This window comes from Microbulbifer sp. HZ11 (genome assembly GCF_000708675.1).
Classification (GTDB): domain Bacteria; phylum Pseudomonadota; class Gammaproteobacteria; order Pseudomonadales; family Cellvibrionaceae; genus Microbulbifer.
The window spans coordinates 230,686-288,356 of record NZ_JELR01000002.1 but is presented as its reverse complement, the minus strand read 5'-3'; the positions used below and the strand labels follow the sequence as shown (position 1 = coordinate 288,356).

At 54.4% G+C, this 57,671-nt stretch carries 44 protein-coding genes and 1 tRNA gene (2 of these 45 only partly in view); 34 read left to right on the top strand and 11 right to left on the bottom strand.

The genetic code is table 11. The features are described 5' to 3' along the window. Nucleotides 1–41: the final stretch of a flagellar transcriptional regulator FlhC gene (flhC, locus tag AU11_RS09020; RefSeq protein WP_043320298.1), read on the top strand. 526 nt of this gene lie to the left of the window's left edge; 41 of the gene's 567 nt are visible here — the last part of the coding sequence; its start codon lies off the left edge, out of view; the stop codon is at nt 39–41. A 656-nt stretch (nt 42–697) separates the two neighbouring features. Beyond that, nucleotides 698–1,396: a molecular chaperone gene (locus tag AU11_RS09010; protein ID WP_051687120.1), complete on the top strand. Its 699-nt coding sequence runs from the start codon at nt 698–700 to the stop codon at nt 1,394–1,396. Nucleotides 1,397–1,399: 3 nt separating this feature from the next. On the opposite strand, the gene AU11_RS09005 is transcribed toward AU11_RS09010, so the two are convergent. The 4 genes from AU11_RS09005 to AU11_RS08990 form a co-directional block, all read right to left on the bottom strand. Further along, nucleotides 1,400–2,503: a hypothetical protein gene (locus AU11_RS09005; RefSeq protein ID WP_156035246.1), complete on the bottom strand. Its 1,104-nt coding sequence runs from the start codon at nt 2,501–2,503 to the stop codon at nt 1,400–1,402. Nucleotides 2,504–2,522: 19 nt separating this feature from the next. Continuing rightward, nucleotides 2,523–3,608, bottom strand: coding sequence for a hypothetical protein (locus tag AU11_RS09000; protein ID WP_043318843.1), 1,086 nt, complete (start codon nt 3,606–3,608; stop codon nt 2,523–2,525). Next, complete coding sequence (locus AU11_RS08995) at nt 3,595–6,042, bottom strand: TcfC E-set like domain-containing protein (protein WP_231491780.1); 2,448 nt, start codon at nt 6,040–6,042, stop codon at nt 3,595–3,597. The genes AU11_RS09000 and AU11_RS08995 overlap by 14 nt, the downstream gene beginning before the upstream one ends. 94 nt (nt 6,043–6,136) lie before the next feature. Continuing rightward, complete coding sequence (locus tag AU11_RS08990; RefSeq protein ID WP_043318841.1) at nt 6,137–6,703, bottom strand: hypothetical protein; 567 nt, start codon at nt 6,701–6,703, stop codon at nt 6,137–6,139. A 338-nt stretch (nt 6,704–7,041) separates the two neighbouring features. On the opposite strand from AU11_RS08990, the gene gltX reads away from it, so the two are divergent. From gltX to AU11_RS08865, 24 genes are all read left to right on the top strand, one after another. After that, complete coding sequence (gene gltX / locus AU11_RS08985) at nt 7,042–8,517, top strand: glutamate--tRNA ligase (RefSeq protein WP_043318840.1); 1,476 nt, start codon at nt 7,042–7,044, stop codon at nt 8,515–8,517. Nucleotides 8,518–8,976: 459 nt separating this feature from the next. Continuing rightward, nucleotides 8,977–9,888 (top strand): UTP--glucose-1-phosphate uridylyltransferase GalU, encoded by a 912-nt coding sequence (gene galU / locus AU11_RS08980; RefSeq protein ID WP_043318838.1) that lies wholly within the window; start codon nt 8,977–8,979, stop codon nt 9,886–9,888. Between the two features lie 122 nt (nt 9,889–10,010). Beyond that, nucleotides 10,011–10,086: transfer RNA gene (locus AU11_RS08975), tRNA-Ala, on the top strand. 484 nt (nt 10,087–10,570) lie between these two features. Beyond that, on the top strand, nt 10,571–11,362 hold the full coding sequence (locus AU11_RS08970; RefSeq protein WP_043318836.1) for an ABC transporter permease: 792 nt from the start codon (nt 10,571–10,573) through the stop codon (nt 11,360–11,362). Continuing rightward, nucleotides 11,359–12,054 (top strand): ABC transporter ATP-binding protein, encoded by a 696-nt coding sequence (locus AU11_RS08965; protein WP_043318834.1) that lies wholly within the window; start codon nt 11,359–11,361, stop codon nt 12,052–12,054. The genes AU11_RS08970 and AU11_RS08965 overlap by 4 nt, the downstream gene beginning before the upstream one ends. A gap of 20 nt (nt 12,055–12,074) precedes the next feature. Next, complete coding sequence (locus tag AU11_RS08960) at nt 12,075–13,298, top strand: hypothetical protein (RefSeq protein ID WP_043318832.1); 1,224 nt, start codon at nt 12,075–12,077, stop codon at nt 13,296–13,298. Between the two features lie 45 nt (nt 13,299–13,343). Next, on the top strand, nt 13,344–14,978 hold the full coding sequence (locus AU11_RS08955) for an SLBB domain-containing protein (RefSeq protein ID WP_051687117.1): 1,635 nt from the start codon (nt 13,344–13,346) through the stop codon (nt 14,976–14,978). Between the two features lie 148 nt (nt 14,979–15,126). Then, complete coding sequence (gene rfbA / locus AU11_RS08950) at nt 15,127–16,041, top strand: glucose-1-phosphate thymidylyltransferase RfbA (RefSeq protein WP_043318830.1); 915 nt, start codon at nt 15,127–15,129, stop codon at nt 16,039–16,041. Nucleotides 16,042–16,147: 106 nt separating this feature from the next. After that, complete coding sequence (gene rfbC / locus AU11_RS08945) at nt 16,148–16,696, top strand: dTDP-4-dehydrorhamnose 3,5-epimerase (protein WP_043318828.1); 549 nt, start codon at nt 16,148–16,150, stop codon at nt 16,694–16,696. Nucleotides 16,697–16,935: 239 nt separating this feature from the next. Further along, a complete protein-coding gene (rfbD, locus tag AU11_RS08940; protein WP_043318827.1) occupies nt 16,936–17,796 on the top strand; it encodes a dTDP-4-dehydrorhamnose reductase in 861 nt (286 codons plus the stop codon). Nucleotides 17,797–17,948: 152 nt separating this feature from the next. Continuing rightward, nucleotides 17,949–19,061 carry a dTDP-glucose 4,6-dehydratase gene (gene rfbB, locus AU11_RS08935; protein ID WP_043318825.1) on the top strand — a complete coding sequence of 371 codons (1,113 nt, stop codon included), beginning with the start codon at nt 17,949–17,951 and terminating at the stop codon, nt 19,059–19,061. 6 nt (nt 19,062–19,067) lie between these two features. Next, entirely contained in the window at nt 19,068–20,939 is a 1,872-nt protein-coding gene (locus tag AU11_RS17720; RefSeq protein WP_051687116.1) for a glycosyltransferase family 2 protein, read from the top strand. Between the two features lie 55 nt (nt 20,940–20,994). Further along, a complete protein-coding gene (locus AU11_RS08925) occupies nt 20,995–22,227 on the top strand; it encodes a glycosyltransferase family 4 protein (RefSeq protein WP_043318823.1) in 1,233 nt (410 codons plus the stop codon). Nucleotides 22,228–22,255: 28 nt separating this feature from the next. Continuing rightward, the gene (locus AU11_RS18300; RefSeq protein WP_156035244.1) at nt 22,256–23,104 is read left to right on the top strand and encodes a sulfotransferase; all 849 of its coding nucleotides are present in this window, start codon (nt 22,256–22,258) and stop codon (nt 23,102–23,104) included. Between the two features lies 1 nt (nt 23,105). Continuing rightward, nucleotides 23,106–24,254 carry a polysaccharide pyruvyl transferase family protein gene (locus tag AU11_RS18075; protein ID WP_197023811.1) on the top strand — a complete coding sequence of 383 codons (1,149 nt, stop codon included), beginning with the start codon at nt 23,106–23,108 and terminating at the stop codon, nt 24,252–24,254. A 282-nt stretch (nt 24,255–24,536) separates the two neighbouring features. Next, entirely contained in the window at nt 24,537–26,594 is a 2,058-nt protein-coding gene (locus AU11_RS08905; RefSeq protein ID WP_156035242.1) for a glycosyltransferase, read from the top strand. Continuing rightward, nucleotides 26,591–27,685, top strand: a complete 1,095-nt coding sequence (locus tag AU11_RS08900; protein WP_043318817.1) for a sulfotransferase family 2 domain-containing protein — start codon at nt 26,591–26,593, stop codon at nt 27,683–27,685. Before AU11_RS08905 ends, AU11_RS08900 begins: the two co-directional genes overlap by 4 nt. A gap of 315 nt (nt 27,686–28,000) precedes the next feature. Beyond that, nucleotides 28,001–29,959 carry a glycosyltransferase gene (locus tag AU11_RS08895; protein WP_231492007.1) on the top strand — a complete coding sequence of 653 codons (1,959 nt, stop codon included), beginning with the start codon at nt 28,001–28,003 and terminating at the stop codon, nt 29,957–29,959. Between the two features lie 60 nt (nt 29,960–30,019). Continuing rightward, nucleotides 30,020–30,484 (top strand): MBL fold metallo-hydrolase, encoded by a 465-nt coding sequence (locus AU11_RS08890; protein ID WP_043318815.1) that lies wholly within the window; start codon nt 30,020–30,022, stop codon nt 30,482–30,484. A 38-nt stretch (nt 30,485–30,522) separates the two neighbouring features. Further along, nucleotides 30,523–31,518 carry a glycosyltransferase family 1 protein gene (locus AU11_RS08885; RefSeq protein ID WP_231491778.1) on the top strand — a complete coding sequence of 332 codons (996 nt, stop codon included), beginning with the start codon at nt 30,523–30,525 and terminating at the stop codon, nt 31,516–31,518. After that, entirely contained in the window at nt 31,509–33,578 is a 2,070-nt protein-coding gene (locus AU11_RS08880) for a capsular polysaccharide biosynthesis protein (protein WP_043318813.1), read from the top strand. Before AU11_RS08885 ends, AU11_RS08880 begins: the two co-directional genes overlap by 10 nt. 73 nt (nt 33,579–33,651) lie before the next feature. After that, nucleotides 33,652–34,683 carry a phytanoyl-CoA dioxygenase family protein gene (locus tag AU11_RS08875; RefSeq protein WP_051687113.1) on the top strand — a complete coding sequence of 344 codons (1,032 nt, stop codon included), beginning with the start codon at nt 33,652–33,654 and terminating at the stop codon, nt 34,681–34,683. Nucleotides 34,684–34,877: 194 nt separating this feature from the next. Next, nucleotides 34,878–36,128: a capsule biosynthesis protein gene (locus tag AU11_RS08870; protein WP_081848031.1), complete on the top strand. Its 1,251-nt coding sequence runs from the start codon at nt 34,878–34,880 to the stop codon at nt 36,126–36,128. 292 nt (nt 36,129–36,420) lie between these two features. Beyond that, on the top strand, nt 36,421–38,181 hold the full coding sequence (locus AU11_RS08865; protein WP_043320279.1) for a DEAD/DEAH box helicase: 1,761 nt from the start codon (nt 36,421–36,423) through the stop codon (nt 38,179–38,181). 730 nt (nt 38,182–38,911) lie between these two features. Here the strand turns inward: AU11_RS08865 and AU11_RS08860 are convergent. The 5 genes from AU11_RS08860 to pepQ form a co-directional block, all read right to left on the bottom strand. Beyond that, nucleotides 38,912–39,460 carry a cytochrome b gene (locus AU11_RS08860; protein ID WP_043318811.1) on the bottom strand — a complete coding sequence of 183 codons (549 nt, stop codon included), beginning with the start codon at nt 39,458–39,460 and terminating at the stop codon, nt 38,912–38,914. Between the two features lie 31 nt (nt 39,461–39,491). Further along, a complete protein-coding gene (locus tag AU11_RS08855) occupies nt 39,492–40,424 on the bottom strand; it encodes a LysR family transcriptional regulator (protein WP_043318810.1) in 933 nt (310 codons plus the stop codon). Between the two features lie 108 nt (nt 40,425–40,532). Then, on the bottom strand, nt 40,533–41,411 hold the full coding sequence (locus AU11_RS18295) for a hypothetical protein (protein WP_156035240.1): 879 nt from the start codon (nt 41,409–41,411) through the stop codon (nt 40,533–40,535). Then, nucleotides 41,411–42,676, bottom strand: coding sequence for a hypothetical protein (locus AU11_RS08845; protein WP_043318806.1), 1,266 nt, complete (start codon nt 42,674–42,676; stop codon nt 41,411–41,413). Before AU11_RS08845 ends, AU11_RS18295 begins: the two co-directional genes overlap by 1 nt. 140 nt (nt 42,677–42,816) lie before the next feature. Beyond that, nucleotides 42,817–44,127 carry a Xaa-Pro dipeptidase gene (gene pepQ / locus AU11_RS08840; RefSeq protein WP_043318804.1) on the bottom strand — a complete coding sequence of 437 codons (1,311 nt, stop codon included), beginning with the start codon at nt 44,125–44,127 and terminating at the stop codon, nt 42,817–42,819. Nucleotides 44,128–44,238: 111 nt separating this feature from the next. Between pepQ and purU the strand changes: the two genes are divergently transcribed. The 5 genes from purU to AU11_RS08815 all read left to right on the top strand — a co-directional run bounded on the left by purU (nt 44,239) and on the right by AU11_RS08815 (nt 48,928). Beyond that, the gene (gene purU, locus AU11_RS08835) at nt 44,239–45,075 is read left to right on the top strand and encodes a formyltetrahydrofolate deformylase (RefSeq protein ID WP_043318802.1); all 837 of its coding nucleotides are present in this window, start codon (nt 44,239–44,241) and stop codon (nt 45,073–45,075) included. Nucleotides 45,076–45,293: 218 nt separating this feature from the next. Next, entirely contained in the window at nt 45,294–45,605 is a 312-nt protein-coding gene (locus AU11_RS08830; protein WP_156035238.1) for a hypothetical protein, read from the top strand. Nucleotides 45,606–46,385: 780 nt separating this feature from the next. Beyond that, nucleotides 46,386–47,195, top strand: a complete 810-nt coding sequence (locus tag AU11_RS08825; RefSeq protein WP_043318799.1) for a 4-vinyl reductase — start codon at nt 46,386–46,388, stop codon at nt 47,193–47,195. 109 nt (nt 47,196–47,304) lie between these two features. Continuing rightward, the gene (locus AU11_RS08820) at nt 47,305–48,000 is read left to right on the top strand and encodes an MHYT domain-containing protein (RefSeq protein ID WP_197023809.1); all 696 of its coding nucleotides are present in this window, start codon (nt 47,305–47,307) and stop codon (nt 47,998–48,000) included. A gap of 193 nt (nt 48,001–48,193) precedes the next feature. Beyond that, nucleotides 48,194–48,928 (top strand): MHYT domain-containing protein, encoded by a 735-nt coding sequence (locus AU11_RS08815; RefSeq protein WP_043318796.1) that lies wholly within the window; start codon nt 48,194–48,196, stop codon nt 48,926–48,928. A 77-nt stretch (nt 48,929–49,005) separates the two neighbouring features. On the opposite strand, the gene gcvP is transcribed toward AU11_RS08815, so the two are convergent. Then, nucleotides 49,006–51,897, bottom strand: a complete 2,892-nt coding sequence (gcvP, locus tag AU11_RS08810) for an aminomethyl-transferring glycine dehydrogenase (RefSeq protein WP_051687111.1) — start codon at nt 51,895–51,897, stop codon at nt 49,006–49,008. Between the two features lie 492 nt (nt 51,898–52,389). Here gcvP and AU11_RS08805 point away from each other — a divergent pair, with 492 nt between their 5' ends. Together AU11_RS08805 and AU11_RS08800 are read left to right on the top strand one after the other, a co-directional pair. Continuing rightward, nucleotides 52,390–54,138: a diguanylate cyclase domain-containing protein gene (locus AU11_RS08805; RefSeq protein ID WP_043318794.1), complete on the top strand. Its 1,749-nt coding sequence runs from the start codon at nt 52,390–52,392 to the stop codon at nt 54,136–54,138. Nucleotides 54,139–54,373: 235 nt separating this feature from the next. Beyond that, nucleotides 54,374–54,631, top strand: a complete 258-nt coding sequence (locus AU11_RS08800) for a putative signal transducing protein (RefSeq protein WP_043318792.1) — start codon at nt 54,374–54,376, stop codon at nt 54,629–54,631. 12 nt (nt 54,632–54,643) lie between these two features. Here AU11_RS08800 and argS read toward each other — a convergent pair whose 3' ends face one another. Then, nucleotides 54,644–56,380 carry an arginine--tRNA ligase gene (gene argS / locus AU11_RS08795; RefSeq protein ID WP_043318790.1) on the bottom strand — a complete coding sequence of 579 codons (1,737 nt, stop codon included), beginning with the start codon at nt 56,378–56,380 and terminating at the stop codon, nt 54,644–54,646. Between the two features lie 170 nt (nt 56,381–56,550). Here argS and sbcB point away from each other — a divergent pair, with 170 nt between their 5' ends. Beyond that, nucleotides 56,551–57,671, top strand: the 5' portion of a protein-coding gene (gene sbcB, locus AU11_RS08790; protein WP_043318789.1) for an exodeoxyribonuclease I. It continues 319 nt past the right edge of the window; 1,121 of the gene's 1,440 nt are visible here — the first part of the coding sequence; the start codon lies at nt 56,551–56,553; the stop codon falls past the right edge of the window.

Here is a 57,671-nt window from a genome sequence, read left to right as displayed (position 1 = left end):
TTGCCAAGCATCATCCGGATGTTATTGAGCAACTGGTTTAACGGCGGAGCGAGAGTGCGCCACTTTAATCATTGTTTCCCGATGTGAGATTTTTTTCTCACAAAACAGGTTTTGCTCATAAACCTGCTAAAGCTTCTACCTCTTACGCCGATATTATTTTTAATAATGCAGATATCGACGTCGAGCGGTCTGCCATCTCGACTTGTTCCGTAATTCCCTGTCTACACTGAGTGGACCGGGTCGATCGGTTGAATTGGCTTCGGCTGCTTGTAACGGGCTGGAGAACCGGGCTATGGGGTTTGTAAGGTGGCGAGTGTGGACATTGCTATTGGCAGTGGCGATACTGCAGACGCATGGTCACGCACAGACGACGGCTCAGGCGTCAGCGAAAATTACACTGCGAATGCCGGTCAAGACGAGTTTCACAACCTCGGCTTCCAAAAGTGGCGGCACACTGTGTTTGCACCATATGCCCTTCAGCACATATCAACTCTTTGTTCGCGACCTGGATGCAGCGGCAGGCCCTGAAATGGTGGCGGTGAATATGCGCCAAAACTGCATGCCAGTGTCTGAATCCTCCGCGGGTAAAGTCATCTTTATTGTGGCGGAATAAGCGCCGATAGTAGCTCTGATGTAGTTGTGGCGATAGAATATATAGATGCCACTTCCAGACCGAATAGACAGCTGCTCAGAAGCTATGAAAAAGTTTGCATTTCTCCTGCTCCTCCTCATTGCCAACCCTGCATTGGCAGCAATGTCCCTGGACAAGATCATCGTCTATCTGAATGACCAACCGAACTCCCGAGATGATATTCTGGTTTCAAACCCCGATCAGGAGCCTCTTTACCTGCAAACCGAGATCTTTCGGGTCGATAACCCAGGTCAGCCCGATGAGCAGCGGGTGCGAATCACTGACCCCAAAGATTTCCGCCTATTGGTAAACCCTGCAAAAGCGGTGTTGGCACCTGGAACAAGAAAGCGTTTTCGCTTGATGTCACTGGATAAAAACCTGGACAGGGAAAAGGTCTACCGGGTGACCTTCAAACCGGTGGTCGGTGATATCAAGAGTGACAAAATGGCGTTGAAAATACTGATCGCTTATCAAGCATTAGTATTTGTTCAGCCCAAAAATGGATCCTATGAGTTTGAGCTGTTACGTTCCGGGGAGCAATTGATTCTTACCAATACCGGTAATATCAACGCACAGGTTAGCGAGGTATTCTACTGCACAGACGATGAATCCTGTGAGCCGTTGGATATTACTAACCGGGTATACCCTGATGAGAAAGTGACGATTAATTATGCGCAGCAAGGCCCGAACCCGGGTACCGCATTTTTGCGTTTCAATGCCGCTACGGGAGACGGCTCAACCACGGTCCAGCTTGCCGTTCCTTGAAGGTCATTCCGCCTCAACGGTTAATGTCAGCGTGTCATGGTAGGATGTTGAATCCAATGACTGAAGGCGGTCAGATGGAATGCGCAGTTCCAATAGCATATTCTCATCGGCTCCGGCATTGCACGCTTTTTGCGGGTGCCCATGCCAGGTATTTCGTGTAAACACACCTTCATCAAGACGCGCCCGTCTTCTGGGGCCAATCAGGGCCCAGGTTCTCAAGTCATACTCAATTGTTTGAGCGGAAGTTTGGCTTTTTAGCGCGAAAATCCCACTACCGTATTGACTATCCGCTTTTAGCCGAAATTCGGAGCCATCAGAGGTGTAAACGCAGAAGCGTTGGCTCGCATCTATGTCTTCTCCGGTAGATATCAATTGCATATCCTCGAGTCCGGTAATCTGGATTCGAGCGCTCGACGTTAGGCGAACGCCAAAGTCGAGTGGCGGGGAAAGGTTGGCTTTACCATTGGAATCTGCTCCCCTACAGTCGCCGCCATTCCAGGTTCCCCTGCATTGGTATAGCGCGAAAGAAAAATTCCCCTCGTATTCACCGGGGGGGAAGGTTCCGGATTTGGGGGTTACGATAATCTTGACCGGAATCTGGGCGCCGTTGGCCGCACCGGAAAATTCCTGACTCTGATTGTTTGCCTGGAATCGATATTCACTGCCGTCTGGCTCATGCCGGAATCGAATGTCGACCGGTATACTTCCCGCGGGCCCTGTAAGGACAAAGTCGCCATCGGCATTGGTATCGCCATAAAGCTCGACCGAAAAACCACGAGGCTCTTCACAATAGGCGGTGGTGTATTGATTGCCCTCCCACCAGGCCCAGCAACTGCGAATTGTAAAAGAATTTATAATTTCCTGGATGTCGCCGCTCGCCTCACTGAGTGAATTCAAGCCGCATATTCCAATTGCTTTGTCTCCCAGACGATCCGGAGCTACAACTTCTGAGCCATTGGAGCAGGGATAGCTGTTATTGGAAGTGTAAGACTGTTGAGCAAGTACAGATTCGGAAAGGCAGGTTGCCGAGAGGATACTCGTGAACCCTGCTACCCGAATAAAACTCCCGGCCAGCCCTGACGTTTGGGAAAAGACTTGAGCAGTCAAGGGATGATGTATTCCCACACTATTCCAGTTCAACCACAAGTGTGAGCGTATCGGTATAAATACCCGCGCGAGCATCGCTGAGCTGGGTAGGGTGGATACGCACTTCCAAAGACATATTCATTCCATTTGCAGTGCAACCATCGACCAATGCACCCTGCCACGGTCCGTAGGGCGTGTTGTAATCCAGTAGCGTGGCATTTTGATCCTTAGGGCCTGCGAGCACTTCGTAGGGGATCGTATCGGCGCCGTCGCTGAGTAAAAAGGCACTTTCTGCAGTACCCTGTAAACTAAGGGCTCGAAGTGTAAATTCCGCATTGCGGGAATACACGCAGAACGCCTGGTCTGATGAAGTATAGTCGCTAAAATCTGCTGTAAGAGTGACGTCGGACAGGCCGCTGATCCGGATCTTGGGTTCTATAACGAGCCTCACCGTAAAGTCGATCGGGGCGAGCGTGCTTCCGCTGTCAAAGTAGTATTGCCCGGTATGTGAAGCCTGCTCGACGGTAAATTGAAAGGTCTTCTCATAGGTGCCGGGGCGAATCTGTGTGGGGTCAGGGATCTGCAACTGTAGCGCTGCTGGGGTCAATCGCACATTGCCCGGTAAATGAGGCGCGGCCGCACTCCACTGATTGGGGGCCAGGTTAATGGGAGGGCTGCCTTCCAGGGTGAGGGTGAAATCTACAGGGAGTATTTCACCGGCGGAATTCCGCAGTTGAAACTGAGTGGCAGCGTCCGGATCGATGACTTGTACGCGAAAGGCAACCGGCTCCCGGCAGCCCCACTGATATTGACTGTTGCTTTGGCGGCCGCAGCTTCGAATACCCATTCCCGGGAAAAGGTTCACGTAAGTGGCATCACCACTATATTCAATCTCTGAGGTCAGCCCTTCCAGGTTACACACACCCAGAAAGTGATCGTAATTGAATGCGTTGGGGTAGAACAGGTAGTACCAGCTACCCCGCTGGTTAGTGGGCCCCTCAAGGCATGGCTGGCTATTGTAGGAGGTACCCGCGCTGCTAGCGCCAGACCACAATATGATCAGGAGCATGGTGAGCAGCGCGGTGATGCGGGCTGCCATGGGCTGTGCGATGCTAGCGGACCACATTGGCTACCTCCGACAGACAATGGTTGCGGTCTAGCTCGATGTCACCCAGGTTTATCCAGTGTTCGTCGTGTTGTTGCTGAGTGATGGGAATTTCGCAATTGCCCCACTGAAGTGGAGGAGAGGTACGCGCGCTATTTGGCAGAACGAGTGGCATCTGGAAAAGGCCGTACTCATCGGTAACGGCGCTACGCTCCCCGAACGAAATTTTTACGCCGCCGGCCGGTTTTCCCTGTTTCAGCAATCGGCCAATAACAAGAACGACACTTTCAACCTCGTAGGAGGAGGCCGACACATTTCCTGGATATAGCGTGATTGCCTGTGTCTGTTCCGCAAAATCGTAGAATCCATCGCCCAGAGGGCGTAACGTCAAGTCATACGTATTGAAAGCAGGCAGATTGATTGCCGAAATTTCATCTCCTCGGGCGTAGCCACGGCGTACGCCGTCTACAAGGATCTCGAAATCCTGCGCGGTGCTGCCGTCAATATCGATCAGAATCGCGCTCTCGAGTGCAGATTCCCCACCCCAGGCAAACGACTTGCCATCGGTCATGAGATTGGTGCTGAAAGTCCCGAGGTAATTGAGTGAGTTGGTATCACTCGCGGCGTTGTTATTCCAATCGAACGTGGCGGTTGCCTGACCGCGGTGCCCCGCAACACGGCTTACACTGCGAAGATATTGTTGGTTTTCTGCCAACTCTGCTGAAAAGTTCTGGTCGACCACCATGGACCATTTGTCGCGGTCACTCCAGGAGCTATTGAATCCGGCGAATGGCGTTGTGCCGTCTTCGGTTTGCTCAACTCGAGAGCGAACGGTGTGGCTCCATTGGTCGCCGTGCCGCCGAAACTCAATGGTGGCCCGGGTATATGGAACACCATCCGCATCACTGTGGGATAGGGTCAGGTCACCTCGCCAATAGCGGTTGCTGAAAATACTACGACGGAATTCCAGTGTTTTCAGGCGGTTGGATCCAGTGAAATCGGACTCAAGGGTAAAATCGGTATCTTCCAATGGCACAGCGCGGCTGCGCTCGGTATAGCGTGCGCTCAGCTGGCCCCCAAGAATTGGTGCACTGAGATTTAGAGATCGATTGCTGAATCCGCTGTGCAGAAGGGTGTATTGGCCACCCGCCAAATTTGGCCCCTCATCCAATTTGGTCTCGCTCACTCCAATTGTGAATCGTGACGTTTGCAGAGTGCCATACAGCCGGTGGCCTGTACGGCCATCAGAGAAGATGACGCTTGGGGATAATTCGACATAGGGAAGTATCCAGCGGCCGCCGATTTCAACAGCGGAGTCACTATCTGTACCGGCCACATTACCAAACATGCCGAAGTTGTCGGTCACGCGGCGCGCAGCACCTGCTTGCACGAAATAAGCGTCAAGCTGGTCGGGCAGGGTCTGAGTGGAAGAAACATGGGCAGGCTTGCCTGCTTGCAGACTCCATTGCCACTCATCGAGAGCGGGCAGTTGGGAGTCCTTTGCAAAGAATTCCTGATAGTTGTTGATGAGTCGACCGCTTTCATCATAAGTGCGGATTTCGATTTCGTAGGCACCATCAGGGAAGGTCGATGTATCGACCAACTGGTTGCCCGCCTCCAGCAGGGCGCTATGAATAAGGCGCCCGTCTCGCAGCACCTCAATTCGGCCGCGGGTTGGCATGTTGATGTCCACCGCCGAACCCAGTCGGTACTCCCGGTCTATTCGGCTGTTATCACTGCTTCTATATTCAATGCCATACAGATAAGGGGCGCTCACAAAGGTGCCAAAACCGGAATATGGCTGGAGCAGGCCTATTGAATAGGCCTGGCCCCGGTAATCTTTGGTCCAGTGCATCCGGTAAATTTGCGTATTACCGGTGTCGTCAACAGTCCAGTTGCTGTGGAGGCCACTTTCCCCAAAGCTCACGATGGTCTGCCCATAAAGGGATGCCGTCTGGGCGCTGTTATCACCTTCAACGCCAGACCAGGTACCGGTAAGGTTCTGGATTACCGAAAATTCAGACTTGGAATCGGGTAAGTAGGGCGCTTCGATAGCATCCTGCTGTGGGAGCAGGGATGACGACATGAAAATGTCGATCCGGAATCGGGACTCGTCATAGATGATGCCAAGTTCGTCCGGTTGCAGAAAACCGCAGTTTTGCTGCTGGGTTGTGAAGCAGACCTTGGATGAGTTACGCGCCAGCGGGCTCGACAGCAGTTCCAGCAGGCGGCTGGGGTCGAGCGTTTCGGGTAAAACCTCGGCGGTGTAGGCAGGGTCGCGGAAGGTCACTTCATTCAAGGTGACGGTAACGGGAACGCCACCAAGAAGACGGCCCCCGAAATAAATATCGGCGACGAGTTCCTGCGCTTCAGTGAGATCTGAAAACCCGGGAGGGACACCTGTCTCCAGTACCAATGCTGTCGTTGCTGCATATGACTCGAGCGCAGCCAACATTCCCAGGCACAGCGAAGACCGGGTGAAAACTCGGAAAAGCATCGGGGCGTACAAGCGCTCGGCAACCACCAGGTCGCCGAGAGCTCATCTCAAATCAGTCAGCGATGGATACGGTGACTGTCAGAGTGTCGGTGTAGTCACCAGACTCAGTGGTGGAACCCCACTGATCCGCAGGAACGCTAACGAACAGCTTGGCGTTGTCGCCGCTGCAAGTAAGGTCGCCGGCTTTTGCGAAAGTGCCTGCAATGGCGCCGGTGCCGTCTGCATCTACGGAGCTGGAAGCAGCAGCAGCGTCATTGGCGAAGCCAACTTCGTAGCTGATACGGTCGGAATTGTTGATCAGCTCAAACGGGGCCACTGCTTCCGCGGCTGGGGTTGGAGCAGTGGTGCCATTGGCGCTGGCGAAAGCAACATCGTACTGCGCGAAACCAACTCCACCTACGCAGAAAGGATCACTGCTGGCAATCGGTTGGCCCGCAATCGCGGAGCTGGCATCGAGAGGGATGTCGTCAAAGTTTTTGGCGACGATCGTAGATGCCACGCTCAATGTAATGTCGACGCTGCCAGAAGAAGCATCGCTGTCTTCTGTACCCTGGGTAGCAGCAAAGGTGTTAGCGCAGAAAAATGCGGCTGCGGAGATTGCAACAATACGCTTTTTCATTATGGGACTCCCTGAACTCTTAAGTGCGATAGTGTTGTCGTTGTGGCTGGGCATTGTGTTGGGTATGCCCTGGCGTCGACTACAGCAAATTGGCGGAAAATTCACCAATCTCGCCGACTGTGGTGCGATCATACCAACTTTGTGAATTTAGTCACAGAAATTTTCTAAAGAAATTTTCACTTTGGTCGAGACTGTTCTGCCGGTCAGCTTGTACAGGTGTTGCGTCACCCGCCCCAATCGTCGGTGCGTTGATCTTTCTCCAGCGATATAATCGCGCGCCGTAAAAGTCTTTCTTCCTTTATATAGTTATTAGTCACTCGCCTAACAACAGGATTCCAATGACCGTTAGAACTCGTATCGCGCCTTCACCCACCGGTGATCCCCATGTAGGCACCGCCTACATCGCCCTGTTCAACCAGTGCTTCGCTCAGGCCCAGGGTGGCCAGTTTGTACTGCGTATCGAAGATACCGATCAGGCGCGCAGCACCCCGGAGTCCGAGCAGGCCATTCTCGACAGCCTCCGCTGGTTGGGGCTCGACTGGCAGGAAGGCCCCGATGTGGGTGGCCCTCACGGCCCTTATCGCCAGAGTGAACGGGGCGATATCTACAAAAAATACTGCGACGAACTGGTCGCCAACGGGCATGCTTTCCATTGTTACCGCACCGCGGAGGAATTGGATCACTTGCGCGCGCAATTACAGGAGTCGGGCAAGGCGACGCTGAAGCCCAGCGACCTGGCGCTGCCTGCTGAAGAGGTCGAGAAGCGCAAAGCCGCCGGCGAGCCCTATGTGGTGCGGATGAATGTGCCAGAGTCCGGCACCTGTGTGGTGGAAGACCTGCTGCGCGGCACCATCGAGATCGACTGGGCCCAGGTGGACGCCCAGGTACTGCTGAAGTCCGACGGTATGCCCACCTACCATCTGGCCAACGTGGTGGACGACCACCTGATGGAGATCACCCACGTACTGCGGGGGGAGGAGTGGATCAACTCCGCCCCCAAGCACAAGCTGCTGTACGAATACTTCGGCTGGGAAATGCCGGTGCTCTGCCACCTGCCGTTGCTGCGCAACCCGGACAAGACCAAACTGTCCAAGCGCAAGAACCCCACTTCCATCCTGTATTACCAGCGCGCCGGCTTTATGCCCGAAGCCCTGTTGAACTACCTGGGGCGCATGGGCTGGTCCATGCCGGATGAGAGCGAGAAGTTCACCCTGGACGAAATGCTCAAGCACTTCGATATCAAGCGTGTGTCCCTCGGCGGCCCGGTGTTTGATGTGGAGAAACTGAGCTGGCTCAACGGCCTGTGGATTCGTGAACTGGAAGACGCGCAGCTGGCAGATCGTCTGCAGCAGTGGCTGCTCAATCGCGAAAACCTGCTCAAGGTTCTACCGCACGCCAAAGGTCGAATGGAAACCTTCGGCGATTTCGCCCCTCTGGTCAGCTTCCTCGCCTCCGGCAAACTGCCGCTGACCGAAGAGAGCTTCGCCAGCAATAAGTTGGAGCTGGACGAGCAGAAGAAACTGCTGCAGTTCGCGTTGTGGCGCCTGGAGGCCCTGCGTAGCTGGAGCAAAGACAACATCTTCGCTGCGGTGAAAGAGCTGTCCACGCAGATGGACGTAAAACTGAAGGACTTCAATGCGCCGCTGTTTGTCGCCATCAGTGGAACCACGGCTTCTTTCTCGGTCATGGACGCCATGGATCTGCTGGGCCCCGACCTCAGTCGCGCCCGTCTGCGCCAGGCCATTGATGTTCTGGGTGGTGCCGGCAAAAAGGTGCTCAAGCGCTGGGAAAAGGAATACGCTGCGCTGGGTTAAGACCCCGTCGTATTTACCCACGCCCTCCCGCGCGGCTGACTCCGTCATTCCGCGCGTGTACTTCGTCATACCGCGAGCTTGCTTCGTCATACCGCGCGCTTAACGTCGTCATCCCGGGCTCGACCCGGGATCCAGCTCCACGGAACTCTGGGCCCCGATACCAGATCAAGTCCGGCACAGGCTCTGCGCCGGGATGGTGCCCTCTCACTTGCCCGTCACCAGACATCTACAGGTGAGAGTCCAGCCCACTCAATCAATGCCACCCGTTCAACCCGGGTGGCATTTTTTTTGCCTGTACATTGGTAAGCCGATTTCCGGTAGTGTTGAGCAAAAATGAAACCGGAGTGTAATCTCGACCCACCTTATGTGTGACGCCTGTCACATTGTCGGGTTAGAATTCCTCCTTACGGCGGGTTAAAGGACGAGCCGACCAGTATTTTTAGTGCAAAAGGAAAAACAATGAGTTCAGTAAAGAAGGCGGTCATACCGGTAGCTGGCCTGGGGACGCGTATGTTGCCGGCCACCAAAGCAATTCCTAAAGAAATGCTGCCAATCGTCGACAAGCCTCTGATTCAATATGTGGTCAGCGAAGCGGTCGCGGCCGGAATCAAAGAAATCGTACTGGTTACCCACGCCAGTAAAAATGCCATCGAAAACCACTTCGATACCTCCTTCGAGCTGGAAGCCCAGTTGGAAAACCGCCTGAAGCGTCAGTTGTTGGATGAAGTCCGCTCCATTGTCCCCAAAGATGTCACCGTCATATCCGTGCGTCAGGCAGAAGCCAAGGGCCTTGGTCACGCCATAGCCTGCGCGCGCCCGGTAGTGGGCGACAACCCATTCGCCGTATTGTTGCCAGATGTTCTGGTGGATCAGTATGCGTCAGACCTGAGCGCCACCAATCTCGCCGCCATGGTACGCAACTTCGAGCAGACCAGGGCCAGCCAGATTATGGTGGAGTCGGTGGATTGGGCCGAAGTGAGCAAGTACGGCGTTGTGGATTGCCTGGGGGCGGACCTGAAAGTTGGCGGTGTCGCCAAGATTGACGGGATGGTTGAAAAGCCCGATGTGGACTCGGCGCCTTCCAATATGGCGGTTGTTGGTCGCTACGTGTTGCCCGCGCAAATCTGGGCGTTGCTGGAGAGTACCGCTCCCGGTGCTGGCGGTGAAATCCAGTTGACCGACGCCATTGATGAGTTGCTCAAAATCCAGACCGTCGATGCTTACCGTATTGTTGGGCACAGTCACGACTGTGGTAACAAGCTTGGTTACATGAAAGCCCAGTTTGAGTACGGCCTGCATCATGCAGAGGTCGGTGCTGGTCTGCAGCAGTTCCTCGCCAGCCAGAAATCGCCGGCGGCCACCGTGGCCTGACTGACCGTTCAAGCTTGCGGCTAACTATTTGATTAAAAAGTTATTTTTCTTGTTGACAGCAAGCGGGGCACTGTTAAAATGCGCCCCGCTTTCGAGGGAAACCTCAGCAAGAAAGCAACTTTGGGGCTATAGCTCAGCTGGGAGAGCGCAACACTGGCAGTGTTGAGGTCAGCGGTTCGATCCCGCTTAGCTCCACCAAATCAAAAAAGGCCGCATCCGAAAGGGTGCGGCCTTTTTTGATTTGGCAGGGGCTGCCCGGGATTGAGGCAAAGCCCCGGTTCACAAGGAGCCGCAGGCGACGCAGAGCGCCCGTACCCGGGCGACCCCGCAGGGGTGAGCAGGCTTGGCCTGCGAATCATCCCGCGCAGATGAACAATGAATTCGCAACAAGGCCCTCAGTGGAAGTGGCGCGCATCCGAAAGGGATACGGCCTTTTTTGATTTGGCAGTGCTGCCCACAAGTATTTTTCCGTATCACTGTAATCATTTGTAATTGAGTTACAGGTGTTTCCTGCATCCAAGTTGCGGTAGAATCTGACGCGTCTTTTCGCAAACCTGCGTCACAGTTTCAGAATGAAGTCCTCCCGTAATTGAGACGAATATCTCAAATAATGAAATTAATCATTCAGGGGTGCCTTCGGTACAAATTTTGTACGGTCGTTCAATAAATACGTTAAGACCTCATGGGCCCAGCCACACAACATAACCCCTGGTTGATCCAGCGCGATGTCATCCGCGCGCTGCTGATTCGCGAGATGAAGACCCGCTTCGGCAAGTGGCGTCTCGGCTATGCGTGGGTGTTGTTGGAGCCAGCTATGCACATCATGGTGTTGGCTGCCATCTTCAGCTTTCTGGGGCGAGAGTTTTATCCCGGCATCCCCACCATGCTGTTCATGTTGGGTGGCATTGCCCCATTTATCTTTTTCAGTAGCTGCTTCAATAAAGGGCTGGCTGCGGTCGAGTCCAACCGCGGTCTGTTCAATTACCGCCAGCTGCGCCCATTTGATGCGGTGCTCACTCGTGTACTGCTCGAGTTCGCCATCTACCTGTTCAGCCTTGTTGTCCTGTTGGGCATTCTCGCCTGGTTTGGCATCAGTGCGCGCTTCAACGACTTCCTACTACTGGTGGTGATCAATCTGCTATTTCTGGGCTTTTGCCTGGGGATCAGCCTGACCATGTGCGTCGTTGGCACCAAGTTTCCAGAGGCTGCCCGTTTTGCCCCCATGATCGTGCGCCCGCTGTATTTTATTTCCGGTGTGTTCTTTTCCCTGGAGCAGGTGCCAGAGGAATACCACGGTTACCTGTCGTGGAACCCGATACTGCATATGATCGAACTTACCCGCGAAGGGTTGTTTGCGAGTTTCCACGGGATGTTTGCAAATCTGCCGTATCTGGCCATGAGCTCGCTGACCATGCTCGCATTTGGGCTGCTGGTGTACCGCAGTCAATGGCGCGATCTGGTGCGCAGCCAATGATCGAGTTGCGCGACCTGACAAAGTCATTCCGTACCCCGGCGGGGCGCAAGGTGTTGTTTAAAAACGTGAATGCCTTTTTCCCCGAGGGAAAAAACATCGGCATCCTGGGGCGAAATGGCGCCGGCAAATCAACGCTCCTGCGGATCATGGGCGGTATTGATTACCCAGACTCCGGGCACGTGATTACAGATCAGCGGATATCCTGGCCCATGGGGCTATCCGGTGGCTTTCAGGGGAGTATGACTGGCCGCGAGAATGCCGCATTTGTCTGCGGTATTCACGGGATCTGGGGTAGCGCCAAGCGCAAAGTGCTGGATCGCGTGCAGGAGTTTGCAGAAATAGGCGACTACTTTGACGCACCAGTAAAAAGTTACTCCTCGGGCATGCGTTCGAGACTCGCATTTGGCCTGAGTATTGCTGTGGATTTCGATTATTACCTGGTGGATGAGGTGATGTCGGTGGGGGATGCGCACTTCAAGCACAAATGTGAACAGGTAATCGAAGAGAAACGAAAAACAGCCAACTTCATTATCGTGGCGCACGCCATGCCTCTTTTGAAGAAAAACTGCGATGTTGGCCTCTATCTCGGCCCTTCGGGGCTGCAGATTTTTGATACGGTGGAAGAGGCTATCCGCCTTTACCAGCAGGGTATCCCGAAACCCGCACAGGGCGCGCCGAAGCAACCGGCATAAGAAGCCTGGCAAGAGTTGTTATGGAAAGTACTATTGAAAAAATGGACTGTGATGCAAGCGCAAGCGTTGCTAAACAGAAGCATGCGGCCAAAACCACGAACGGCATTATTCAGCGGCTGACCGTTACCGGCAGTGGCCGGAGCCCCGCGTGGGTAAAACGCTTCGGTGGCATTGCTCTGGTGGTGCTTATGCCGTTGCTTGTGGTAAGCGGTTACTATCTGTTCTGGGTTTCTGATCGCTATGTCAGCATCACTCAGTTGATCGTCAAGGACAACAGCAGCACCCCGAATATGTCCTCAACGCTGGGGTTTCTGGTGCCCGGTATGGGGTCGGATAACCAGGATGCCTTTCTTGTTGTGAACTACATCCAGTCGCTGGATATGGCGCTGTTCCTCGATGAAACCCTGGAGCTGGCCGATTACTACAAAAGCGACCGTTACGATGTGTTCTCCCGCCTTGCGGTCGATGCCACCCAGGAAGATTACCTGGAGTATTACCGCAACCATATTGCGATCGGGCACGATGAAACCACCGGAATCATCACCATCGAAATGCAGGCATTTGAACCGGAGTTCGCACGCAAGCTGGTCGATACCGTGGTGCGTAAATCCGAGGATTTTGTCAACGCCATCAGTAATCAGCTGGCGGACAAGCAGGTGGCGTTTGTGCGCACTGAACTCGAGTTGGCACAGGCCAAACTGCGCACTAGTAAGCAGAGTATTCTGGATTTTCAGAACCGCAATAAGGTCGTCAGCCCGGAAGAGCTGACCAAAGGTATCAGTGCCATTATCCAGAGCCTGGAGGCCACACTTGCCGAGCGGCGCGCCAAGCTCACGGCCGCAAAAACCTATCTCCATGCGGACTCGTCTCAGGTGGTTTCATTACAGGCGGAAATCCATTCGATCGAGCAACAGATTGAAGCGGAAAAAGTGCGCTTGGTGGGCGTCTCCGCCGACGACGGTGAAGAGCGGCTAAACAGCCTCAACGCCCATTTTCAAAATCTGGAGCTAGACCTCCAGTTTGCGATGGATGCGTATCAGGCATCACTGACGGCGCTGGAAACGGCGCGTATGGAAGCCTCAGGCAGGCTCAAGCACCTGATGGTTATCAGTCAGCCTTCCGTGGCAGAGGAAGCAGAATACCCGCATAAACTGTACAACCTCGCCAGCCTGGCTGTGATACTGCTGCTGATATATGGCATTGGAAAAATGCTGGTCGCCAGTATTCGCGATCATCGCGTTTAGCCTCAAAACATGAAAACAATGGATTTATCAACGTCGGCATTCCCTATGGCAACACTCCTTACTCACACGGGCCGGGTATTTTTACTGCTGATATCGTGGGCGATTGCCGCAGGTGCATGGTCCCTCGATACTCAGCAGCTGGACAAAGAGCACCAGCAGATCGAGCTGGGCGATCATCTACCCGCGTTTGGTGAGTCTCTGTTTAAGGGCGCGTTCAAGGACCAGCCGTTTCGCGGGTTCAATGGGGGTTACCGGGTCACCGTGGGCGACCAGATCGCACTGCAGCTTTGGGGGGCCTACAGCTTTAATGCGGTTCTTACCGTGGATGCCCAGGGAAATATCTTTATCCCCGAAGTGGGGCCGGTACGTGTGGCCGGGGTCGAGAATGGCGATCTGAACAATTTTGTACTGCGTCACGTCAAGCGGGTGTTCAAAAACAATGTGCAGGCCTATGCCAATCTCGAGGCCAGCCAACCGGTGAAAGTGTTTGTCACCGGGTATGTAGAAAGCCCTGGGCTATATCCCGGCTTCTCGTCCGATTCCGTACTCTATTACCTGGATAGCGCTGGCGGCATCAGCCGCGAGAGCGGCAGCTTTATCGATATCAAGGTCCTGCGCCAGGGGAAGGAGCTCCAGCGCATCAATCTGTATAACTTTCTGGTTGAGGGGCGTATGCCTGCCTTGCAGTTGCGCAACGGCGATTCCATCGTCGTGGGCGCGCGACAGGGTTTTATCAGTATTGAAGGCGCCGTGCAGGAATCCGGGCAGATCGAATTTATCGGTCCCACCACGCAGCTTGGTGAAATGTTGATGGTTGCCAAGCCGGACCCGCAAGCCAACTACGCACGCATCACGCAGGTGATAGACGACGAGCAGCAGGCAAGCTATATCCCGCTTCAGGAAGCGTTGCTGGCACCGTTACACCCAGGTGCCCATGTGGAGCTGGTGAGTGACAGTGACATCAGCAGTATTTCTGTGCGGGTCAATGGTGAGGTGGATGGTCCTGCTGCGTATGTGCTTCCTTACGGCGCCACCCTGCAAGATCTGCTGGATAAGCTGCGCTACCGCGATAACGCAGACCCGTTTGCCATTCAGCTGTACCGGAAAAGTGTGGCCAAAAAGCAGAAGGTCGCGCTGGAACGCTCGCTGGATGCCCTGGAAATGGAAGCGCTTACCCGCCAACCTACAACAACTTCCGATAAGGCCTCGTTAAAAGATACCGCGGCGATGATTCAGAATTTTATTACCAAGGCGCGCAAGGCGCGGCCACGGGGGCAGGTGGTGCTGGCGAACAATGACAACGCTGGTGACATGTTGCTGGAAGACGGTGACGAGCTGGTTGTCCCGCTGCGAGCCTCGACCGTCTCTGTGGTTGGGGAGGTTATTTTCCCCACGTCGCTGGTGTTTAACGAGCGCAACACGCTGGAAGATTACATTGAGCTGGCCGGCGGATTTTCCAACAACGCGGACACCAAAGAGCTGGTGGTGCTGCATATGGATGGCACCATCAGCCGCATCAAGCAGAGCAAGTTCGATAATCGTCTGAAAGGCGTACTGCGTCCCGGGGACGAGATCATGGTGATGCCAAAAATTCAGGCCAGCGAATTACAGGTCACAAAAGATGTAACGGAGATACTTTACCGTATCGCAGTTGGCACTGCGGCCGTACTTTCTTTCTAATGGGGGATTGCTCTGGGGTCTGAAGGGGAAGGCCTTAGGGTATCAGTTTTGTTAACAGCAGGGTCACGTCGGTGAGGGGGGAGCTTTTGTCCGAAGCTCGCACAACGTGGTACGACAATTCTAAGTTGAAGTTTAATTGGGGGAGTGAATGAAAACAGGGAATACGTCACGAAAGGGAATAATTCTTGCCGGTGGCTCCGGCACCCGTCTGTATCCGCTCACCAAAGGAGTGAGCAAGCAGTTGATGGCGGTGTACGACAAGCCAATGATCTATTACCCGCTGACCACGCTCATGATGGCGGGTATCCGCGATATTCTGATTATTACCACTCCCGATGAGCAGCCACTGTTCCAGCGTTTGCTGGAAGATGGCAGCCAGTGGGGCATCAACCTGTCCTATGCGGTCCAGCCATCACCGGATGGGCTTGCCCAGGCCTTCCTGATTGGTCGTGAACACGTGGGCAACAACCCCTGTGCGTTGGTTCTGGGGGACAACATATTCTACGCTGAACATTTTTCCGCAACGCTGAAGCGCGCGGACCAGCGCAGTGAAGGGGCCACGGTATTTGGCTACCACGTGGCGGACCCGCGGGCCTACGGTGTCGCCGAATTCAATAGCGCGGGTAAGGTGGTCAGCCTCGAAGAAAAGCCCGCACAACCCAAATCCAATTACGCCGTTACCGGACTCTACTTCTACGACAACCAGGTGTGCGACCTGGCGCGGGAGATCCGTCCAAGTCACCGTGGCGAGCTGGAAATTACTGACCTCAACCGTATCTACCTGGACCTGGGCCTGCTCAATATGGAGCTGATGGGCCGCGGCGCAGCCTGGCTGGATACCGGCACACACGACAACCTTCTGGAAGCCGCACATTTTGTGCAGACCATTGAACGCCGTCAGGGCCTGAAGATCGCCTGCCCGGAAGAGGTCGCATTCCGCAAAGGGTTTATCGACGCAGAAACCCTGGAAATCCAGGCGCAACCGCTGATGAAAAGTGGCTATGGGGAATATCTGATGCAGACCCTGGCGGAATCCAAAATCGACCACGCATTTGCACGTTAAGCCCCCCCATAAAGATAGTTGTTGTAGAAGCCTGTCGTGACCGCCAAGGACGGCGGGATGCAGATTGTGCAGAGTGCATAAATCTGCCAGGTGCCGAGAGATCGCTATGAAAGTAATTGATACCAGAATTCCAGATGTAAAAATCCTGGAACCCAAAGTCTTTGGTGACGAACGGGGCTTCTTCCTGGAAACCTTCCGCCAGGATTTTTTTGATCGCGAATGTGCCGAGCGCACTTTTGTGCAGGATAACCACAGTAAATCCAGCCAGGGCATCCTCCGTGGTCTGCATTACCAGACCGAGAGTACCCAGGGCAAACTGGTCCGCGTCACCGCCGGTGAGGTCTTCGATGTGGCCGTAGATCTGCGCCGCAGCTCCCCGACTTTCGGTCAATGGGTAGGCGTGCTACTCAATGAAGATAACAAGCGCCAGCTCTGGGTGCCGGAGGGCTTCGCCCACGGCTTTTACGTTACCAGTGAAAGCGCCGAGTTTGTCTACAAATGCACCGATTACTACGCCCCGGAGCACGAGCACTCCATCCGCTGGGACGACCCGGAAATCGGCATCGACTGGCCCCTGGTCAACGGAGAGCCCCCAAAACTTTCCGTGAAAGATGCCGAAGGCAAACTGCTGAAAGACGCCGTCACCTTCGACTAGGACGTGTCGTCATTCCGGACTAGATCCGGGATCCAGAAAAACCACGTCGTCATCCCGGGCTGGATCCGGGACCCAGAAAGACCGCGTCGTCATCCCGGATTAGATCCGGGAACCAGAAAAACCGCGTCGTCATCCCGGACTGGATCCGGGATCCAGAAAAACCGCGTCGTCATCCCGGACTGGATCCGGGATCCAGAAAAACCATAGAGACCCCGGCACGCACCGGAGCCCCATAAAATATGAAAATTCTAGTCACCGGCAAAAACGGCCAACTGGGCCAACAACTACAAAAACAGGCCCCAGCCCACACCACCGTCATTGCCCACGGTCGCGACACCTTAGATGTCGCCGATAAAGAGCAGGTTTTCGCCGTCCTGCAACAGGCGCAGCCCGACCTAGTCATCAACGCCGCCGCCTATACCGCCGTCGACAAGGCCGAATCGGAAGTCGAGCAGGCGCATGCCATTAACGCCCAAGGCCCGGAAAATCTGGCGCTGGCCTGCCGCGAGCTGGGCATCCGCCTGATTCATGTCTCTACGGATTTTGTGTTTGATGGCCAGCAGCCGCAACCCTATTGCCCGGAAGCCCCCCGCAATCCGCTCAGCGTCTACGGGCAGAGCAAAGCCCGTGGGGAAGAGGCGATCGAACGTATCCTGCCAGAAGCAATAACGGTGCGAACCGCCTGGGTCTATGACCGGGACGGGGGCAACTTCGTCAACACAATGTTGCGCCTGATGAACGATCGCGATCAGCTCGGCGTGCTTGCGGATCAGATAGGCACACCCACTTGGGCCGGTACCCTCGCACAATGCATCTTTGCGCTGGCAGCCAATGATGGGGCCAAAGGTATCTACCACTGCACGGACGCCGGCGTCGCCAGCTGGTACGACTTTGCCGTAGCCATCTATGAAGAAGGCAAAGCCGCAGGCCTGATCGCCAAGGAAAAGCCCGTGCAGATCAAACCGATTACCACTGCCGACTACCCGACACCTGCGGTACGCCCAGCCTACAGCGTTCTGGATAAGTCCCGGTTGGTAGAAGACTCCGGCATCGAGCTAAACCACTGGCGCCAGGTGCTCCGCGAGATACTCGCTACCTGACCCCGTCGTCCCGGCGAAGGCCGGGACCCAGAGGCACGGAGTGCAGCCTTGGCGGGTCCGCCATAAGCCAAAAAAAGAAAGAATTAACTATTCAAACAGCACCGTCATTCCGGCGAAGGCCGGAATCCAGCACAACGGAACGACAAAAGACAATGAGCAACCTACTAGTAACCGGCGGTGCCGGCTTCATAGGCGCCAACTTCGTCCACTACTGGATGAAAACCTATCCCCAGGACAAAGTGGTGGTACTCGACGCACTCACTTATGCCGGCAACAAAGCGAACCTGGATCCAGTGGCGGATAACCCCAACTTCGTATTCAGCCACGGCAATATCTGCGATACCGAATTGGTGGAAACCCTGCTCAAAGAGCACCACATTGACACCCTCGTGCACTTTGCCGCCGAGAGCCACGTGGACCGTTCTATCACGGGGCCGGATGCGTTTATTGAAACCAATATCATCGGCACTCACAGTCTGCTGAAAGCCGCCAAAAAAATATGGCTGGACGAAGGGCTCAACAAAGATACCCACCGCTTTCACCACGTATCCACCGATGAAGTGTATGGCACCCTCGGTCCTAACGACCCCGCCTTCAGTGAGACCACAGCGTACGCCCCCAATAGCCCTTACTCCGCGAGCAAGGCCGCATCCGATCATCTGGTCCGGGCCTACCACCACACCTACGGTCTCAAGGTCACCACCAGTAACTGCTCCAATAACTACGGCCCTTACCACTTTCCGGAAAAGCTGATCCCTCTGGTGATCACCAATATCCTCCAGGACAAACCCTTGCCGATTTACGGCGATGGCCAGCAGATCCGCGATTGGCTCTACGTCGAAGACCACGCGCGCGGAATTGATCTGGTCATTCGAAAAGGCCGCCTTGGAGAGTGCTACAACATCGGTGGTATCAACGAGTGGGCCAATATCGATATCGTCAAATTGATTTGCTCGCTAATGGATAAAGCCTTTGCGGAGGACCCAACATTGGCCGCGCGCTACCCTCAAGCCAGTCTGGCGAAACAGGGAAAATCAGCGGAATTGATAACCTATGTAAAAGACCGGGCGGGCCATGATCGGCGTTACGCTATTGATCCCGCTCGTTCGAATAATGAGCTTGGCTATCAGCCGGTGGAAACATTTGGTAGCGGAATCGCGAAAACGGTCGCTTGGTTTCTCAATAATGAAAGTTGGTGGCGAGCAGTAATGGATGGCTCATATCGGGATTGGATAGAGCAACAGTACACAGGGAGAGAGGGGTAGGGTTTCATGCTGAATCTCAAGAAAAAACATCGCTTTGGCAATAAGCGCTCGGGCCTAGAAGCGACTAACGGTATAGAGCAAGTTTGGGTCGACGTCTGTGGCGTGTTAGCAGAGCGTTACCTGCTGGTGCAGGGATGGGCATATCACCCGGGGCTCGAGGATGTCGACTTTCGACTGATGTACCTTGGCGATCGACCAAACGAAGATGTGCCTGACCTGAAAGTGGCAGACGTTCACTGTATCCGTACAACCCGTCTCGATGTAAACCGGCAGTTTGGTTTCCGGGGCGAGACACGTTTGTGGGGATACTGCTTGCTGATCGAGTGGCCCGAGGGCGTGGATGTCAACCATGAAGAAATGCGCTTGATTGTATCTGCCGGTGATGAACAGAAAGTGTGTGACCTGAAGCCATTTACCGGGCTTTCAGGGGACAACCTGTTCGGGCACTGTGCTACCTGGCGCAGTGAAGAAAAGCTCGCACTATTTAACATGTTGCATGGCCTGCTAGGCGATCAAGTCTATGAACTACAGGGCTTACGTACGGTAAGTGACGGAGAGATCCGCGCTCAGATCAACTGGCACTGGGATGTCATACTCGCGGTGCCGGGTCGCGGTGTATTTCTTTCAGGATGGATGCTTGATGGCGAACGCGAACTCGCCGCAATGGTCATACGGACCGGAGATGGATGTTACAGTCAGAACCTTTTGGGTAAATCCGCGCGCTACGCTCGATCAGATGTATTGGAGGCCTTTCCGGGAAAGGCGCCCGCCAACTATAAAGCGGGCTTTTATGCCTGGGTGCCACTCCCGCACCTGATGGAGCGCTCGGGGCTGGAAGTCATCATGCTTACCAAACAGGGCGTTAAGATCTCGTTTCCGTTACAGCAAACCATAGCGCGGGAGGACATCACATTTGCCAGCCAGCAAGTACTGGTTAATTTCAATGTTCGATCCCGAGATTACCGCAAAGTTATGCGAGAGCATATAGGGCCTGCACTGAAGGCATTGTGGGAAAACCGTCGGGCACTGCTGGAAGAGCCGCAAGAAGAGATATTGCAGTTTGGTGGCACGGTACAAAATCCGCGCCGCAGCGTAATTGTCCCCCTTTATGGGCGGTATGACTTTCTTCTGCACCAGTTGGCGCAATTCAATAATGACCCGGATATGGCGGAAACGGAGCTCATCTATGTGCTGGATGACCCGCGTCTGTATGAAGAGTTTATTCCTTTCTGTTACGACACTGCACAGTTGTTTCCGGTACCATTCAAAGTGGCATACGCGGGGCGAAATCTGGGATATGCGGGGGCGAATAACTTCGGCGCCCGCTTCGCCACCAGCGATAAACTGGTCTTACTGAACTCAGACATTATTCCCAGTGAACCCGGCTGGTTGTCTCGTATAGAAGAGAAATCCAGAGGGCTTGAAGCGGTAGGGGTGGTAGCGCCAAAGCTTGTGTTTGAAGATGGCACCATCCAGCACTTGGGAATGAGCTTTTCCCGCAGTGCCGAGTTCGGTAACTTGTGGCTCAACGAGCATCCGGGTAAGGGTAAGCCGGAGTGGTTGCTGGGGGTTCAATCAGTAGTGGAAGCCCCGGCGGTTACCGGCGCCTGTATGTTCATTTCCCGCACCCTATACGAATCCGTAGGTGGGCTGGATGAAACTTATGTGCTCGGGGATTTTGAAGATTCTGATCTTTGTCTCAAGTTGCGAAAGGCTGGTTACAGACATTACGTGTTGGGTGATGAAAAACTCTATCACCTGGAACGTCAATCCCAGAACCTATTCGAGAATCACGACTGGAAATTCAAAATCACACTGTATAACGCCTGGCAGCATACCGAGCGATGGGGTGATCTTATCGAAGAGTTGGTCGCGTGACGGAACTTCGAACCCAGACACAGAGCTAGCCCGTATAAAGTAATAGGCAATACCAATGTCGGAACAAAAAATTCTGATCGTGTCCCATGGGCACCCAGATCATAGCAAGGGCGGCGCGGAAGTGGCCGCCTATAATCTATTTAAAGAATATGAACGGCAGGGGCTGGATACAATTTTCCTCGCCCGCACAGACCAGCCTTCCCATGGTGGCTCGGCCTTCTCGACCATCAACTCTGATCGTGAGATTCTTTTTCATACTCATATGTCAGATTTCTTTCTGTTTCAGTCAGGAAACAAGAAGCATATCTGGCAGGATTTCCGTGATCTATTGGAGAAGTACCGCCCAACCGTCGTTCACCTACACCACTACATTCACATGGGCTTGGAGATGATTCGGGAGGTGAAAAATACGCTGCCGGATACGCGAATCATTGTCACCCTGCATGAATATCTGGCAATTTGCGCGAATAACGGCCAGATGGTGAAGCCGGGTAAGCAGATGAAGCTCTGTTACAAGTCCTCCCCTACGGATTGTGCGCGCTGCTTCCCCGAGCGATCCGCGGCGGACTTTTTCCTGCGTGAAAAGTATATCAAGTCGATCTTTGAACTGGTGGACAAGTTTATTTCGCCCAGCCACTTCCTGATTGACCGTTACAAACAGTGGGGTATCCCGGAAGAAAAAATGGTCATGATCGAGAATGGCCAGCCGGAAGTGAAAGCGCCGGCACCACGCCCGCTAGCAGAGGGGGAAGTGCGCGGACGCTTTGCTTTTTTCGGTCAGATAAACCCGTTCAAAGGCGTAGACGTGATGCTGGAGGCGTTTAACCTACTGCCGGACGACATCAAGGGAAAAGTCCATTTGGATATTCATGGGGCGAATCTGGAAATCCAGACCCCCGAGTTCCAGGAGAAGATCAATAAACTTCTGGACGATCTTGGCGATCTGGTAACCCTGCATGGCTCCTACGAATCACATGAGATCGGTCGATTAATGGAGCAGGCAGACTGGGTAATTATTCCCTCTGTATGGTGGGAGAATTCACCGATGGTTATTCAGGAGGCGTATAACCATGGGCGGCCTTTGATTGCCAGTGATATTGGTGGGATGGTCGAGAAAATTAAAGATTCAGTCAATGGGATACACTTTCGGGCTCGAGGAGCGACCTCATTGTCAGCTAAAATCGCTAGTGACACCTTGGATCCAGAATTCTGGTCAAGTATCAGCGCGAAAATTAAGCCGCCCCTATCCGTAAGCAAGTGCGCCAATTTACATTTAGATATTTATTGATAAACATCGAACTATAAGAAGTTTTTTTATGATTACTCCCATTATGCTACGTAGTTTCGGCCGCTCAGGGTCTACCTTATTGATGCAAGTCTTGGGGACATCTAGCAACGTCATTTTTGATAGAGAATACCCTTTTGAGAAGAGACACCTTACTTATCTTCATCGGGTAGCCAAGGTTGCTTCTGCTGAGGCGGAGAATGGGGATGACTGGAATCCGGATACGCTTTTCGATCGTAACCTTAAAAGAGTCGGTCCTATTCCATATGTTGATACGTCGATTGTTGATCGATCAAAGCTTCGCACGGATTACTTGCTTCGATTATGGAATGGGTTTTCTTCTCAGGTTATATCGAAAGCAGCTGGAAGTGTTGATCCAAGTCGTCCATTATATTATGCAGAGAAAGTTGTTCATGATATTTGCGAAGACGTGAATCAAACACTGGAAGCAAAGAATATATTCTTGCTTCGTGATCCTCGTGATGAATTTTTATCAATTAAAAGTTTTAATCATAAGCGTGGCTTTAAAGGGTTTGGGTGGCAGGAGAATGATTCTGATGAGAGTTACGCATTAAGACTTTGTGATATGCGGAAAACATTTATGAGGCATGTCTCTAACCTTAAATCGGATCATAGAAAAATTTTTATTAAATATGAGAGTTTCATGAGAGATCCCTTTAGATTTACTGATGAGATTGGCGACTGGCTAGATTTGAGTTTGAACTATGGAGAGGTTTTACAGGCTAGAGACACTGTAAGTCAACATATAACCTCAGAGGCGAATTCGATTCGATGGAAAAGTGAACTCTCACCGCGTTTAAAGAAAATTTTCTCAGATAACATCGGAGAAGAGTTGAATAGCTTGGGTTATGAGGTCTAGTATGAAATCTGTCGGAATTATTGGGACTCCTGGAAGAGTTCCTGGTTTTTTCTCAAAATCTTTCGAAAGTAACTTTGGCTCAGTGGGAGGGAATACTGGAAATCTGGTTTTCCAATATGCGACTAACTCGTTAATAGATGAGAAAAAAATATTTTTTAGCTGGACTGACAGTCCTGATGAAATCAATTCTTCCTGTCGAGTTCTTGTGATTCCATGTGCGAACCAGTTGGGAGTCCATACTGATTATGTCGCTAGAAAGAAATTCTTGGAGCGACTTGATGTTCCGGTGATTGTTTTGGGGCTCGGTGCACAGGCCGGGGCAGTAGGCCCAGGCAGCGCCGCTTCTCTTGCTGAAAAAATTTCTGAGGGTACTAAGGGGTGGCTGAAGGAGATGTCACTCCGGACTCATAAAATTTTTCTGCGTGGGCCATTTACTGAGTTGGTGTGTAAAAATTTGGGTGTTGATAATGTTGAGACCTTTGGTTGTCCTTCAAACTTAATATCTAAAGAGCGTAATCTGGGGCACGTTTTCTATAAGAACGTAAAATCTTGTAATCCTCGTCGTATTGTTTTGAATCTTGGAGTCTACTCTAGAGGTAAGAATAACTATTTGGATGTCGTAAACCTTGAGCGAAATATAATTGAGAGTTCTAAGGTTGAATATGTGGGTTCTGTTGCACAAGCTCCGAAGGATTTATTGGAATACTGTGAAGGTGGGCGAGAAGTTTTTGATCGATTGAGTGATGTTTTTTCGGGATACGATTATAGTCCAAGGGTTTCTAGTTTTTACGAAATTGATTCTTGGCGGCATTATTTAAAAGGTTTCGATGCCTCTGTTGGGACTAGGATCCATGGTTCCATACTTTCTTTGCAGTGCGCGCAGCCTACGGTGCTCATTTCGCATGATTCACGTACTGAGGAACTGTCATCGTTGATGGAGTTGCCAAGGATTAGGTTGTCTGACTGCTTGCGCGAAGAAAAAGGCGTCGGGATTAAAGAGCTGTTTTCTGGTATGCAGTTTGATCCGGAGCTTTATACGAAGCAGCGCAGAAGAATGGCGCAACAGTTGTGTGAACTTTTTCTGCATTATGATGTGTCGCCGTCCGTACATCTTAGCAGAATTGCTGAAAGTGACGTGCAAGGCGTATAGCGGCAATTAACGGGATGTTTGTGATTGATAGAGTATGCCACCGTTGGATTTAATTAATATTGGCAAATTTCTGTGAGACTTTTTTCCTACTTTCACTGTTGCTTGAATTGTTGGGTCAATCGTCGCCAGTGGTGCAAGCTGCTTTCATTACAGGATTGTTGTTTTGTCGATGTGGGCTGGAGGTGCGAAGGGGCAGATCCAGCCTTGAGCGTGATTCCCTGTTCGGGGTTGTTACCACGTGGTTGGTATATCCTCGAAATTCATGCGGATGCTGATTCAAGGGTGCTCCCCAGCAAACTGTACGTAGATTACGGCTACGGTTTTAACGAGGTGGAGTCATTCTCTCTGGCAATTGAGTCAGGTCAACTGGCCAAGCGAGTTTGCTATTTCCCAACCCGAGCCCGAGCTTTGCGTTTTGACCCCTGTGATTTCCCCGCAGTAGTCCAGATTCATGATTTTGTGCTAGCCAAGGTGACCCGTGGATTCGCGGTGCGTAGCATGGCGCGCAAGCTGGTCAATAGCGGCCTGGTTGAGTCTGTTCCTGCAGCCAAAGCCTTGGGCTGGGAGACGTTGTGGCGCCAGTATAATGAACTCTTTGTCAGGCGTTCTCTCACGGCATACGAGGCGCAACAGGCGTATGAGAAAGCACTATTTGCCCAGCCCAAGGTAAAGCGACGATTCGATGGGCTGTCACACAAACCGCTTTTTTCAGTGGTCGTACCGGTTTTCAATCCACCCATTCGGCACCTGCAATCCTGTCTGGACTCCGTGCTTGCCCAGTCTTATCCACACTGGCAGTTATGTATTGCGGATGATGCCTCTACGGATCCTGCCGTTGCAGAGACGTTGAAACGATACGCGGCGAAAGATCGTCGTATCCAGTTTGTGCAGCGGACGGAGAACGGCCATATCTGCGCGGCCAGCAATTCTGCACTGTCTCTCGCTGAGGGCGAGTTTGTGGTGCTGCTGGATCATGACGATTGCCTGTTTAAGCACGCGCTATTGGAGGTGGCCTGTGCGACAGAGCAGAATCCCGATGCGGATATATTTTACTCCGACGAGGACTTTATCGATGAATCGGGTCGGCGCTTTGCACCCCATTACAAGCCCGACTGGAATCCGGCACTGCTATTGTCGCATAACTATGTGACCCACCTTGCGGTGTACCGGCGCTCTCTGATCATGGCTGTTGGCGGTTTTCGTGAGGGGGTTGGAGTGGAAGGCGCCCAGGATTACGATCTGTTGTTGCGTTGCTCTGCACGCGTACAGGCTCATCAGATTGTGCATATCCCGCGGGTGCTTTATCACTGGCGAGCCCACGCAGGGTCTACGGCGCTCAGCTCGGGGGAAAAGTCTTATACCTCTGTAGCCGGAAAAAGAGCACTGCAGGACTATCTGGATGCGGTAGGCATCGATGCAAGGGCTGAACTAACCGATGATGACAACCTGTATAAAGTAAGTTATCCACTGGTTGGGGCTCCTCTTGTTAGCTTGCTGATCCCGACTCGGGATATGTTGCCTGTAGTGCGAGCCTGCGTGGATTCTATTCTCGAACGGTCTAGTTATCGCAATTTCGAAATTCTGATTCTTGATAACCAGAGTGAAGAGCCGAAAACCTTGGCGTGGTTCCAAGAAATCCAGCAGCGGGATTCGCGGGTGCGAGTACTGCGTTACGATTATCCGTTCAATTATTCAGCAATCAATAATTTTGGCGCTGTGCACGCGAGGGGAGAGATTCTCGGGCTGGTCAATAATGATGTGGAAGTCATTACCCCGGAGTGGATCGAAGAGTTAGTGTCCCTGGCACAACAGCCGGGTAACGGTTGTATTGGGGCTCTATTGTACTATCCGGACGATACCGTGCAGCATGCGGGTGTGATTCTCGGGCTGGGTGGTTATGCGGCCCATTCCCATCGCGGTTCACCGCGGGGTAGCCCGGGATATTTCAACCGCCTGAAGGTGCGCCAGAACCTGAGTGCGGTGACGGGTGCATGTCTATTTATTCGTAAGTCCGTATATGAAGAGGTAAGTGGTTTGGACGAAGCCTATACCGTGGCGTATAACGACGTGGACTTCTGCCTCAGAGTCCAGGCGGCAGGGTACTTGAACGTATTCACCCCCTTCGCTGAGCTTTACCACCATGAAAGCAAGTCTCGCGGACAGGAAGACACCCCGGAAAAAGTTGCCCGCTTTGACCTGGAAAAGGCGCGTTTGATGGAGCGGTGGGGATCACTTTTACAGTATGATCCGTTTTACAATCCTAATTTGACTCGCGCTCGGGAAGACTTCTCTTTGGCAGGGCAAGAGGAAATATCAGTAACTGAGTCTGCAGTGGTATGAAGTTTTTTAATCGCACGGCCAGTGTTGTACAACCCAGTCCTGCTGAAAACGCGCTTTTTGAGGGCGCGGTGGATAATCAGTGGGGCCCTGTGGTTCGTGGGTGGGCCAAGCCGGTAAATAGCACATCGCCAGCCCTGGTAGAGATAAACGCGGATGGCGAGAAGTATTTTCTCGAGGCTTCAGAGTTCCGCGATGACTTGCAAAGGTGTGGAATACATCCCACCGGTGAATGCGGTTTTTCTTTGAATCTAGGACGTAGATTGAAGGTGCCCGCTCAGGTCGCTGTATATTCGATGCTGGGGCATTTGGGGGCGAGTCGCCCGGCATTTGTGAATAAACCAATATTTTTCATGCATATTGCCAAAACGGCAGGTAGTTCGGTGAATGAATTTTTTATCGACCACTTCGGCCGCGAAAGGTCGGCAATGCATATTGAGTCTGTGACAGACGTCACTACACTTGCACAACATCAATTTATTTCTGGCCATATTGGCGTTGAACGGTTCGAGCGAGATTTTGAGTGGGGCAAGTTTTATACCGCGACCATATTGAGAGAGCCGGTTCAACAGTTGGTTTCCCATCTGAATTGGGTTCGCCATTTGTCCGAGCCCGAGCGTGCTGATTTTTTGCAAGGCCACCCGAGAATTGTGCGTGAAATTTCTGAGCGACTTCAGCAGGTAGATTTCTCGTGCCCCGAAGCGATGAGCCGGTTTGTGGCGGAACTTCGTCCAGCAGAGAGACCGCTGTTTGATAATTGCCAGTGCCGTTATTTTTTCAGTATTCCTGCTGGGCAGCCTTATAATGAAGATGCATTCGATCAGGCGGAAGCGAACCTGATGCGATTCGATTTTGTAGGGCTTACTGAAAACTTCGAGGCAGCAATCCGGTTTCTCAGTGCCAAGGCGGGGATTGTGAAATCCTGGGAACGTTCGCCTAAAGTGAATGTTAATGGGTACGATTATGGCTTCGATCGACAGAATCGTGACTTGATAAACGCGGTTTCTCCACTTATCCGGTTTGATCAGGCGCTTTACCATCGCGCATCTGAACGAAGCCAGGCATTGCTCGAGTCAGGCCCAGAGGCTCTTTGAGGTAATCCATTGAGCGCATATTTTCGCTTTTTCCGGTCGTTAACCCGGCGGCTCCCCCGTTCCTTACTTCCGCTACCTTCTGGTAAACCCGAAGGTCGGCAGTACTTCCAGTGGCAGGGGCGCCTCCCTGGTAAAGGCTGGTATATGTTTGAATTCCAGCTTGCGGATACCCGCTGGGCGCAGCATGTAATATTGCGGGTGGATTGCGGCGAGGGTTTTGATCCTGCGCTTGCGGTTTCACTCCCTGTTATGCGAGGCAAAGTATCCAAGCGGATCTGCTACTTTCCTGCGCAGGTTTGCGCTGTACAGTTGGAAGTGATTGCCGGGAGGGAGGCCACCGCCGGCGAGTTGCCCCTGGTGCCTGATTTAGCGGTTGCCCATTGCTGTTTAGCCTGGTTGGCCCCCTATTTTGCCCAAGATCGATTGTGCCAGCGCCTGATCAATATGCACCGGAAATTTCGCGGTTTTAGTAGCCGTAGGGTTCGCAGCGCTCTGAAACAGGAGGCTGCATCCAAAAGGCAAAGCTGGCGCTCTGTCGCATTGCGTCGTTATGGTGAGACATTTCATAAACGCTGCCCGGTGACCGGGTATACAGAATGGCTCGCTCAGGTGGAACCTGGCGCAATGCCCGATTCAGGTGAGCTCGTCGCCTTTTTGGCTGATCAGAGAGCTCCCGTTGAGTTTGTGATGCGCCTGCGGATTACGCCGCAGAACGTGGCCGGAGCCTTGCCAGCGGTTCGCTCGATTCAGGCGCAGACGTATCCAAACTGGCGGCTGATTGTAGAGATTGCGTCAGAGCTTGAGACGGCCACTCATCCTGTGGTCGCGAGCATTAACACCCTGGCCGGCGAGGATTCACGTCTGAGAGTCGTCTCTGGTGACATACCGCAATTATACGCGGATCAACGCACTACTGTTACGCGTTATTTCTCGGAGTTACCAGCTTCGGGTCGGTTGAGTGTTCACGCACTGTACTTTGCGGCCGAGTCGGTTATGCGGCAGCCCGATTGCAGAATAGTGTATTCCGATAGTGACCACCTGAATTCCGTCGGTGGGCGTGAGTCGCCATTGTTCAAGCCCGGTTGGAACCCCGATTTATTACTGGCTTACAACTATGTGGGACAGTGGTGCTTTTTCCGGTGGGATTTGTTGCAGCAGCTGGGCTGTGAATTCCCTGCAGGGGAGAATGTAACGAATTACGATAGCCTGTTGCGCTGTCGTGACACGGTACCAGCAGAAGTCATTTCCCATATTCCACAGGTTCTGTATCACCAGAAGCAGCTTCCGGACTCTGAACAGCAACAGTTGAATGATGCCGAGCGTCGATGCCTGACAAGTTATTTGCAATCATTATCTGGTGGAAACGTGCCGGTGTTGCAGGAGGCCTGGCAGTCGCCGTCACTTCCCGGGGCGGCCATTACACGGTGCCGCTGGCCGCTGCCGCAACCTGCGCCGCTGGTGAGCCTGTTGATTCCTACCCGGGATGGTGTGGATATTCTACGCCAGTGTGTGAGTTCGATTTTGGAGAAGACCCGATATCCGAACTACGAGGTTCTGATTCTGGATAACCAGAGCCGCTGTGCGGATACCTTGGCCTATTTTGCGGCCGTTCAAAAAGATAAGCGGGTTCAGGTGCACCGCTGGAACCATCCCTTTAATTACTCTGCTATCAATAATTTTGGTGCGACGCTTGCGCGGGGCTCTATCCTAGGGCTCGTTAATAACGATATCGAGGTGATCACCCCGGACTGGCTGTGTGAAATGGTTTCTCATACCTGCCGCGCAGAGATCGGTTGCGTTGGTGCCAAGCTGTATTACGGCAATGATACGGTGCAGCATGGCGGGGTTATTTTGGGTATTGGTGGTACGGCAGGGCATAGTCACAAGTACGTGCTGCGGGATGCCGCGGGTTACATGGCCCGTTTGCAGGTAGTACAGAATCTGTCGGCGGTAACTGGTGCCTGTCTGTTATTGCGCAAATCCGTGTTTGAAGAAGTCGGTGGGCTGAACGAGAAAAACCTTGCCGTTGCCTACAACGATGTAGATTTGTGCCTGAAGGTTCGCGAAGCCGGCTACCGCAATTTATGGACGCCGTTTGCGGAGTTGTACCACCACGAATCGGTCTCGCGCGGTGCAGATGATACCGCCGCTAAGCGCCGTCGCGCTGAGCGTGAAGCGCAATACATGCGCCAGCGATGGGGAGAGCAACTGGACAACGATCCTGCGTATAACCCAAACCTTACCCTGATTCACGAGGATTTTTCCCTGGCGTGATCCACGGCTCCCTATCAGGTAAGCTTGCTTTTCCAAAATAATGACCAAAAGGATTTGGCCATGTCCGAAATTGCAACGCCTTGTACGTCGTCCACAAGCCTCAATTCCCCCGGCCATATTACCCACCACGGTGCCGCAACCGGTGTGACCGGGTCCTGTCATCAACTGTTTGCCGATGCGCACAATTCCGTACTGATCGATTGCGGTTTATTTCAGGGCGCGGAGACGTCACCTGGCGGCCGGGGGCAGCACGGTCTGCATATTGAGTTTGATATCAGCACTGTGCGGGCGCTGGTGGTAACCCATGTACATATTGATCACGTGGGGCGGATTCCCTATCTGATCGCGGCGGGTTTTCGCGGGCCAATTTATCGCTCTGAGCCTTCGGCGGAGCTGTTGCCTCTGGTACTCGAAGACGCCCTGAAGATCGGCTTTACCCAGGACCGGGCGCTGATCGAGCAGGAGGGGCTGGCAGAATGTGTAGTCGTTCCCGGAGCGGGCACTTCGCGGTGCGATTCGGCATAATTGGCAATTGTTCGATTCAGATTTGAAGACTTAGTATTTTGAACGCCAATCACAACGCGCAGACTCTTCAGCGCATCCGGCTGCCGGAAGGTCGCTGGGTGGTCGTGGAGGAGGGGGCAAATCCCTCAACGGACTACTTTCTGCGCCCTTACCTGGAAGCGCAGGGTAATACCGTCGAATATCGTTCGTTGGCGGACTTACCGGAAGCGGACCAACTACGTGACAAGCACCTGGTCTTCGTCCGCTATATGTCCGAAGGCTGGCGCCGCTTGCTTGCTACTCACCCTGACACGCCGGCGAGTGTGCACTTCTTTGTGGATGATGATCTGTTCAACTGGTCTTCCTTCGCGCGCATGCCCCTGCGCTATCAATGGAAGCTGCTGCACTTGAGTTGGCGGCACCAGCGCTGGTTGCGTGCAATGGGAGTTAACCTGTTAGTGGCCACCCCGTATCTGCAACAGCGATACGCACAGTGGCATCCGCAGTTATTGCCACCGCAAGTGCCGGTATCGCTCGCGCCTCTATTGGTGCGCAATGATGCTGCATTGTCCGACGAGGCCCCTATTACGCTGTTCTATCATGGCTCCGCGTCCCACGGTGAGGATCTCAAGTGGTTGCGCCCTGTCATTGAACAGGTTCTGTCGGCCAACGGGCAGATTGTGTTTGAGGTCATTGGTAACGCGCGGGTCAATCGGCTGTTTCAGGGGTTGCCGAGAGTGCATGTGCTGCATCCCATGAAATGGAATGCCTACCAATCCCTACTGCAACGCCCAGGGCGTACCATTGGATTGGCACCACTGCTGGACCTGCCATTTAATCGCGCCCGCGCCCACACCAAGTTTCTGGATATCACCCTGGCGGGTGGCGTGGGTGTGTATGCCGCCGGGCCGGTTTACGACGGGATCGTGCGCCACAAGGAGAATGGTTTGCTATTGCCTATGGAGCCCGCCGTCTGGGTTGAGCACATTTTGCAATTGGCGGCAGACAAGGTCGCGCGCAATGGAATGCTAAGTGAGGCCCGTTCGTGTCTTTAGTTGGTTTTTGCTCCCGCGGTCTCAAGCGCATCCCGTATCTGGATACCCTGCTGGACGCGTCCAGTTACTGGTTTGCCCTGCGGCCTACTCGGGGCACTACCCATATCGCCGGCTGGGGAAACAAGCCCACGGCGGCGCGCGCGCGCAAAATTGCCGCGCGGTCCGGGCTGCCATTTATCCGGCTTGAAGATGGTTTTCTGCGCTCTTTCGGGCTCGGGGTAGGCGGCGCACCCCTGCACAGCCTGGTCGTGGATCACACCGGAATTTATTACGACGCGAGCGGCCCGAGCGACCTTGAGAACCTGATCCTCGCGGCGGAGTTTTCCGAATCGGAATTGAGCCGCGCCCGTATCGGGATTGACCTGCTACGGGAACACCGTCTATCAAAATATAACGGTGCACCGGATGCGTCTGTCATCTGGCCGGATGATCGGCCGCGTGTACTGGTGATTGACCAGACCTTTGGCGATGCGGCGATCACCTGCGGCGCTGCAGATTCGTCGACCTTCACCCGTATGCTCGAGGCGGCGATTGCTGAAAACCCTCGTGCAGAGGTGGTCGTGAAGGTGCACCCGGACGTGATTGCCGGCCATAAACGTGGATACCTGCTGGATGCGGCGCGTACGCACAATTGCCGGGTGTGGTCGCAGGATATCAATCCCTGGGCGTTACTGGATGCGGTAGACCGGGTCTACGTGGTAACCAGCCAGTTTGGTTTCGATGCATTGCTGGCCGGCAAACCGGTACGTTGCTTTGGCCTGCCTTTTTTTGCCGGTTGGGGCCTTACTGAAGACGCACAGAAATGCCCGCGGCGAGGCCAGCGCCGCTCTCTGGAGCAGGTGTTTGCCGCGGCCTACCTACGCTATTGCCGGTATATCAACCCCTACACCGGCCAACGCTGCTCTCTGGAAGAGACAGTCCGACTACTGGCAGAACAGGTGTGCCGACATCGCCTGTTGGCCGGCCCCTGGCTCGGACTTGGTTTTTCGCCCTGGAAGCGAAAGTTCGTGCCGGATTTTCTTGGCCGCCCGGGTCAGATGCATTTTGTTGGTGGCGATGCGAATTCTGTTCCCGACCAGGAACCCGGTACCCGGGCCGTGGTTTGGGCCAGTGGGTTACGCAATGCCCAGAGAGAGGTGTGTGCAAAATTCAGGTTGCCCTTATGGCAATTGGAGGACGGCTTTTTACGCTCCGTGGGCCTGGGATCTGATCTGGTGCGGCCGCTCTCGTTGGTGTTGGATAGCCGGGGCATCTATTACGATGCATCCCGATCGTCTGATCTGGAATCAATCCTGCGCGATTCAGAAATAACGCCGGAATTTTGCGCTCGTGCGGCAGCCCTGCGCGAGCAAATGGTGAGCCTGCAGCTCAGCAAATACAATCTCGCCGGCCAGACCGCGCCGTTGGCGCTGCCGGGAAATTGCACCACCATTCTTGTGCCCGGGCAGGTAGAGAGCGATGCGTCTATCGCGAAGGGGTCTCCCTGGTTGAAGAGTAATCGCCAATTATTGACCCAGGTGCGCCGCTCGAACCCGGATGCGCACATTATCTATAAGCCGCACCCGGACGTGCTGGCCGGCGGCCGGGTGGGGGAACTGGTTGCCGATACTGACGAGCTGTACGATCAGCTGCTGACAGATGTGCCCATGCCGGCAATCCTTGAACAGGTGGACGAGGTGCATACGCTGTGTTCTCTGAGCGGATTTGAGGCGTTGCTTCGGGGAGTAAAAGTGGTCACTTACGGGTTGCCATTTTATGCCGGTTGGGGGCTGACAGAGGACCGGTTGCTGGGTGATGGTGTGGATGCGGTGCCCGATGGCCTGTTGCAGCTTGCAGCAGTGCGCCGTTGCATGAAGGTGCGAGGCCGCAAACGCACGCTCGATGAGCTGGTAGCGGCCACTCTGATTCTGTACCCCACTTATGTGGACCCGAAAAGTGGCGATATTGTAGATACTGAAACCGCTGTACAGATCTTGGAGGCGCAGCGCACCAGATCTTGTCCGCCTGGTTGGGAGCGCGGACTCTACCGGTTGGTGCGCAATCGCTTCTTTAAACGATGAGATTTTAATAACACTGAAGGAGCCGAGGCGGTTGTGTACCGGGAAGCAGCGGCGTCGGGGGATTGGGGGGCTCGTGGGTTCGAAATCTGTTAAAAAGCTTTATCTGCTACCCAAGTGGTTGCTGGAGTTGGTGTCTTGGGGGAAGAGCTTTAAGCACAACCCGATTATTGGCAGCTACTGGCTGAACCGGTGCGGGTTGCATGTGGGGCGCGTTGTGGTGGCGCACCTGCTGTTCCGCTTTCGTCTTTTTATACTGTCGCCGTTGGTGCCGGCGGCGGACCGTCGTCAATTCCGCAAACACGGTTTTATTCTGAAGCGCGACTTCCTGCCTGCCGCAGATTTTCAGCGTCTGGCGCAGGAATTGCAGGGATACGAAGGTGCTGTGCGCGAGTTTGTGGAGGGTACCACACTGACTCAGCGGCTATTTATTACTGGCGCTGAGCGTTCGAAGATGCCTGAAACGCGTGCGCTGGTTGAAAATCCAGCGCTCGATCGCCTGATGCGTTACTGCTCGTCCAAGAACCGGCGGCCGTTATATTACGTTGAGAACCTGTGTAATCAGGCCAATGTGGTACCGAGGCCCGATCCACAACGGGATATGCACGCGGATACATTTCATCCGTGTGTAAAGGGGTGGCTGTATGTTGACGGTACCGACGGCCGGAATGGCCCTTTCGTCTATGTTCCCGGGTCTCATCGTTTGAGCTGGCGACGCCTGCAATGGGAGTATCGTCAGAGTCTGGAGGCTAGTAAGCAGGGGGCCGCACGGGATCCCGCGCGATACTGGGACGGGTCCTTCCGGGTCAGTGCCACAGACCTACAGAAAATGGGATTACAGCCGAAAACATTTCATGTACCGGCAAATACGCTGGTGGTGGCCAATGTGTACGGCTTTCATTGCCGGGGTGAGGCGGCCGAACGCTCGCATCGCATGACTGTGTGGATGCAGGCACGGGACAACCCGTTTAACCCGTTGTTCACGTTGTGGCCGAAATCGACGGCGCGCGCGTTTGAGTGGGGATGGAGCAAGGTTTTGCAAAAACTGGATAGTACGCGACTCGCGAGTGGAGAGCAGCGAAGCTATAGCGGGCGATTTTCCCGATAGCTCTAACGAGCCAATTTGAAACGAGACATGTATCACACTGTAGGATATAGTTTCGCACCTTAATTATATTGCCAATGTGAAAATTAATTTTTTGTTGGCCAATAAGTATTCAGCCGTACTGTTCGCGGTTTTTACCCGCGTATTTTGAGCTCCGCTAAGTGTCGATACTTGCGTGGGGCGAATTGGGGGGGGGGATGACAGGGGTCGTATTCTTGCAGGGGCCGCACGGTCCGTTTTTTGCGCGGTGCGCCCGTTATTTCTCTGCGTGTGGCATTGCCACGCACAAGATCAATTTTAACGGCGGAGATCGGTTCTTTGCCTGGGCGGATCACCAGGTGGACTACACCGGTGGCCGCGCCAGTTGGCCAGAGTATTTTGCAGGCTACCTGCGCCAGCATGACATTCACTCGGTGGTTGTCTATGGTGATTGCCGCGAGTATCACCGCGAAGCCCGTGCAATCTGTGATCAGCTGGGGGTGGCTTTCTGGGTATTTGAGGAAGGGTACCTGCGTCCGGATTTTGTGACGTTGGAGCAGGGCGGTGTCAACGGCTTTTCTCTCACGGACTGGACGCCAGAAACTGTCCGGCGTTACCAACCCCACAACCGTAGCGCCAATGTGCATATTGGCCGCACTTTCTGGCAGCGCGCCTATTTTGCGGTCGCCTATTACATTTCTGCCAGAATCGCCCAGCGAGAATTTCCCCATTACCGCCACCACCGCCCACGAAACTGGCTTCAAGAGGGTATCTGCTGGCTGAAAAGCGGTTACCGGAAAGGCGTGTACAAACTCACTCAGCGCAAGTACCTGCGGGCTTTGACGGAGCGCCATAGCGGCGAGTTTTACCTGTACGCGCTGCAGACCCAGGATGATTTCCAGATCCGAGAGCACTCGAGTTATTCGGGGATAGAAGATTCTATTGGCGAAGTCGTCCGTTCGTTTGCTGAAGGCGCTGCCCAGAATGAACTATTGGTGATCAAGCACCACCCGATGGATCGGGGGTTTTGTCACTATGGAAGTCTGATTGAGAAGCTGGCTCGCGCCCACGGAGTTTCCGGGCGGATTGTTTACTGCCATGACCTGCATCTCCCCACCTTGCTGGATCACGCCAAGGGTCTTATCACCATAAACAGTACGGTCGGTATATCGGCGCTATTGCACGGAGTGCCAACCATCACCCTCGGCCGCGGGCTCTACGACCAGCGGGGATTGACGCATCAGGGCAAGCTCGATGACTTCTGGCAGTCTGCCCAGCCGGTGGATAATGGGTTGTTTGAGGCGTTTCGCACCTATTTGTACGAGCAGACCCAGCTGGATGGCAGCTTTTTCAGAAATCTGGACCACGCGGTCGCACTCGCCTGGGTGCGTATGTCTCCCTCTCTGGTGGCTGATATCGAAAGTGATGTCCCTGAAGTTGCCGACGAGAAAGAATACGCGGCAGCGTGACCTTAGGCTTACCCGGTCAAAAAATAAACTGGCAGTCTGCTGTCAAACTGGTAGACTGCGCAGCCTTTTGTTCCCCCAGCCCTGATGTGGCCACTAGCGGGGCAAAAGATGTATTGGGTAACAGACCTCCTCGCCACAGGCCCCTGTCTCAGAGTTGAAAAAGCTTGAAATAGCCGGTGCTATTAATGGGCTTCTTCGCCTTGCCCAGCAATCCTCCGCCGTGCGCTATGGTTACCCTTGATGGGTCCTGTGGCCCGGCCCGGCCTCCATGTATATTCAAGTGAACTCCAATATGACCGATACCCCCACGGCCACTGGTTTTGACCAGTTGGGCCTGCCCGCTGAAATTCTCGACGCTGTCACAAAACTTGGCTACGAAACCCCGTCCCCCATCCAGGCGCAGACTATTCCGTCACTCCTGGAAGGCCGCGACGTATTGGGCCAGGCACAGACAGGAACGGGCAAAACAGCGGCATTTGCGCTCCCTCTGCTGGCGAGCCTCGACCTGAAAAACAAGCGCCCCCAGGCTCTGGTACTGGCGCCAACCCGTGAACTGGCCATCCAGGTGGCGGAAGCCTGCCAGTCCTATGCGGCCAATCTGAAAGGTTTCCACGTTGCGCCGATTTACGGCGGCGCGGATTACCGCGGCCAGATCCAGCAACTGAAGCGCGGTGTGCAGCTGGTCGTGGGTACTCCCGGCCGGGTCATGGACCATATGCGCAAGGGCACCCTGGATCTGTCTAGCCTGAAGACCCTGGTGCTCGACGAAGCCGACGAAATGCTGCGTATGGGCTTTATTGACGATGTGGAGTGGGTACTGGAGCAGATCCCGGACGAGCGCCAGATTGCGCTGTTCTCCGCCACCATGCCCCGCGAGATCGCCAAGATCGCCCGCGACCACCTGGACAATCCGGTGGACGTAAAGATCAAGGTGAAAACCGAGACTGCCGATACTATCCGCCAGCGCTACTGGCCGGTGGGTGGCCTCCACAAGATGGATGCGCTGACCCGGATTCTGGAAGCCGAGCCGGTAGATGGCACCATCATTTTTGTGCGCACCAAGAACGCCACAGTGGAGATCGCCGACAAGCTCGCGGCGCGGGGTTTTGCCAGTGCTGCCCTGAACGGGGATATGGCTCAGAACCTGCGTGAGCAGGTGATTGATAAGCTGAAAAAAGGCCGCCTGGATATCGTGGTGGCCACCGACGTGGCTGCCCGTGGTCTGGATGTGAAGCGCATCAGTCACGTGATCAACTACGACATCCCCTACGATACCGAAGCCTATATTCACCGCATCGGCCGTACCGGTCGTGCCGGCCGTGAGGGTGATGCCATTCTGTTTGTGGCCCCTCGCGAGCGCCGTATGCTGCGCGTGATCGAAAAGGCCACCAAAAAGCCCATTGAGCGCCTGGAGCTGCCCACTGCGAAAGCGGTAAACGCCTCGCGCATGGAGAAATTCCGCCAGCGTATTTCCGACACGCTGCAGGGTGACGGCGACCTGGCGCCGTTCCGTGATCTGGTGGATCAGTATCTGTCTGAGAATGAAGTGGATCCGCTGGACGTGGCTGCGGCCCTTGCCGCCATGGCCCAGGGCGATCAGCCACTGTTACTGGACGAGCGCGAACCCAAACAGCGCGACTTTAATGATCGCGATGACCGCCGTGGCGACCGCGATGATCGCAAACGCAACAAGCGCGAGCGAAAGCCTTTCGACAAAGAAAAGCACGTTGGCCCGCCGGATGAAGGCAAAGAGCGCTTCCGTATCGACGTCGGCCGCGAACACGGCGTGCGTCCCGGTAGCGTGGTGGGCGCCATCGCCAACGAAGTGGATCTGGACAGCTCCTACATCGGCCGCATCGAGATCTACCCGGACTACACCACTGTGGACCTGCCGGAAGGCATGCCCAAAGAGATCTTCCAGCACCTGAAAAAAGTGCGCGTAAACGGCCGCCCGATGAATATCTCCAAGTTTGCGGAGCAGGGCGGCAGCGGTAAGGGCGGCAAGCCGCCGTTCGAGGCCAAGAAACGCAAGCCGAAAAAACCGCGGGATTAAGCCTCAAGCGTCATGCCGGCGAATGCCGGTATCCAGGGAAGCGAAGCTCCGCACTTCGAGTCATCTGGATCCCGGATCAAGTCCAGGATGACGCGCTCGCGTCATGCCGCAGGCTCCCGTCATACCGGCGAAAGCCGGTATCCAGGGAAGCGAAGCTCCGCACTTCGAGTCATCTGGATCCCGGATCAAGTCCGGGATGACGCGCTCCCGTCATGCCGCAGGCTCCCGTCATGCCGGCGAATGCCGGTATCCAGGGAAACGAAGCTCCGCACTTCGAGTCATCTGGATCCCGGATCAAGTCCGGGATGACGCGCTCCCGTCATGCCGCAGGCTCCCGTCATGCCGGCGAAAGCCGGTATCCAGGGAAGCGAAGCTCCGCACTTCGAGTCATCTGGATCCCGGATCAAGTCCGGGATGACACGCTCCCGTCATGCCGCAGGCTCCCGTCATGCCGGCGGAGGCCGGTATCCAGGGAAACGAAGCTCCGCACTTCGAATCATCTGGATCCCGGATCAAGTCCGGGATGACACGCTCCCGTCATGCCGGCGAATGCCGGTATCCAGGGAAGCGAAGCTCCGCACTTCGAGTCATCTGGGTCCCGGATCAAGTCCGGGATGACGCGCTCCCGTCATGGCGCAGGCTTCCGTCATACCGGCGAAGGCCGGTATCCAGCCAAACAAAAAGGGCACCGCTTGCGGTGCCCTTTTTGTTTATCCGAAATTCATACCTGCTATCTGGTTTTCCCAAACGGCAACATCTGCCGCAGGGTATTGTCTTTGGTGACAAAGTGATGCCACAGGGCCCCGCCGATATGAAGTACCAGTAGCACCAGTAGTGCATTCCACAAAAATTCCTTGTGGATAAATGCAAGTTGCTTGGCGAGGTCGGTGTTTTTTGCCACGAAAGACGGCAGGTCAAACAGCCAGAACAGTGGTGTATCGCGGCCGGCGAACTGCCGCATCATCAGCCCGGACAGGGGCATGCCGATCATGATGATGTACATCAGACTTTGTACAAGTAGCGATACGGGTTTCTGCAGCCCACTGCCATAGAGTGTCGGGCGCCCATGGGTGGCGCGCCAGTAGAGGCGGAACAGGCCCAGGAAGAGTACTGAAAAGCCCAGAGAGAAATGCACCACCATCCACCAGCCGCGCATGGGGTCGCCTTTCTCATAAAATTCGTGCAGCTCGACGGATGCCCAGGCAAACAGAATAAAAAAAGCAATCAGCCAGTGTAGCGTTTTGAGTGCTTTGCTCCAGCTATTGGGAGTGGAGGCCATAAACTTCCCCTTATGGTGTTCGTTTTATCGTTCAGGTTACGCCAGTGGTTGCCGCGCGCACGCCGTTGAGGTTGGCAAAGCAGGTATCTCTCGCGGTGGTGAAAAAATCCTGCAGAAATGCCTGTTCCAGCATCTCTTCGCGCACGGCTGCATAGAGTGTACTCCATAGACCACTCTTGCCCAGTCTAAGCTGTTGTACCAAACCTTTCTGTAAATATTCGTAAAGTGCCCAATTGGGGAGCGCACACACACCGCGCCCACTCACTACCAGCTGTACCATCATCACCGTCAACTCCGCTGTGCGCACCGAATGTGGTTCCACACCCGCCGGGTCGAGAAAGTTCTGAAATATATCCAGCCGTTCCCGTTCTACCGGATAGGTGATCTGCACTTCATCTTCCAGATCTTCCGGTGTGACCCACTTCTTGTCAGCAAGTGGGTGCTTGCGGCTGACAGCCAGGCACATCTCGAAACTGAACAGCGGCTCGTAGTGGATGCCTTTCAGTGAATCGTCGGGGTTACTGGTGACCACCAGATCGAGATCGCCACGGGTGAGGGCGGGTAGGGGGGCGAAGTGGAAGCCGCTGGACAGGTCGAGTTCGACCTCTGGCCAGTCGTCCCGGTAGGCGTCCAGGGTCGGCATCAGCCACTGGTAACAACTGTGACATTCGATAGCAATATTCAATCGCCCAGCCTGGCCGGAGGCGAGCCGGGCGATATCCCGCTGGGCAACAGCGACTCGGGGCAGCACTTCGTCGGCCAGCTGCAGCAGACGTAATCCGGCAGTGGTAAATTGCAGTGGGCGGGATTTACGCACGAACAGTGCCTGCTCGTGTCGCTCCTCCATCTCCCTGAACAGGTGGGACAGGGCAGACTGGGTGAGGTGCAACCGCTCAGCAGCCCGCACCATACTGCCGGTCTCCCGCAGGGTGACCAGGGCCTTCAGGTGTCGCAGTTCAATCATCTTTAGCTGGGTTCATGCTTGTTAGGGAAAACATGAAAATGATTGAATATCACGTCACCGGTAAAATCAACCCTGAAATCAACGGGCAATCTAGGAGCCCAGTAATTTCTATCCTGCCAATGCCTTTCGGCGTTCCGCGTTCAGCTCCACGATATTCAAACCGGTCTCGTCAACCGTGGCCGGCCACTTGAGGGGCGGGAAGTCTTTACTTACCGATAAGTCTGGGCAGGTTTTGCGTAACTCGGCCAGCTCCTTTTCTAGCTCTGGAGATGGAGAGAACTCTATACTGTTGATAATATTTTCAATCAGGTTTTGGGCTGGCTCAGGACTAATGATCGCATCAACTTCTTCGAATGTGCCTGCAGCAGACTGATCAAAACTAAAATGAAACATTAATATTCGGTTGGAAGATACTGGAAAACAAAAGAGTATATTCCGGCTGTCCCAGCACTCACTCTCTACTGAAAAACGGGCCGCAGGAACAGGGAATCCCCTAATTGGTTCCCAGCCAAGTGGTCCCTTGAAATCTGCAGAGCCATCTTCGGATTTCATACAACCATAGTCGGCGGTTAAATATCCAGAAATCGCAGTCTCAAAGGCTCTAGGGTGTAGAAAATTTAGATTCTTCGGCTCCTTAGCTGGGCATATCGCTGCCAAAAATAGATCTGCTCTGGCCAATTCTCCAGTAAACCAAGGTCCGAATAAAGCGTATTTTCGAGTAAGAATAGTACTAGAAGCCCACGAATCATTAAACGTATCTATTTCTGTGATCTTCAAATCTCGTAGGTCATCGTCTTTCCAGTTAGAGGTAAACTGTTCGGAATTGGGACGGAATAAGTGAATCTGCTTAGGCGCTTTAAATGAAATAGCGCTTCCCTGTAAGCGGTATTTGTAAGTCTTAGCTGACGAGAAATTAGGTCCCTTTGGAACGCAGGGTTTTCTATAATCTCGAAATTTGAACCTTGAATACTTTATGAAATCCAGCATTAGAACTTGCTCTTAATCTTATTGTGAATTCGAGGTGAAACACTTTCTGTAACCGCCATTGCGGCATCCCCAATTGATTTCATATTCTTTATATATGGTTTAGCCTGTGATAACGCCTTCAAGAACGCTCCAATCGCGGGAACGGCAGCGGCCCCCGCAACACCAACGCCGCCGGCTATAGCTCCGATATTGATTCCAGCTACTCCGGCAACAGACGTTGCGAGACCCGCTCCGGTACCCAAGAGGGCTCCCAGTTGAGCTGCATCGCCGACTGTTTGACCTATTTTGTAACCTTTTTCATGTCGGAGTCGATATACCGATGCCGAGGCTGAACCCATTACGCCAGTAATGTTGAATGTGGACACACGGCTTATTTTCCTACCTACATTCATTTTCAGCCGATGTGCGTTTTCGATAACCTTTGTTTGAGAGGTTTTAGGATCGAACAGAAATACATTATGACCTGGCAGTGTTTTTCCTTGGTCTGCTAATATTTTCAGTGCTTGGGTAAGAATTGCGGAGCCGCCTCGTTCCGCAATCCAGCTGACATTTTTTATTTTTCTCGCTTTGTACATCGAGCGAGCTAAAAGTATTGCCGACTGATGTATCTTCGTATTGTCATACGGTTTGATTGCATCTTTTAATTTGGTTAAGCCTCCGATACGTCCCAAGCCCGGGGTAAGGTGGAAGTCGAAGCCAGTCTTTCTGAGATCTCGCTCTCCTACCTCAGGGCTATAGTGGCTCGCGGCGACTCCAGGAGCGATTGTCGTGGCAGCAATATTCTGATCGGAGTACCTAGAGTCACATATTGCGACAAGCCTTCCTTCATCCTTTCGAATTTCTCCATCACTACTTTTTTTAGCGGTCCATTTCGATTTCGAATGCTTTGCGTTAAATATTCCGGCAGTTGCCTTGCTGCCTTGCAGCTCCGCATACCCAGCATCCGCCTCAAAATAGACAACCTTGAATGTATCTTTGGATTGCTTCTCCACAGTCACTTTGCACCCGGGCAGGATCATCACGAACTCTTCCTCGCCACCGCGATGCACGGGGCCGGGTTTGATAAAGATATTATCCTGGTGCAGGCGGCCAGAGGTCAGTTGGTGTAGGGCATTGACGGTGATCTGGGCCCAGTAGTTGCCCTGTTTGGCGAGGTTGCGGATTTCGTTGTAAACGGGTTCCGCTTGCGGGGTGATGGTGACCACTTTACCGGCGGATTTGCCGGCAATCACGATATTTTGTTTGACGCCTTTATTCGCAAACATGATTCAACTCCCTTTGAATATCTGAATGGGAGGAATCATATATAAGAGAATAAGGCTTGGCTATTATTCGTACGAAATTGGTACGTACGTATTGGTTGGGGTGTGGGAGCCAGCCCTGCAGGGTGGCTCCCACAGGCAGATCACTCTCCGTAGCAATCTCGCGTCATATTTTCAATCCGATCAGCGTGCACGATCACATTGTCTTCGATGCGCACACCTCCAAACGGACGCAGTTTCTCCACTTTATCCCAGTTCACTTCATCAGCCAGTTGGGACTCTTTCAGTTCCGCCAGCAGGCTGTCGATAAAGTACAGGCCGGGCTCGATGGTAAAAACCTGGTTCTCTTCGATGGTGCGCGTGGTACGGAGGAAGGGGTATTCCGCCGGTGGTGGAGTGGTGCCGCCTTCGGGAGCTGTCTGGTGGCCGCCCACGTCGTGTACCTGCAGGCCGAGGAAGTGACCCAGGCCGTGGGGCATGAAGGTGCCGGTGAGGCCGGATTCCACTGCGCTTTCGGGCGAGGTTTTGATCACGCCGAATTGTTGCAGTAGCTGGCCGATTTTGTGGTGACAGCTTTTGTGCAATTCAAGGTAGGAGGCTCCTGGTGTAAGGCCGGCAACCAGTTCCTTTTCTTTCTCGTGCATTGCGGTGACCAGGTCCCCAAACTCGCCCTCACGGTAGGCGTAGGAGCGGGTGATGTCTGCACAGTAGCCATTGCAGTCGGCACCCGCATCAATCAGGAAGCTGCGGCGTTCACTCTCTGGCAGCGGCTCAGTAGAGAGATGGGTGTAGTGCAGGATGGCACCGTGCTCGTTCAGGCCGACAATATTGCCGTAAGGCATGGTGTTCTCGCCTTGCCCGGCGGCTTTCATATACGCGAGGTTGATTTCAAACTCGCTGGCGCCAGCCCGGAATGCTGCTTCGGCCGCCTGGTGTGCGCCTACGGCGATGCGATTGGCCTCGCGCAGGCAGGCGAATTCATAGGGCGTTTTGTAGGCGCGGGCCCAGTGCAGCTGGTCGATCAGGTGCTGGGGGTTGCGCTGGCCAATTTCCCAGCCGTCAAACCGCGCTGTTTCTCCGATAAATGCGGCGTTCTCCCCGGATAGAAACGCTTTTGCCTCATCGGGCTTGGAGAGCAGTTCGATATCGTACTGATCGCTCCAGAATGTCTGGGGAGCGGGAGGGACGTAGTGCCAGAAGTCTACCGGGCGATAAAACAGGAGTTTCGGCTTTTGCCCGCGGCGATAGATCACCCAGCTGTGAGGATTGTCGGTAACCGGTACCAGAGCCTTGAACTGGGGATTTACCCGAAACGGGTAGTAGTTGTCGTCGAGGAATTGAACGGTCGGTGCACCGCTGAAGACATTCAGTGTGTCAAAGCCGCACTGTTCGAGGATATCGTCGTAGCGTTTGCAGAGTGTGGCCAAATGGTCGGCGAAGAGTTGCTTATCCATAGTTCTCCTGGTTCTATCCCCGAAGTTGTATAAAGTTTGCCCTGTATGGCAGGTACAGGAATGCGCATAGTGTATAGTCAGCCCTCTGAACAATTAGTCTGATTTTTGACGATGGAAAAGAAGATACTGCTAACGGACTGCCCGGATGCGAAGGGCTTGATCGCTAAGATCACCAACATCTGCTACAAGCACCAATTGAATATCACCAAGAACGACGAGTTTGTGGACCGGGCGCAGGGGCGTTTCTTTATGCGCACGGCGCTGGAGGGCATTTTCAACGATGTCACCCTGCTGGAAGACCTCGATCTGACATTGCCCGAGGGCGCTTCACGCAAGCTCGTGGCCAGCGGTCGCAAGCGGCTGGTGTTGATGGTCACCAAGGAATCCCATTGCCTCGGTGATATTTTGATGAAGTGTTATTCCGGCGCTCTCGATGTGGAGATCGCTGCGGTGATCGGTAACCATCAGGTGCTGCAGCCGCTTGTGGAAAAATTTGATATCCCGTTTCACTGGGTGCCTGCCGATAACCTGGAACGGGCTCAACACGAGGCAAAGGTCACCGAGCTGGTTGACCGCTATGATCCCGATTATCTGATCCTGGCGAAATATATGCGGGTACTTACGCCGCAGTTCGTTGCGCACTTCAAGAGCCGTATCATTAATATCCACCATTCCTTTTTGCCCGCGTTTATCGGGGCAAAGCCTTACCAGCAGGCATTTGAGCGCGGTGTGAAGATTATTGGCGCTACCGCGCACTTTGTGACGGATGATCTGGATGAGGGGCCGATTATTGAGCAGGACATTATCCATGTGGATCATGGTTACTCTGCGGAATCGATGGCCAGCGCTGGCCGGGATGTGGAAAAACAGGTGCTGAGCCGGGCACTGCAGCTGGTATTGGAAGAGCGGGTCTTTATTCACGGTAACCGTACCGTAGTCTTTAAATAGCCATTAGGCCATTAGATGGCGTCATACCGGCGAATATCGCTATCCAATTCTGTAGAGTGTTTACTCCGCATGTGAGCTGGATTCCGATCCTGGTCCGGGATGATGCTTGTCGAGATAAATTTGAATGGGGAGTTATTGTGGTTACTCGTTGCGCAATCGCATTTTCAGCTTTAATTTTGGCCGGTTGTGCCAGTGAGCCCACAGCACCAAACCCCGGTTTGAAAGAATCGTTCCACACCGAGATCGCGGCAAATGGGTCCAAACGTTTTACCTATTCCCTGGAAATGGCTGCGCCGCAGCTTCGGGGGCCTTATACCGAGAGCCCGCAAATGCGCGGAGGTATGGTACGACAACAGGACCTGGGGCGCGGGCGTGCCGGCCGCGGTCAGCGTGTGGATTTTGATTACGCGATGGAATTGAAATTGCGGGAAACCGGCTTCTGTCGGGACGGTTACTTTGTGATCGATCGCGTGGTGTCTCAGCTGGGTGGCGAGGTGAGGGGGGAATGTCGGGATGCTGCCGCGAGATGATCGCGGTAGCTGAGGTTGACCATCTGCCAAATGGCTGCCTAAAAACCAGACAATGAAATTCGCGACAAGATAGAATTATTTCCCAATAATATGTTATTGGACGCTATTCCAATCATTCTTATCGAGATTTTTAGAATTTTAAACCAGTATTGCTCGACCCTTGCGTGCTTCTTCTGTCGCCATATCCATGCCTTCCCCCCGCGATAGAATTTTCCCCGGTTAAGAATTGCTCTATTTGAAGGCTTTTCTGCAACTGCCAAATACTTTAATAGTTAAAATCTATAGGGGTGATTGTCACTTTTTTCATTAGGAGAGATATTCCTATCAATAGGGTTTCGCGCCGTGTACCCCGTTAGGATGGTTTCGCGGCTTTCATAATTTTTATAGTGATTATTTTGCGAATTTCAGGCATCGCTTCCCATCAAAAATTGGCGCTAATTTAGTTAGGTTGTTGCCTCTTTAACCGTTTGTAACCATTTGTAGCTAATAGATAGTCACAATGGACTGCTTGGTCATTTCGTTTCCTCCCTGTTCTTCTCGTTCACTCTGGCCTTATTTATCCATTGATTTGACGACCGCTTGAGTCCGGACTAAAAAATAGGAAATAAGTGCTATAACTAATTATTAAATTAGTGAACTGGTTAACACCGTAAAGTCATTTCTTTTTGAATCGAACGTATTTTCCGGTCACAGGTATGGCCCCGTGTCATTACCGGATGCAGTAATAAAAATAGCGATTAACGCGAAGTAAAAAGATTATTAAAAGAAACAGGCGGCAATATGGATATTGAAGTAACCGTATTTTCTGACATCAAAGATGGCTTATTGCGGGAAATGGGGAGTGTTGTTATTGCGTGCGGTTTTACCTTACATCGTCAGCGCATGATGTCGACCCCCACTGGTGTGCAATTGTGGTTAAAACTGAGTGGAGACAAGGGCCGGCTGCTCGAACTGGAAGACCAGTTGAGTTCCCATCCTCTGGTCACCGGTTTCGAGGCTGACCACTCGCCTTCCGTGCAGGCAAACCCTGTAACTAGCCCGGGTGTACAACAGGGCCACAGTGCCACGGCGCGCAGGGCACCTGCGGCTACACCAAGGGCGGCGCAGGCAGCGGCGACACCTCGTAAAAAACCTGCGGCTTCCACACCGGATATCAGCATCGTTGAGCCGGTGTTACCCAAGCTTGCAAAAAGCTACCCGAAAATTTTCCCACAACTGCTGGAGCTACAGCAGCAGGTCAGCGACGCGCAATGGGGCCCCAGCCTGAAGTTTATCGGGGTACGTGTTGGAGCCTGGGTATACAAGCGGGATTACGCTCTGGGCGGCCAACTGGATCTAAAAAGTGCGCTGCGCCAGATTGCGCAACCGGCTCTGCGTGCCTTACTGCCCGCGGAAACGCACGATTTTGCGGTGCACGTGAAAAACAATCCATTCTGTCTTCCGGGATCACATTGCCGCAATGGTGACTTTTTCTGTGGTTTCCTGCAGGGGCTGCTGCATGAATCGGGAGCGAGCAGTCGGGTGGTTGTCCGGGAAGTGCAGTGTCGGAGTGAGGGCGCCTCTGAGTGTGTGTTTGAGGTGGTTGATTGACCGGTTTTTAACAGGGTTGTTCGTTACGTTTTCGATTGAAAAATAAATCCTAAGATGGGGAAGGGAAATGGTCGCAGAATATAATCCAGTGCTCGTAGGGCTTTCATTTTTGGTTGCAGTATTAGGCTCATTTACTGCGTTACAGCTGGCGGTGGCAATTCCGGCTGCGCGGGATGAGGCTGAAAAGAAAAAGGCGATTATCAAAGCGGGTGCCGCAATGGGCGGTGGCGCTATTTGGACGATGCACTTTATCGCCATGTTGGCTTATGACATGGGGATGTCGGTGACATACGACGTATTTCTGACCGTACTGTCCGCGTTTATTGCAATGGCCGCTTGCTCTGTTGGTCTTGGTATCGCGGGTATTGGGTTATTCAGCTTTGACAAGCTTTTGCCCGCCGGGATCTTTATGGGTTGCGGTGTAGCCGGTATGCATTATATGGGGATGGCGGCAATGATTATGCCCATGGAAGTTTCCTATAACCTGAACATTCTGATTATCTCGGTAATTATTGGTGTAATCGCATCCTGTGCCGCTTTGTGGATGGCATTTCATATGCGTGGGAAATTGCAGATGATCGGTAGTTCCCTGCTGATGGGCGTGGCCGTTTGCGGCATGCACTACACCGGTATGGCGGCCGCGCGCTATGAGCACACCAATATTGTCAATGAGGCGTGGTTCGCAGGCTCATTGGGTGGTGAATACCTGGGTATCAGCATCTTCCTGGTTGTGACCACTTCGTTGGTGCTGACCCTGGCCATTGGCAGCCACCGCCGTCGCCAGCGAGAAGAGCTCGCTATCTGACAGTCGCTAGCCTCCCAACCTAGATAGCCGGAGCCATGCTCCGGCTTTGGCGTTAAAATCTCCATATTGGCATTCCGTTCATCTGGTCGACCAGTTTAGCGTAAAGAACTGTTAAGGCCCGACGGTCACATTTTGCTCTCCCTATAATCCGCGGCTTTTCGCCTCGGCACTAAATTTTTAGGGAGAAAACTTAATGCTTGATCAGTACAGCCTGCCACTGGTTGTTCTTTCTTACGCAATTTCCGTTTTGGGATCGTTTGCAGCGCTACAGCTGGTTACCGGCATCCGCGAGGCGATCCTCAAGGCCGACCGCTGGCGGGCTATCGCTTTTGCCGGTCTGGCGATGGGCGGGGGCGCCATCTGGTCCATGCATTTTGTGGGTATGCTGGCGCTCGAGTCGCATATGCCCATGTCTTACGACGTGTTTAAAACCCTGCTCTCAATCGTCATTGCGGTAGCCGCCTGTACCGCAGGCCTCGCGATTCTCGGCGCACGGCGCTTTACCCTGGAAAAGCTGATGCCGACCTCTGTTTTTATGGGGGCCGCGGTGGCTGGTATGCACTACATGGGGATGGACGCCATGCTGATGCCGGCGGAAATCGAGTATGATCTGAATATTCTGATTATTTCCGTACTTATCGCGGTGGCGGCGTCATTTGCGGCACTGTGGATGGCGTTCCATCTGCATGGTTCGTGGCAAAAATTTGGCAGTGCACTGGTGATGGGGATTGCGGTGTGCGGCATGCATTACACGGGGATGGCAGCGGCCAGCTACCAGCACACCGACACCGTTCCGGAATCCGGTTTTCTGGGGGCGCTCAGCAGTGAGTACGTAAGTGGTGCTACGGTGGCGATTAGTCTCGGCATTATCGCTCTGGCTTTGCGGGTAAATCACTGGTACCGGAATCGTCAGTTAGTCCCCGCATGATTATTTTGCGCTATTTGTAGGCGCAAACAAAAAAGCCGGAGCATTGCTCCGGCTTTTTTGTGTCTGTCGTCCCGGACTCAGTCCATATAGCTCTCGACTGGCGGGCAGGAACAGATCAGGTTGCGGTCCCCGTACACATTGTCGATACGGTTGGACGCGGGCCAGACCTTGTGGTGCTTCAACCACGGGGCGGGGCGGCCGGCGACTTCGCGACTGTAGGGGTGAGTCCACTCGTCGCTCATCACGTCGTCTTGGGTGTGTGGCGCGTTGTGCAGGGGGTTGTCCTCTGCAGAGTATTTTCCGTTGGCCACGTCTTCCGCTTCCTGGCGGATAGTTGCCATGGCTTCCACGAAGCGGTCCAGCTCTTCCTGGGCTTCGGACTCGGTGGGCTCGATCATCAGGGTGCCCGCTACCGGGAAGGACATGGTAGGCGCGTGGAAACCGAAGTCCATCAGGCGCTTGGCAATGTCTTCTTCGGTGATTCCGCTGGTTTCTTTTAACGGGCGCAGGTCGATCAGACACTCGTGGGCGACAAAACCGTTGCTGCCTTTGTACAGCAGCGGGTAGTGCTCACTCAGTTTCTTGGCCACATAGTTGGCGTTCAGGATCGCGGTCTCGGTGGCCAGTTTCATACCCTGTTTACCCATCATGCGGATATACATCCAGCTGATCGGCAGAATGCTGGCGGAACCCCAGGGGGCTGCGGAAATAGTACCGTTGACCGGATCGTTGCCCGGTACTTCGGTCACCGGGTGGCCGGCCAGGTAGGGCTTCAGGTGCTCGCCAACGGCGATCGGACCCATGCCGGGGCCGCCGCCACCGTGGGGGATACAGAAGGTCTTGTGCAGGTTCAGGTGAGATACGTCACCACCGAACTTGCCAGGAGCCGCGACACCGATCAGGGCATTCATGTTGGCGCCGTCGATGTACACCTGGCCACCGGCGTTGTGGACCAGCTCGCAGATCTCGCGAATACCTTCCTCGAACACACCGTGGGTGGATGGGTAAGTGACCATCAGCGCGGCGATACGGTCGCCGTGCTCCTCGATCTTCGCTTTCAGGTCGGTCACGTCCACGTTGCCCTTGTTGTCACAGGCAACCACTACCACCTTCATGCTTACCATCATGGCCGATGCTGGGTTGGTACCGTGGGCAGAGGCGGGGATCAGGCAGATATCCCGCTGGCCTTCGCCTTTTGCTTCCAGATATTTCTTGATCGCGACCAGGCCCGCGTATTCACCCTGGGAGCCAGCGTTCGGCTGCAGGCTTACGGCGTCGTAACCCGTACATTCCGCCAGCATGGCTTCCAGTTGTTTGAACATCTCGCGGTAGCCTTCGGCCTGGTCGGCGGGGGCGAACGGATGCAGCTTGCCAAATTCTGGCCAGGTCACCGGGATCATTTCCGCGGTGGCGTTCAGCTTCATGGTGCAGGAGCCCAGCGGAATCATGCTGTGGTTCAGGGCGATGTCCTTGGACTCCAGGGTCTTCAGGTAACGCAGCATTTCGGTTTCGGAATGATGCGTGTTGAACACCGGGTGGGTCATAAAGTCGGTGTCGCGCTGCAGGTTGGCCGGTACGCCGGCAACACCCTTGGCGGAGAGTTCGCTGTCGATCTTCTCCAGATCCAGACCGTGGTCGGTGCCGGCGAAGATGTTCAACAGTTCGGAGACGTCCGCCAGCTTGGTGGTTTCGTTCAGGCTGATGCCGAGAGCATCGCTGCCCACTTTGCGCAGGTTGATTTCTGCCGCGATAGCGCGATCAAAAATTTCAGACTGCTTGTCGCCCACGGCAACGGTGAGGGTATCGAACCAGCTGTCGTGGGTCAGGCTCAGGCCCTTTTCTGTCAGGCCGGCGGCGAGAATATCGGTGAGGCGCTGGATGCGCGCGGCGATGGTTTTGAGGCCTTCGGGGCCGTGGTAGATCGCGTAGAAAGCGCTCATCACCGCCAGCAATACCTGAGAGGTACAGATGTTGGAGTTGGCCTTTTCGCGGCGGATATGTTGCTCGCGAGTCTGCATGGCCATACGCAGGGCACGCTTGCCTTTACTGTCTACGGATACGCCGATGATACGGCCGGGGGCGGAGCGTTTGTAGGCTTCACGGAAGGCGAAGAAGCCGGCGTGCGGACCGCCGTAACCCATGGGGATACCGAAGCGCTGGTTGCAGCCGACCACCACATCTGCGCCCATGGTGCCCGGCGCTTTCAGGGCCACCAGGCTCATCAGATCTGCGGCGACGGTGACCAGCGCGTTGGCTTCGTGCACCTTGGCGATCAGGTCGGTCAGATCCCGCAGCACACCGGTGGAGCCCGGGTACTGGAACAGGGCACCGAACAGTTCTTCTGGCAGCTCGGTTTCCGGGTTGCCGACAACCACTTCAAACCCGAAGTGTTCGGCACGGGTCTGTACCACGGCGATCGTCTGCGGATGGCAGTCTGCGTCCACAAAGAAGACATTGGATTTGTTGCGCTTTGCCTGGCGTTTGCACATGGCCATGGCTTCAGCGGCGGCGGTGCCTTCGTCCAGCATGGAGGCATTGGCCAGTTCCATGCCGGTGAGGTCCATGATCATCTGCTGGAAGTTCAGTAGGCCTTCCAGGCGACCCTGAGCGATTTCCGGCTGGTAGGGGGTATAGGCGGTGTACCAACCCGGGTTTTCCAGCACATTGCGCAGGATCACGTTGGGGGTGATGGTGTCGTGATAGCCCATACCGATATAGGTGCGGAAGATCTTGTTGCGTTTGGCCAGGGCTTTCAGTTCCGCGAGCGCTTCCTGCTCGTCTACCGCGTCGGCCAGGGCAAGATCATCGGACTTGCGGATGGCGGCGGGCACGGTCTTTGCAATCAGTTCATCCAGGGTAGCGACGCCGAGGGTGTCGAGCATGGCCTGGGTCTGCGCGGCGTCCGGGCCGATATGGCGGCGGATAAAGGCGTCGTGCTGTTCCAACTGCTTGAGGGAAGGCTGGGTCATGGTGGTTGGATTCCTGTAAACGCTGACGGCGTTTGCCGACGGCTTGCCGGGAAACGCGAACGCTCAAAAGTAGCAAAGTGGATCGGGAAAGCGGATCCGTCCAAGTTCACGGGGCACGCGGGTCAGTGACCAACGGTTTCCGAGTTCGGCATTCGGTAATAATGGTGTGGCAGAGTGAACATGCCCAGTTACCGGCACCGCTGCGTCGGTGAGACGTGCACGCGCGGTGGGGTAATACCGGTCGCCAGAAGGCGCGCATCTTAGCAACCGCAGTGTGTGTGGGCAATTGGTGAACTATCTGGTCAAAGTTATGCTGGGAGCGGGTCAGATTTGTGACATAAATCCTGTTTTTGGCAATGTGGCGCTATTTTTGTCTGCAGGCGCAGTAGCCCCACCAGCCGGTCTGGAGAATTGCGCCATACTCAAAGATTGATAAGAAGCTGTCGCAGGAGTCGCGTACAGCCAACGACCCAGGGAATAAGGGGATCTATCGTGTTGCCTTCGGCAAACGTCAACACTCTGCGCTTTAAAGCCTGTCTGCTTTCCGCATTGCTGGTCGTGGCGATGTGCCTGTTTTTTATCCTGCTGGGCAACGGCAGCCTGCAGTCTCTGCTGACCAAAAATCGCGAACACCGGCACCTCAACTTTCAGTTTCAGGTAGCAGGCCTGTTGCAGCAGTCCCGTCTTGAGATGGCCCGTTTGGCAGAGTTGATTGCCCTCAATCCCCGTGGGCATATTTCATCACGGGATGAACTGCGCAAGGCGATGGACCGGCAGTGGGAGCTGCTTCAGCAGAGTTGGGATCTTCACTCGTTAAAAATCTACGATGCCGACAGCAAACCGGTATTGAGCTGGGGTGCGCCATACAGTCAATTGAGTGCCGAGAAAGTGGCGCAGGTGCTGATGGGTGGTCAGCCACTGGAGCAGGTGGCGTGCGAACCAGGCTGTGTACAAAGCCTGTCGGTACCCATGCGCGCCCGCGGTGGGGACTACGTTCTGCAGATTGAGCGTCCCCTGGCAAAACAGCTGCAACGCTTTCGCGAAATGACTGGCTCTGATATCGGCATTCTGTCGGCGGAGCGCTCCCTTCATATCACCGGGGAAAATGGAAAATATCTTGCCAGTTGGCGGCGGGAAATTCTGTCGCTGACCTCCCGTGAGCGAATGTTGCCTTTGCTGAACCGGGTTGCCGGTGAAGTGGCGGCGCTGGACGAGCTGCACCAGCACGCGCGACTGTACGAACTGGACAATCGACAATTTGATATTCGCACCATGAATGTGGGTGTGGACGAACATGGTGCACGATTTGTATTTATCGAAGATGTATCCGGTCAGGTGGAACACATCGATGATTCGGTACAGCTGTTGTTATTGTTTTCCGTGCTCGGCGCACTGATTTTCAGTGCAGCAGTAGCGGGGACGCTATGGGGGCCAATCGTGCGACTTCGGCGACTGGCTCAGGCATTGCCTCTGCTGACCAATGGCCGCTTTGACGATGCGCGTCAATTGATCCGTCCGGTACAAAAAAATCCGGAAAAGTGCGATGAGTTGGATGTTCTCGATAATACCGGCCTTACCGTCTGCAACCAGCTGCAGGATATGCATGAGATGGTGTCGCGCAAGACGGCCCAGCTGGAACAGATTGCCATGCACGACAGCCTGACGGGGCTGGCGAATCGTTTCAGCCTGCTGGAACAGTTGGAGTTTCATCTGCAACTCGCCCGTCATCAGCCCGAGAATGTACAGGAGCAGAGCTTTCTGTTTTTTATCGACCTGGATGATTTCAAGCAGGTCAATGACACCCTGGGGCACCAGCGAGGGGATGAGCTGCTGTGTGTCATCGCGCGGCGCCTGCTTAGTGTTATGCGGTGTGGTGACATTGTTGCACGATTGAGTGGTGACGAATTCTGTGTGTTCGTGCGTGGGGTAAAAGGCGCGGAGGCCCATGGTGTTCTGGCTGAAAAGCTTCTGAATACCGTCGCGCAACCGGTAAAAATCGCCGACAAACTGGTCACTGTTACCATGAGCGTGGGCGTGGTTGCGGTCGACGGCCACGAAGAAACCCTGGAGGGAATATTGCAGAAAGCGGACATGGCCATGTACCACGCCAAGCGACACGGTAAAAACAAATACCAGTTGTACACCGAGACATTGCCGGTGTATGCAACTGAAGGCAGTGAAGCGGTATGTGCCAGTGTGGTGCGGCCGCTGGAGTTGGTTGGCTCATCGAAAAATCGCTGATGGATTTTCAGACGCGCCTCGCCAATATGCGCCGCTATTGCCGCGAATTTCTTTCGCTATAGACAGGCGCTGTTTGTCCGGTTGGTCTATCTTTAATTTATCCCGATCCGTTTTTCCACGCGGATGTACCCCCAGAGTGCTGGAACGGCGGAATATTTTTTCACAACTGATGTTCGATCTGACACCGAGCCACAAGCCCGGAACCCAGGGTCAGCAAGGTTAACCAGTCCGCACTATGGCGAGCAAAATCTACACCACCGACGACCAGCTTCTCAGCAGCTATCTGCGCAATCTTCTGCAATCTGCCGGTTACCCGGTACTGACGCAACAAACCCGGGTGGAGCCAGCCATCGAGGGTGGAGACGGTGTAGGAAAGGAAGGGAGCGGACAGGGCAATCTGGATTGGCAATCTGAGCTCTGGCTGATCCACGATGCAGATCTTGCCAGCGCCCAGCAGGTACTGCAGCAGGCACTTTCCCGGGAAAGCGCCTGACAACTATTTGCGTTACATTTTTTCCAGGGTCTCAATACCCAACAGGTCGAGACCAGTAGACAGGGTGCGGGCTACCAGGTCGCACAATTGCAGACGACTCTGCTTCTCTTCTTCACTGACCCCTTCTTTGAGTACCGGGCAGGCTTCGTAGAAGCCCATGTAGGCGCTTGCCAGTTCGTACAGGTAGGTACAAAGCACATGTGGGAAGGTATCTTTGGCTACCTGATCCAGTACTTCGCCGAACTGATTCAGCTTGATGGCCAGGGCGCGTTCCGCATCGGTATTCAGCAGGATATCGCCTTTCAGTTCTGACGGGTCTACGCCGGCGCGACGGAAAATACTGCGCACACGGGTGTAGGCGTATTGCAGGTAAGGCGCGGTGTTTCCTTCGAACGCCAGCATGGCATCCCAGTTGAACACGTAATCGTTGGTGCGGGTTTTGCTGAGGTCGGCGTATTTCACCGCACCGATGCCCACCACTCGACCGATCTCTGCCTGCTCTTCTGCACTCAGCTCCGGGTTCTTTTCCGCCACCAGTGCAGTGGCGCGTTCAACGGCTTCATCCAGCAGCTCCGCCAGTTTTACCGTGCCCCCGGTGCGTGTCTTAAACGGTTTACCGTCGTCGCCCATCATGGTGCCAAAGGCGCAGTGTTCCAGTGTCTGACTGTCGGCGATGTAGCCGGCCTTGCGCGCTACGGTGAAGGCCTGCTGCAGATGCAGGGTCTGGCGCGCGTCCACCACGTATAGTATGCGGTCTGCTTTCAGGACATTGGCGCGGTAGCGGATGGCGGCCAGGTCGGTTGTGGCATAAAGATAGCCGCCGCCTTTCTTCTGGATGATCACCACGCTGGGATTGCCTTCCTTGTCGGCCATTTCTGGTAGGAAGGCGACGATGGCCCCCTGGTCTTCCACGGCGATACCGCGCTCGATCAGGTCTTTCACCAGTACCGGCAGGTCGTCGTTGTACTGACTTTCGGCGTAGACGTCTTTGCGTTGCAGGGTAACGCCCAGCTTTTCGTAGATCTCTTCGGCGTGGCTGATGGAGATGTCGATAAAGCGCTGCCACAGCTTCAGGCAGTCCGCATCGCCGCCTTGCAGTTTCACCACATATTCGCGGGCGCGATCAGCAAAGCCTTCTTCCTCGTCGAAGCGGACCTTGGCCTCACGGTAGAAGACCTCCAGGTCCTTTAGGGCCACCTCGGCGTCCTGGTTTTCCATTTTGTCCGCCAGATGTGCCAGCAGCATGCCGAACTGGGTACCCCAGTCGCCCATATGGTTTTGGCGGATCACCGTGTGCCCCTGGAACTCCAGCAGGCGGGCGAGGGCATCGCCAATGATGGTGGTGCGCAGGTGGCCCACGTGCATTTCTTTGGCGAGGTTGGGGTGGGAGTAATCCAGCACCGCGGTCTGCGGTTCAACGGCCTTACGGATATTCAGGCGCGTATCGGCGCGCGCGGCGGCGAGGGTGCCGGCCAGCCAGGATTCACTCAGGTGGATGTTGATAAAGCCGGGACCGGCCACTTCCACTTTTTCGATCATGGGCTGTTCACCCAGGTTCTCGATGATTTTGGCTGCCAGCTCGCGGGGATTACTGCCCACTTTTTTGGCCGCTGCCATGGCGCCATTGGCCTGGTAGTCACCAAAGCCCGCCTTCTTGGCCGGCGCCACCGCCGGGGTGCACTCGGCGGGAATTCCCGCGGCGGTCATGGCGGTCTGGAAAATGTCGTTAAGCTGCTGGCGAATATTCATAAGGGGGGCATTATCCCGTGGCGATTCTTGAAAATGGGAGTATATCGAAGAAGGCGGGATTTTAATGGGCGATGAGGGCATTGCAACCTGCGCGATGATTGCCCGGTGGGTTACCATGGCGCGCAGTTGGTGGATACACCTGCAGACGGAATAGGAAAGGGGAGAACGCTTTGTCTGGGACAACCTTGTATTGGCACGATTATGAGACCTGGGGGGTAGACCCGGGGGCAGACAAGCCCTCTCAATTTGCCGGTATTCGCACCGACGAAGACCTGAACGTGGTCGGCGAACCTCTGATGATCTATTCCAGGCCCGCAAGCGACTGCCTGCCGCAGCCCATGGCGGCGCTGGTGACCGGACTGCCCCCCCAGAAGGCCCACGCCGAAGGGATGCCGGAGATCGAGTTTATCAAACGGATTCTTGCGGAACTGGGGGCGCCGGGTACCTGCGGGGTAGGTTACAACAGCCTCCGGTTCGACGATGAAGTCACCCGCCATACCCTTTATCGCAATCTGCTGGACCCTTACGAGCGGGAATGGAAGTCCGGCAACAGCCGCTGGGATATCATTGATATGGTGCGGCTGACCTACGCGCTGCGTCCGGATGGGATCCAGTGGCCGCAGCGGGAAATCGCCGATGGTGTGCGGGTGCCGTCATTCCGCCTGGAGGAACTGACCGCGGCAAACGGGATCAGTCACGAGGGGGCCCACGATGCATTGTCGGATGTGCGGGCCACCATTGATATGGCGCGGCTGATCCGCGACCGACAGCCCAAGCTTTACGACTACGTGTACAACCTGCGCCGCAAACAGGAAGTGGCCAAAATCCTGAATCCTCGGGAGCGCAAACCCCTGTTGCACATCTCCGGTAAGGTGCCTGCGACACACGGCCACCTCACTTATGTCCTGCCTCTGGCCATGCACCCGGTAAACCGCAATGCGGTTATCTGCGCCAACCTGGCCATGGATCCGCAGCCAATCCTCGATCTGGGTCCGGAAGCCCTGCGCGAGCGTCTCTACACCGCCCGCGACAAGCTGGGCGAGGGCGATCTGCCTGTGGGTCTGAAGCTGATCCATATGAATCGCTGCCCGGTACTGGCACCGGCGAACATGCTTTCCGACCAGCGCGCCGCGGACCTGAAGATCGACAAGGCGGCCTGTGCGGCCAACTGGCAGAAGCTGCAGGGGCTGGATCTGACCGAAAAGCTGCATCAGGTGTTCCTCGACGGGGAGTTCCCGGCCAAGGATGTGGAGGCGCGTCTCTACGATGGCTTTATGAATGACGCCGACCG

Coding starts and splice junctions, on each gene's coding strand:
- AU11_RS09010 (WP_051687120.1), top strand. CDS start 698: ATGAAAAAGTTTGCATTTCTCCTGCTCCTCCTCATTGCCAACCCTGCA.
- AU11_RS09000 (WP_043318843.1), bottom strand. CDS start 3,608: ATGTGGTCCGCTAGCATCGCACAGCCCATGGCAGCCCGCATCACCGCG.
- AU11_RS08995 (WP_231491780.1), bottom strand. CDS start 6,042: ATGTTGGCTGCGCTCGAGTCATATGCAGCAACGACAGCATTGGTACTG.
- AU11_RS08990 (WP_043318841.1), bottom strand. CDS start 6,703: ATGAAAAAGCGTATTGTTGCAATCTCCGCAGCCGCATTTTTCTGCGCT.
- gltX (WP_043318840.1), top strand. CDS start 7,042: ATGACCGTTAGAACTCGTATCGCGCCTTCACCCACCGGTGATCCCCAT.
- galU (WP_043318838.1), top strand. CDS start 8,977: ATGAGTTCAGTAAAGAAGGCGGTCATACCGGTAGCTGGCCTGGGGACG.
- AU11_RS08970 (WP_043318836.1), top strand. CDS start 10,571: ATGGGCCCAGCCACACAACATAACCCCTGGTTGATCCAGCGCGATGTC.
- AU11_RS08965 (WP_043318834.1), top strand. CDS start 11,359: ATGATCGAGTTGCGCGACCTGACAAAGTCATTCCGTACCCCGGCGGGG.
- AU11_RS08960 (WP_043318832.1), top strand. CDS start 12,075: ATGGAAAGTACTATTGAAAAAATGGACTGTGATGCAAGCGCAAGCGTT.
- AU11_RS08955 (WP_051687117.1), top strand. CDS start 13,344: ATGGCAACACTCCTTACTCACACGGGCCGGGTATTTTTACTGCTGATA.
- rfbA (WP_043318830.1), top strand. CDS start 15,127: ATGAAAACAGGGAATACGTCACGAAAGGGAATAATTCTTGCCGGTGGC.
- rfbC (WP_043318828.1), top strand. CDS start 16,148: ATGAAAGTAATTGATACCAGAATTCCAGATGTAAAAATCCTGGAACCC.
- rfbD (WP_043318827.1), top strand. CDS start 16,936: ATGAAAATTCTAGTCACCGGCAAAAACGGCCAACTGGGCCAACAACTA.
- rfbB (WP_043318825.1), top strand. CDS start 17,949: ATGAGCAACCTACTAGTAACCGGCGGTGCCGGCTTCATAGGCGCCAAC.
- AU11_RS17720 (WP_051687116.1), top strand. CDS start 19,068: ATGCTGAATCTCAAGAAAAAACATCGCTTTGGCAATAAGCGCTCGGGC.
- AU11_RS08925 (WP_043318823.1), top strand. CDS start 20,995: ATGTCGGAACAAAAAATTCTGATCGTGTCCCATGGGCACCCAGATCAT.
- AU11_RS18300 (WP_156035244.1), top strand. CDS start 22,256: ATGATTACTCCCATTATGCTACGTAGTTTCGGCCGCTCAGGGTCTACC.
- AU11_RS18075 (WP_197023811.1), top strand. CDS start 23,106: ATGAAATCTGTCGGAATTATTGGGACTCCTGGAAGAGTTCCTGGTTTT.
- AU11_RS08900 (WP_043318817.1), top strand. CDS start 26,591: ATGAAGTTTTTTAATCGCACGGCCAGTGTTGTACAACCCAGTCCTGCT.
- AU11_RS08890 (WP_043318815.1), top strand. CDS start 30,020: ATGTCCGAAATTGCAACGCCTTGTACGTCGTCCACAAGCCTCAATTCC.
- AU11_RS08870 (WP_081848031.1), top strand. CDS start 34,878: ATGACAGGGGTCGTATTCTTGCAGGGGCCGCACGGTCCGTTTTTTGCG.
- AU11_RS08865 (WP_043320279.1), top strand. CDS start 36,421: ATGACCGATACCCCCACGGCCACTGGTTTTGACCAGTTGGGCCTGCCC.
- AU11_RS08860 (WP_043318811.1), bottom strand. CDS start 39,460: ATGGCCTCCACTCCCAATAGCTGGAGCAAAGCACTCAAAACGCTACAC.
- AU11_RS08855 (WP_043318810.1), bottom strand. CDS start 40,424: ATGATTGAACTGCGACACCTGAAGGCCCTGGTCACCCTGCGGGAGACC.
- AU11_RS18295 (WP_156035240.1), bottom strand. CDS start 41,411: ATGCTGGATTTCATAAAGTATTCAAGGTTCAAATTTCGAGATTATAGA.
- AU11_RS08845 (WP_043318806.1), bottom strand. CDS start 42,676: ATGTTTGCGAATAAAGGCGTCAAACAAAATATCGTGATTGCCGGCAAA.
- pepQ (WP_043318804.1), bottom strand. CDS start 44,127: ATGGATAAGCAACTCTTCGCCGACCATTTGGCCACACTCTGCAAACGC.
- purU (WP_043318802.1), top strand. CDS start 44,239: ATGGAAAAGAAGATACTGCTAACGGACTGCCCGGATGCGAAGGGCTTG.
- AU11_RS08825 (WP_043318799.1), top strand. CDS start 46,386: ATGGATATTGAAGTAACCGTATTTTCTGACATCAAAGATGGCTTATTG.
- AU11_RS08815 (WP_043318796.1), top strand. CDS start 48,194: ATGCTTGATCAGTACAGCCTGCCACTGGTTGTTCTTTCTTACGCAATT.
- gcvP (WP_051687111.1), bottom strand. CDS start 51,897: ATGACCCAGCCTTCCCTCAAGCAGTTGGAACAGCACGACGCCTTTATC.
- AU11_RS08800 (WP_043318792.1), top strand. CDS start 54,374: ATGGCGAGCAAAATCTACACCACCGACGACCAGCTTCTCAGCAGCTAT.
- argS (WP_043318790.1), bottom strand. CDS start 56,380: ATGAATATTCGCCAGCAGCTTAACGACATTTTCCAGACCGCCATGACC.